The sequence below is a fragment of the Microcoleus sp. F10-B2 genome (assembly GCF_036704965.1).
Classification (GTDB): Bacteria; Cyanobacteriota; Cyanobacteriia; order Cyanobacteriales; family Microcoleaceae; genus Microcoleus.
In genome coordinates this window covers 1-52,377 of the sequence record NZ_JAUBTB010000056.1, presented here as the reverse complement: position 1 = coordinate 52,377, position 52,377 = coordinate 1, and the positions used below count along the sequence as shown (strand labels likewise).

Here is a 52,377-nt window from a genome sequence, read left to right as displayed (position 1 = left end):
ATGTTGGGGCGACCAGACATTTTCATTGGCTCCTTTACTTCTTACATAAGTCTATCACATCTTTAAAAAAATGGTATGAGTTCTTCAGTCCTCTTTGAGAGGACTTTCGCTATGAGACAGGGAATTCATTCCCGCTGAGGACTGCCGGGTGGGCGGGAGGACTGGGTGGACTGACAGCTTAAGTTGACACGCTTTGGGCATTGCCCTATCCAGAGTTGCCGTGTTGTCGATCGTGATATCTAAGCTCTTGGATCATTCTCAAGAACGGGCAGGAAGCCCGTTCCACAAAGAGTGAATTTCTTGTGGAACGGGCATCCTGCCCGTTCATAAACGCCTTATTGAAAATGGTGCAATATCTCATCTCAATTAGCTCCGATTTGACAAGGGTGAACCCAACCAATTACCAGAACCACTGCCGTTTTGCTGGCCAGGTTAACTCGCACACTGTCCCCTTCGGTTGATTCGGGTAGCGCCGAAATGCTCCGCCTAACTGTTTGGCTAAGTTCTTTGCAAGCTGGGTTCCTAATCCTGAAGGTTGAAGTTTAGGGTTTGGATCTTCGGTTATTTCCTTGTCTCGATCCTTTTCAGCCAAGCTAAGCGTTTCTGAAGGAGACGGTTTCCCCCTACCATTATCCGCCACCCGAATCACCTGCCGATCGCCTTCCTGAGTGCAAATTACAGTCAAGCGAGTAGCTTCGATCGCGTGTTTCCCGACATTGCAGAGCGCTTCTTCCAGAAAGCGGCAGAGTGCTCGCTTGTGTTCCAACCGCAGATGCGAGGTGTTCAAGGGATCGAACTGCACAATTTTGAATTTGATCGTTTTGAGGTAGGGCAATTCTTGTTCGAGCGTGTTGGAATAGACCTTGTAGAGCAATTCATGCAATGGAGCCTGCAGGGCCAATTCGATCGCACTTCCCATGCGGAGATGCGGTTCATCCGCGATCGCGTCTCGTTGCACAGAGCCGTAAACTGCCCGCAATTCTTGATTCAAGCGTTGCAACTCCGGTAGAAATAACGGCGGTGTTGCTTGTTCTTGAGCAGTTCTCAAAATTCCCACCAATGTTTGTAAGGGCCCACTATGAATTGCATTAAAGGTCTGCTCGATCGCAAACTGACGTTCCTCCAACCGCAGTCGGAGTTCCTGTTCGTGGCGATAAAATAACGCTGCCGTCAACCCAGCCCCATTCAACACGAGTACGAGCAACACAGGCACGATCGGCACCCACCATCCCAAAAGAATCAGCCAGTAACAGAGCGCGATCGGGCTAATGCTGGCGACTAAGAGCCCGATCAAAATTTTCCAGGGCGATCGCAGAAATCGTCCCAAACTCATCCCCAAGAGTCCCCAGACCGCAATCCAGAGCGTTTCCCAGCCATCTCCCCAAACCTGAAGCAAAGGTCGCCGATCGAGCACCGCGCTAACGATCTGGCTGGTAGCGTGGGCTTGCATTTCGACTCCGTAAATCCGTCCTGGATTGATGCCTGCGATCGCACCTGAACTTGCCAAATCCTTCGCGCTAAAAGACATCATCCCAATCAGCACAATTTTGCCTCGAATCCAATCCGGGTTGACCGGTTCCGCTTTGATTTGCGCCAGAGAAAGCACGCGAAATGGCATTGTCCCGCTGCGAACATTCAGCAAAATCTGGTTGCCGCCTGCATCCGCCCCCACATATCCGCCAGAGTTTGACTGCACTCTGGTCAATTCAATGCTGCCAAAGCGCTTCGCGTCTGAATCGCGAATTCCATTTTCTAGCTCAATTCCTTTTGTCGCGAGATAGCTTTCTGCCAGCCGTAGGGGAAACGAAAAACGGTATTCCTGCTGGGGGTTGTGAGCGCCTAACAAACTGCGGCGCTGATAGCCATCGTCATCCAGAATGGTATCTGCAAAGCCAACCTGTTCGGGTGGTAGCGCGGGCGGAGGTTCGACGATAAAGCCACTGCGATCGGGCAAAGCAATCTCCACTCCGATCGCATTCTTGCTGCTGCGAAACACCGATGTTAGTTCAGCATCACCCGGTTTAACCGCAAGATTGCGGACAATATCCAGCCAGATCGCGATCGGTCGATACGTTTGCAACCGTTTGAGTAAATCGGCAATTTCGCGATCGGAAATCGGATAAGTTCTGGCGCGTTGAATATCTTCCTCGGTGATACCCACAATTACAATCCTTTCATCCATTGGCTCAGGGGGACGCAGGCGCAGAAATCGATCGAGCGTCACCAACTCCAAAAACTGAAGCGCACCCGTCAATCGAGCGATCGTCACAGCGACAATCACCATCACCCCTGGAAGCCCTCCTCGTCCCCAAGTCGTGACACCCGCTTTCACTGCTTGCCATAGATCGCGCTTCACTAATCGATCAATCCTTCTTCTCTAGCTCGAACTTCCGTTTGAATCCGCAGATTCTTATCATCATCAGGATACACCTCTAGCACATCTCGAATTTTAGTCCAGTAATACTGCACAGTGCGTTCAGAAACATTCATCCGTTTGGCGATCGCAGTATCCTGCAAGCTCTCTTGAAAAGCAAATTGCAACACCTGCATCCAGGCGGGTTTGAGTTGCAGCCCATTGCGGATCTCTCTGGGTGTATAAATCCGCTCGTGCAGCGCCCAATCAACCATTGCCAGCAAGTCTTTCATCGGCTGGCTCTTATCGACAACTGTGAAGCCGCCCATGTGATTGTCGATCGACGGTTTCAGCCAAACTAAAGTCCGAACATGGGCACTCTGCACCACAATATTCAGGCTCGGATACTGCTCCATCAACGTTTTGAGGAGTTGAAGCCCTGAATTTGCTTGAGCCGTTTCGCCGATCGTCTCTGGCATCACCAGATCCACAATCACCAAATCCGGGGTCGTCTGCGCTATTTGCTCAAGGGCTGCCTGAGCCGTCGGAGCCGTCAGAATGTCTGCCTCTGGATATTCTTGCTTCAGAATGTTAAGCGTGCCACCTAACACCATCGCATGGTCATCCACAACTAAAAATGTTCGTTTCTCTGGTTGAGGTAAAGTCTGGGGCATAATTGATTCGTTGCCACACAACATCGTCAGTTTAGGTAATCCGTCCACCCCTTTTAGATTTGGAATTTACGATTTTCGATTTGTGACCTAGTTGAAACTAGGGGCTTTAAACCGCTGAAATTCTCATTCAAAATCCCCAATCTAAAATCGTCTCGGTCATCTTCTTACAATAGAGGAATTACCTGGCTCTCGTCCTGCATCTGTCCGCCAACTGGGGTTGTGGATGTCCGCAACGAGAATTGCGCTAAAGCGCAGTTCTATTATAATCTAGGTCTCGAAGCAGGAAAAAGGATGATTTTATGGCAGCAGAAGGTTCGTATCAAGCAAGCACGTACAATCTGGAACTTGACGCAGAAATCCAGCGGTTAAAAAATCAAGTCCTCCTCAGTTGGGAAAAGGAAGCGCGCAATTTAACTTGGTTCGGTTTAGCCGACGGGATGAATGTTTTGGAAGCTGGTAGCGGGCCGGGATTTTTCACCGAAAAACTGTTAGAATTGCTGCCAAACAGTTCGGTAACAGCGGTAGAAATCGACCCGGTACTGCACGAAAAAGCAGTAGCATATTTGCAGGACAAAGGCGGCGATAGAGTAGATCGCATCCAAGCATCGGTGGCGGATACTGGTTTGGATGATAACACTTTCGATTTTGCGATCGCCCGTTTGCTGTTCGTTCACCTCCCAGATCCCGTCGCAGCAGCTAGAGAAATATTCCGCATCTTGAAACCGGGCGGCAAACTGGTGATTATCGACAGCGATGCGGATCTGTTTTGGCTGACAAATCCACCCCTGTCAGTCGAGATTGTCCGGGAGAAATTCAAACAGGTGATGGCATCGCGGGGCGGCAATTTATGCGTCGGGCGAAATTTGTGCCACATTCTCAAAGAAGCTGGGTTTTGTAGCGTTGATTTAGAAGCGGTTGTCAGCCACAGCGATTTAATTGGAATTGAAGCGTTTCAACCTTTGCTAGACTCCGGGCCCATTTTGCAAATGGTCAAACAAGGGTTGATTTCGGAGTCTGAAATAGAAAGCTATCTGGTTTCGCGGGATGAGTTTGTCGCTGCGGGCGATCGATCGATGATGAGTTTTTGGTTGATGGCTTGTGGGGAAAAAAACAATAAAATTAATACCAATTTTTCACAAAACATTGATGTTCTGCCGCAGCAAAACTTCTAGAACTATAGCCAAATTAGTAGCTAAAAAAGCCAAGTTATCTAACATTAAAATAAGAAAAAATTCCGAATAAATTCTCCCCTCAGCATAAAGATTTAATATAAAACCTATAAACTGGACTTCCCCCTGCAAATATACTTACATAGGCTCAAAAGCCTATCATTGCAAAAGTTTCCATTGTTGAGTAAAATTTCTGTAGCCATGTAGGTTATTCACGCCTGCAAGCTTACGCCAATTATATTGAATCTATTGCGTTCTGCGCGATCGCCAAAACGGCTATTGCTTTAACTTGGGTACAGTTTTTTCACTCAAAAATTGAAACCTATAATTGGTAAAGGTTTTAGATATTTTATTACATATTTACGGGGGAAGTCCAGTATAAATTTTTATATTTTTGAGCTTAGTAACTTTACACCTACCAATCTAACAAATCCTTAGAGCCGATCGCGTAAAGGTTGTTTGTGAGAGCAAATGGTTGTCTGTCACATTTTAGCTTAACCAATCAAGTCGTTAGCGAAGCCCTCGTAGACGATCGCACTTTCTACCAACTCCTCAGCATTCAACCCAGTTGCCGAATTCCATTAAGAAACTCTGTCCTTGCCTCAATTATTGAAGGCATTAAAACGCAGCGTACCAACAATGCTAAATCCAACTCCGGCAAAAACTCACTTCTTGAAACTTGCTCGTAATCATCCTCCCGCAGCCGATAGACAGCAAGCCGATTATTTTCCCAAAACCAAACTTCAGCAATCCGAAGTCGCAGATATTTAGCGAGTTTATTTGTGCTACCGCTAGTAATCGTTACTTCCACGGCTAAATCGGGATGCTCTTTTCTTGAACCTATATAATAAGACTCGTCTGGTTCAAATGATACATCTCTTGCCCGGTCTCTGCGAGTTGCACTCCCTACAGGAATGAAATTAATCCCTTTCTCAAAAAAGTAAAGTCCTATAAATATAGCCAAAACACTTTTAATTTGTTCGTGTTCTTCGCCCACTGTCATAAACTCGATCCACCCATCAAGATAAGTTATCCGCAAACCCGGAGAGTCTGCCATCAAAGATTCGAGATCCTCAAATTGCTCCCAAGTATAATAACCGGGGAGAAGCAATCGCTGTTCTGCAAGCGTACCTCTTTCTTCTAAAAGTTGTGCAGTCACAGGTATCACCATCCTATTTTAAATATTACTAGCCCCTACCCAGCACAAACCAGGCAGGGGCATTCACTCACATTCTAACTTAATGAACTAGCTCGATCGCCCTTTTAGTCAACGCCTCAGCAGTCAACCCATTAAACGCCATCAACTGACCAGCACTAGCAGTAGTTTCCCCCCGCTTCCAAGCGAAAGTATCCCGCTTGCAATTGCTCCGTAGCATCACAGGTTCCAACATCCCAGAAGCACCGCCTGTCACGCCAATCAAAGCATCTCCGCCAAACAATTCAGCAAATTTATCATCGCTCAAAAAGCCGCCGTCAGCTTCCGAACAGGTATCCCAAGCAACATCGCTAGCACGATACAAACGCCGAGGATTCACAACAGAAACAATCCGCACTCCAATCCCTTCTGTTTCCAAAAATGCCGCCGCTTCAAACACTGGCATTAACGTCATGTCACCGACAACTGCAAACACAACTGTCTTATCTCCTGCTATTTCGTGCAGCACAATTGCACCGTCTTGTAAACCTTGGCGAGTCTGTTCAAAAGTAGTGCGAATTGGCAGTGGCGACTTGCTTGCAGTAATCACAACTCCCTTATTTTTAGCAGTCAAAGCCCACTCGTAACAAGCTTGAATGCTGTTAGCATCCGGTGGAAACAAAGGAAACACATTTCCGTTCCGCATCATCGCCGCAAAATAAGCCTCAATTTCCGGCCGCTGGTGCGTCCAACCGTTACGGCCTTGTTCCAATGCACCTGCTGTAAATAAGGTGACAGTTGCCGGAGTTGGACGGCGCAATTCTGCCATTGCTTGGGTTACAGTTTGCCAAATTGGTAAACCGTTAATGGCAAAAGATTCGTAGGAACACCACAAACTCCGCGCTCCGAATAGCGATAAACCTACGGCTAAACCGGCGCAAGCATCTTCGCTCAAAGGTTCGTAAACTTGGCCGTTTGGCGATTGATTGTACAGGTCATCTGTCGTCGGGTGAATAATTTTGAGAGCTTGGTTGATATTGGCAATTGCCGAGGCTTCATTGCCGTCAGCATTAGTGACAATAAAAGTACGATCGCTCTCGCCAACTTTCCCTACCAAACGTCCCATTGCTGTTGTCGAAATCTTCGCTTCTCCCCCAACTGCAAATTCTTCCAAAGGCAATTCGCCTAAATCTGGCAGCGGCAATGTAAACTCAGTAACAACTGTTTTCGCCGCCGGCCCGCCGCCCGCACGTTCAGCATTTGTCCGCACCAGATCCCAAGCAGCAGCAGTCAAAGCGCGCTCTTTTAAAGCACTGATAATGTGCGGAGCATCCAGCGTATCTTTCGGATAAAGGTTGTGAGATTTTGCTCCGCGCGCGTGGACGCCGGCACCTTTCAACTGTTTGATAATAAACGCAGTTAATTTGCCACCGAGAGCAGATTTTGCCGCTTTGTCAACTCCTTGTAAAACAGCTTTGGTAAATGCCATGCGCTGTTCGAGCGAAAAAGCAGTGCTGTCAACATAATCTTCCGGTTGATTTTTATCGTCAAATTGCTTAGCATCAACTAAGATAACTTCTTCAAAACCGTTACCTTGCCAATAAGCAATCATTTCAGCATTAGTTTTAGTCGAAACCATGCTGTGATGTTCCTGAGAATATCCGTTCCAAACCAATACAGGCAAAAAGTTAGTAGCTTTGGGATAAGCAGTGTGGAAATGCGCCATGCTGCTCATCGGGTAGGGTTCGCCCATGCCGCCGTCGCCCATTGTGAAAGCAAACAGTTTTTCGCGGTGCAAAAGCGCTCCAGCCATTGCAAAATGCTGCCCTTGTCCGAGGGGACCGGCAGGTGCTAAAAGGCCGGGAATGAAACCGGAAAGATGTCCTAACAAACCGTCTTTTTCTCGGAATTTATCGCGCACTTGCTGCACGTTGAAAATTCCCATATCCTCCAAAGATCGATCGAGAAACATGGCACTGTAAAAGCCGGGCGCGTGATGGCCGACTTCGGTGACAATGTTCTTGTGTCCGAGCATCACCAAAGCGGCATAAGCCTCAGCTTGGCTAGCAAAACCCCCCGGATGTCCCGATGCCTTGCTGGCGGTGACTTGCAGCGTCAGGTAGCGCAGGGCGTCTGCTCCCAGCATCGTTTGAAAGACGGCGACGGGATCGGCAGGATCGGCGATCGACTTGCTCCCCTCGGCGATCGCAGGTGCTTTCCCGTAAGTGTCAAAACCAGGGACTGTTTCAGAAAAATATTGAATGCCTTCACAAAAAGCGGGCGTTGCTGACGTTGCCTGCGGGGTAGTTGCTGTCATGCTTGATACCTGAAAAATTTGAATTGGATTAATGTAAGAGTAATTTTATAGCTTCCGTGTTCCAAAAAATCATGAGTTCTATTATGTCAGTGATAAATAAGTAAAATATCTCAATTTTTCAGCTAATAAGTAGTTGTTTGAGAACCCCGACTTTTTTCATAAGCCGGGGTTCTGTGTTTACGCATTACTAATCCATCTCAAATCTCAAATCCCCAATCTAAAATTGTTCCAGCCGTTCCCGAACATCTATATAAAGCACAGTACCGCTTTCAGAAAGAGAAGGCACAGCCTTTTGATTCCGCAGCCAAACAAAAAAACTGCTCAGTGCAGGAGTCGGATCTTGATCGCGGCGCAGCGTATATATCAAACCTTCGCAAGGCCCATTAACGCGGCTAGTCGTGCAAATCGCTTTCTGGTTATTTACCATACCCACAGTCACATAATTTAGCTGTTTATTGCGGTTATAATTCTCAAGGCGCTGAGTCACTTGTTGGCAGCGAGTTAGAGGATCGTAGCCCGAACTAGAAAAGAAATTAGAATTCCAGCGAATCCAAGGCTCCCTGAACCCTTGCGGATTTTGATACACAGTCACCGGCTCGCCCGTCGAGGTATCGCACACAAATCCTCCATAACCCAGATTCGGTTGGTTTTGATCCGAGGCGCTGCTGATAGAAAGATTGCTGAGAATATCAAAGCCGTTACGCTTATTTTGTGAAAGCAACTCCCTAAAAGCATCGATCGGGATTGCCGCGTTCAATCCCGTTTTAATCTCCTCAATCTGACCGTTCCACTGACTCCTAATTGTGCCAACAGTATCCCCCTGGCCGTGAATTCCTACCACCCTGCCATCAGCATCAAATACAGGCCCGCCGCTCATCCCGCGCCTGGTTACAGCTTGGTAGCGCAGACGATACCCTGATGAGGCGCTGCCCAAGCGAGAAGAGATGATACCAGCAGTAAACTCAAGTTTTCGTTCAAATCCCGAAATTGGCAGCGGATAGCCAGAAACGTAAATAGCAGAACCGACAACAGCACGTTCTGACTCGCCTATTGGTGCTACTGGATACTGTTCTCGGCTCTGAAACTGTATCAAAGCCAAGTCTATATCGCGGTCATTTTTTGGTAGGCGCTGTATTCTAATCGCAGCATAATCCTTCTCTAAATGAGTGCGAATGCTGTATTTTTGAGCGAGGCTTGCCACCACATGATTAGCTGTCAAAACAGTGTAAATATTACCTTGTTTGGCAATAATTACTCCCGATCCGCTAGCAAAAAAACCCAGCGTATTGTTGACTTCCACAGTTGTCAAGGTCGCTAGCTGGGCAATTTCTTCGGCTGTTTTGGCACAGGCAGCATATTGTTGGCTGACAACCGCCGTCACTGTTAATGCACCTGTCAAGATGATTGTTAGCGCGTCAAACCGCAAACTCCACACATTCATCGATAACTCCCTAGATGAAACGAGGCGAACTGCAAATATATACTAATGGGAATTCCCCAACTGGATTTAATTATTTTCTCCAATAATTCCGCTGTTATTCACAAAAAAACGAGCGAGAAGCCCCTGGCGACCGACTTGGGGAGGAAAGCGGCAGCGACGACCGTCGCCTTGAAATTCCTTTCTTCAAAATGCGTAGCTATAGCCATCTTTTTTGTGAATTGGACTGCAATATTTGTGACCAATACCTGCCACTCTTTCAGACTTGGTTACGATATCAAAACTACCTGAAGCACGGCAGAGAACCCGCCCTACATAGCAGCCGATTTTCTTCCCTGCGGTAACGGTTACACTGACAAGATCGCCAGTCTGAAACCCTTTGTGGATTTGCACTCTGGACTTGTGCCGAGTAGGAAAGCCATACTTATTTGTACCGCACATCTGTCGTGTCCCATGCCCTTTTGCTGTAATCAGTAACGGCTTTGAGGTTAAGACTTCGAGTGTGTCTAAGTTGGCTACACACGCAGCATCAAGCCAGTGCGATTTGGGCAACCCTAATCGATGGCGATTGAACTTAGTTTGCCCGCCCGTACCAGTAGTGACGGGCAATCCCGTTTCTTTAAGTGCATTGAACAGCGCCCATCGGGTTGAGTTGACTGCTGCTGCATCTTTGAGTGGTTGTTTTGCTTGTTTGAGAATGCGATTTAGCACGTCGGGTTTAGTCGCTAGAAATGCCAGAACATCCTGATTACTTTTCTTTTGATTGCAATCGTGACAAGCAAGCGTCAAATTGGAAACCCTGTCAGAACCACCTCTTGACTTAGGTTGAATGTGTTCAATCTCAAACGGTACATTTTCAACCGAGCAATAAGCGCACTGCCGATTCCATTTTGCCAAGAGATACTCGCGGACTTCGTAACCCTGCAATTCTCCTTGCTGATACAATACGCCTGAGATTTCAGGGTTTTGCATTAGTTGCAAATCGAACCGCACTAGCTCTTGAACAATGCTGGCAATGGGTGCAAATCGAATCAACTTGCCAACCCATGTGAGTGTTGTTTCGACCCGATGTTGTAAGGATGGAGCTAGCCAACCATCAGGACGGGTGCGATTGAGGAATCGCGCCTGACGATACCGAGTTTTGCGATTGCGCCTTCGGAGCCTGAGTTGGCGACGAGACAGCAGTGCTTCTTTAATTTGTTGTCCTCGATGCTGTAGTTCGGCTCCAAAGATTATCTTGTCGCTCTGTTTGATGGCAATACCAGTAGTTTTAGAACCTGGATCGAGTTTGAGTTCTAACGGCTTAGGACTTGCGTCAACCTCTTTATTCAAAATTATCGTCAAGGGAAATCGTCTGAAAACCGATGCTTTACCTGCTTTGAGTAATGAACGCCCTACTCCTGGTTTACAGGGTGATAGTGGTCGCCCTTTAGTGTCTAGCACAAAAATAAAATTAGACATTTTTGCGTCTCTTCTACTTGCGTGTAATGTTAGCCTCGGCAATGTTTAATGAGCTTGTTCGGCTAAAAGCACTGTCTTAACCCGTTAGAACTGTTTAACTTTTAGCGACAGAGCAACGAACTGGCTACGCATTCGTTGGTGTCATGACTCAAAAAACGGAGTCCTCAAAGGACTTAGCCAGGGGAAGGTTTGGCTTGTTCCATCCCGCTCGAAGAGCCGGACAGTCTACAAGCCCCTAGCTTTAGCTATGGGGTTCCTGACTTCCATCTTCAAAAGCATAGACGCCAAAATTTGGATCTCGATACTTGCCCCTACAGTTAATCCCCACCCAGAAACCTTTGGCATTAAAAATCGGGCCGCCAGTCATGCCGATTTTAACCTCATTTGTATAGCCCAAGCTATAACCTTGAGGCAAAGATTTGGGTAGCGGCACCGAAACGAAGCCAGCGTCACCGCCAAAGCCCCAACCTCAGCACCCGCAGGAAAGCCAACTGCCAACACTGGCTCAGACACCGCTCCGGGTTCAAGGGTGAATAGTGCTATTTTATACTCGTTCGCGCTGCGAAACAGAACGATCGCCCGCTCGCTATCGCCCAGCAGCCTCGGAACTCCCAGCGGTGGGTGGAGCAGGGCGTCGCCGGTGAGAATTGTGCGATCGCCCCTGTTGAAAGCCACAACGTGCCAGTTAGTCAGCACCGTATAGGTTTGCCCCTCCTGCCGGACGATCGTCCCGGAACCAGAAGATTTCCCGGTCTGGATGCTCACTGCTGTTTGATGCGCCAAGTTTTCCACCTCAACCCTTGGAATTGGTAACGGGATGGAAAATTTGCCCATCTTTAAGGCTGTCCGGACGGCGGGGAAAAAGAGGACTGTTGCGCCTCATCATCCATGTTTTCCCCTAGCTTTTCGCTGACATCAATGTAAGGAATTTTACTTGTTTCATCAAAAGACGGCATCCCGACATATCCTTGGCGCCAAGCCAACAAATTATACAAAGAGCCGATCGGGTCTTGGCCGGGTCTGAGGGTATAAATCAAATTTTGACACAGCCCATTGACTTGATTCGCCGTGCAGATGACGTTCTGGCCGTTCATCTGGCCTGCAGTAATATACTTGAGCACCCGTTGGCGGCGATAGGTTTCGAGGCGTTGACTGACTAATTGACACCGAGTTGCCGGATCGTAGCCTGAACCGGAGAAATAATCGGAAGTCCACTCAATCCAAGGCTCTACGGCACCTTTAGGGTTTTTGTACACAGTCACCGGCACACCGGTCGAGATACTGCACCAAAATCCACTTTCCCCCGGTGCTCGCCGACTGTAACTCGGTCCAGAAGCAACCGTCAGGCCGCTGAGGGCGATCGCTGTTGCCGCCAAAACTTTTGTCCATAATTGCTGTTTCATGATTTTTTCACTGTGTTTTATGAGATTCGGCACAAAAATCACCGAATGCTGCGATAACACCCTTGACACGCCTGTTCGTTACAGATCCGCTGACTGAGGAATGATGTGATTCGCGACTTGACCTGAAACCAGTTTTTTTACGAAAACACTTCCTTGCAGCCGTTATGCCTGGTTAAACAACCCGGTTTCTTTGCTCTTGATGCGTAAGTTTTGATATTGTTCGCGACTTGCACGTTCCCTCTAACCGCGATTTCGGCGCTGTTAAAAAAGCGCTCCGAAGCCGACCTTAAAATGCGCGCACCAGTCGCAATTCTGTCCTCATTACTACTAATCAAACTCAGGCTGTTACCAACCGGAAAGAGGCTTTTCACCTCAGACCTTGGAATAGGTCGAGTTGCAACGGTACATCACACCACTGACAAGGTATTTGATATCACTGACGAGCTGGGTCGCGAGCTTGATCTGCTGAGACAGGTAAACTGCTAGGTTACACCCCTGAGGGGTTAAACCCCTTTTACCTGATCTAACACTAAAATCCAGGTATTAACAAGAACTCTTAACTTGTTTTCATCTCCGTACTGCGGGAAATACTTCTAAGTGAGTGTAATCAGGGTCTAAGTGCTTTCTACCACCAAAATTCACCCTCCATACACTGACGTTTAGTAGAGTATTAAAAACAATGAACCGTATCTGCAAACAGTTAGGATATTTAAGCGTTTGGTTAATTTTGATGGGCGGTAGCAGTTGTTCTAGCTCTGATGCAGCTACCTCAACCGAAAACCAGAGGCAACTCTCATCAAGCGCCCGTCAGTTCCAACACCTACAGCTAACGGGAAATCAAATTGAGGCTCGATCGAGTCAATTAAGGCAGCCTTCTCACTCTGTTACCTCAGTTTTAGGCAGTGCTGCCCTCTCAGAAAATACTGCCACCGTTACGGTTTATAAGGTAGATAATTTGTGTCAAACTCTGAAGCCGGAAACAGTTACAGGCCCAGAGAACCAATTAATGTCATCGGCGGTTAATGAAGTGTTAAAGCAGCAGATTTTCGATAGTCTTGGTTTGGCTGGTTATCGCCTCAAGATCGATCGCAACCTCGGAATAGCTACCGTGGATCTTCGTGCATCGGGAAGTTCACGGCAGAAATTGCAAAATCTGTCCAGTTGTCAGATGTTAGGTTTGTTCGGGGGCGTGCGCCAAACTTTAACCAGTTATGCTCCTTGGCAAATCAAAACTGTTCGTTTTACAGAGCTTGGAGAGGATATTTTGAGCACCGTTCGAGAATAAGCTATTAAAATTATTGGAGATGGGACTTACGCAATTCTCCCCTGAAAAACAAGGGTTGGGAGAGATTGAACAAACCTTCATATCCTTTGAGATTTGTTGATACTGCTAAGTCCTGTGACCCAAACCCCGGTAATTCCTATGACACTACCTAACGGCCCCAAAGCTCCACCCCTTGTGCAGCTAATTCAATGGATCGGCGATCCGCTGAGATACATGGATAAATGTGCCAAACAATACGGCGACATTTTCACAGCTCAAGTGAACAACGGGAAACCCTGGGTGATGATCCACCACCCCCAAGCTGTCCAAGAGATGCTCAATAGCAGCGCGTTTCACGCTCCAGGCAGTCTGAACAGCCTCCTAAAACCCTTGATGGGAGAACAATCCATGATTCTTCTCTCAGGAGAAAGGCACAAACGATCGCGCCAATTATTGATGCCACCTTTTCACGGGGAACGGATGCGGAATTACGGCCAACTAATTTGCGCTATCGCTCAAGATGTGGCCAGCAAGTGGTCGGTCGATCGAGCTTTTGTGGCCCGCAGCGCCATGCAGGAAGTCACCATGCGGGTAATCTTACAAGCTGTCTTCGGCCTGGATGACGGGCCGCGGTTGGAAGAGATCAAGCCCCTACTTACCTCAGTCCTGGATATGACTGGTTCTCCGTTGCGATCGAGTATGCTGTTTTTCGGCTGGATGCAGCAAGATTGGGGCTCTTGGAGTCCTTGGGGACGCATGAAACAGCGGAAGCAGAAACTTGACGATCTGATATATGCCGAAATTGAAGAACGCAGGCTGCAACCAGACGCCAACCGCACCGACATTCTCAGCTTAATGATGGCCGCCCGCGACGAAAACGGGCAACCCATGACCAATGAAGAATTGCGCGACGAGTTGATGACGCTGCTGCTTGCAGGCCACGAAACCACAGCAACGGCCCTAGCTTGGGCGTTTTACTGGATTCACAACTTGCCCTCGGTGCGCCAGAAGTTGCTGCAAGAATTGGACAGTTTGGGAGAAAATCCCGACCCGATGGAGATTTTCCGCTTACCTTACCTGAGTGCAGTTTGTCAGGAGACGCTGCGAATTTACCCGGTCGCAATGCTGACGTTTTCGCGAGAAGTTCTCACGCCCGTGGAACTGATGGGACACCAACTCGAACCGGGCACGGTTGTCGTCGGCTCGATTTATTTGACCCACAGACGGGAGGATTTGTATCCAGAACCGCTGCAATTTAAACCGGAACGGTTTTTGGAGAGGCAATTCTCGCCCTACGAGTATTTGCCCTTTGGAGGCGGCAGCCGCCGCTGTATCGGCTTGGCGCTGGCGCAGTTGGAGATGAAACTCGTGCTGGCAACCATTTTGCGGAATTTCGACCTGGTATTGGCCGAGAAAAAGCCCGTACAGGCCAAACGCCGAGGGGTGACTTTAGGGCCAGCAGGCGGCGTACGGATGGCCCTGCTGGGGCGGCGGATGTCGCAGCAGAAGCGTGAACCTGTTGCTAGTGGGGTTTGATGTCGCAGCGGTGGCAGCGGGCGATCGAACTTTCAGCTTTGAGTGCAAACAATTTAGCGAGAATGTGCGATCGTCCGCAAATGCCACCATTTTTTGTAGCACCCGCTACAGATAAATAGCTAGAATCCTTAACCTGTAACCATCCCCCCTCTCAATTTTCAAATTTTCAGTCTAAAATAGTTGCAGCCTTGCAAACACAGCCTGAAAGCAAAAGTGGGTGATTGCAATAGTCCTCTTGATATCTCAAAAGCCTCCCTGCCATACTTTAAAAACATATGCATACCCTGTTATTCAGCAAGGTCGGAAGCGTGTTGGCATTGCCAGCAATCTTCCGGCCTCTTTATTGTTTGGGTTACTTCAGGCATGGGGTACAAGATGCAGAAGGCAAGGCAAAAATATAAATTCTCCCCCTGTCCCCATCTGCCCCTCTCCCGAATCTAGAGCTTCTGCCTCTCATTGAAATAGAATCCGACAGCAAGTTTAAGGAATCACTAAGGAATAATTAATAACTTGTTAAATCAGCTCCTTTTGCCCTTCTCTCAATCTTCTGTTTTCAGAAATTCCGATACCGAGACAGACTTCGGGAGACTCTCCAGATCTTGAATTTCGCTTTCGTGGGCAAAAAACTCGACTTCTTTGTCGTCAATCTGGATCTGATAGCTAGCGGTAGCTGTCACAACCCGTCGCTTTTTTTTATCTTCTATTAAAACCCAACACACGACAGGTCTTACCCATCTCTCAACGTGCTGGCTTTGCTTCGTACTCCCAAAGGCATACCAGCCTTTAGCTTCAATAATTTGAAGCACTTTAAAATCGTTATTTGCCATATATTTCTATCGCGTTAACTTCAGTATTCTTCTTAGATATAACGGCTAGCTTGCTAAGCATGGCAAAGGTTTGACCATCCCGAGCCGCACTAGATGACCTGATTTTTAGTCAGGAGAAGCGGGTTGGCAGGGCCTTGTCTGCGTTGTTGACTGCTAAATTTAGTGCGAGCTTTTTGTACTCTCCCACAATTACCGTAAAGTATCTATACCGCATCCTCAAAAATTATTCTCGCATTAGCCTCAACAGCAGCCAACTAGACCTTAGCTAGCTGCATCTAAGTGGATGCTAACTGCTTCTAACGCCTGGTTGGTGAGAGCGATCGGCATACAATCCTGTTAAGAGTTTTTGCTGCAATCAACTATCATCTTTACCCGATGGGGTAAAACTTAACTAGAGGTTGCCGCTTTCAATTCTAAGCCTCGGCGCGCCTAATTCCTAATTAATTGTATGGTGTAGTTGATAATTGCCAAACCGTCGATCGCACTCAACAGCCGTGTCTAACTTTTCGATTACCGTCACCGTTAAACTGTTCGCCGCCTTCGGTGAAGCCTACGGCGTTTCGGAACTTACATTAGAACTTCCTCCCGAAACCCCAGTGTCTCAAGTGCTCGAAAGCTCGATCGCCCAATATCCTCAATTAGAACAATGGCGCGATCGCACCCGCTTCGGGATCAACCTGGAATTCGTCTCCCCCGACACCATCCTCCAAGACGGCGACGAAGTTGTACTCATCCCCCCCGTCAGCGGCGGGTAGGCTAAGTTGGTTAATCAAAAATTCCAGGTTTTGTAGTTGTGTTCGATCGCACGAATGCCCAATTGTGAGCCAAAAAAAGATTTATTAAGTTTTGTAACAATTGCGTCGGCAAATCATCCTTGAGATCGATCGGGCTCGCGTGCGGGCCTGACAATCTGGATTAAGAGCCCGATCCTGAAAACAAGCCAAATCCTTTTGGGGTGGGCGTCCCGCCCGCCCAAACATCCAAGTTCAATACACCGCTGTTTAACTGAAAATCAAACCCGACTAAAAAAATCGGGTATGGTTGACGGGGTAAATTGACCGTGCTAATCTTGCACAAGACTAAGAAAACATTGCAAAACTAGAGAGTTGAGCTATGACCCAGGCGACCAGAACCCAATCCACAGCAGCAACCTTCACAGCCCTCAAATGTAAAGAATGCGGCGAAGAGTACGAACTCCAAGCCAAGCACGTCTGCGATTGCTGTTTTGGCCCGCTTGAAGTCAAGTACGACTACGACGCCATCCGCCGCACCGTCACTCGCCAAACCATCCAAGCCGGCCCCAACTCGATCTGGCGCTACCGCGCATTTTTACCAGTCGCTACAGATAATGTCATCGATGTCGGCACAGGCATGACTCCTCTATTAAAATCCCACCGCTTGGCGCGCCGCCTCGGTCTAAAAAATCTTTATATTAAAAACGATGCCGTCAATATGCCCACTCTCAGCTTTAAAGACAGAGTGGTGTCAGTCGCCCTCAGCAGAGCGAGAGAATTGGGTTTCACAACAGTATCCTGTGCCAGCACCGGCAATTTAGCTAACTCTACGGCTGCGATCGCCGCCCACGCCGGACTCGACTGCGTAGTCTTCATTCCCTCCGACTTAGAAGCAGGCAAAGTCCTCGGCACTCTGATTTACAATCCAACTGTCATGGCAGTTCACGGCAACTACGACCAAGTTAACCGCCTGTGTTGCGAAGTCGCCAATACACATGGCTGGGGATTTGTCAATATCAACTTGCGTCCCTACTATTCCGAAGGCTCAAAAACCCTCGGGTACGAAGTTGCCGAACAGCTAGGCTGGCAATTGCCGGATCACATCGTCGGTCCCCTTGCTTCCGGCTCCCTGTTCACAAAAATTTACAAAGGCTTTCAAGAATTCACCGAAGTCGGTTTAGTGGATGAAAAGAAAGTCCGCTTCAGCGGCGCCCAAGCTGACGGCTGTTCCCCCATCGCCCAAGCATTCCGCGAAGGCCGTGATTTCGTCACACCGGTGAAACCGAATACAATTGCTAAGTCGATCGCGATCGGCAATCCAGCCGACGGTATGTACGCCTTGGAAATCGCCCGCAAAACAGGCGGCAACATTGAATCCGTCAGCGACACCGAAATCATCGAAGGCATGAAACTGCTAGCAGAAACCGAAGGCATCTTCACTGAAACCGCAGGCGGCACAACAATCGCAGTCTTGAAGAAACTCGTAGAAGCAGGTAAAATCAATCCCGATGAAACCACCGTCGCTTACATCACCGGCAACGGTTTGAAAACGCAAGAAGCAGTTCAAGGTTACATCGGCGAACCCATCACCCTCGAACCGAAACTAGAAGCATTCGAGCGCGCCCTAGAACGTGCCCGCACACTCGAACGCTTAGAATGGCAACAAGTTTCGGTTTAACAGCTATTAGTCAGTAGTAGGCAGTCATTAGTCATTGGTTGTTAAGCTGTTGACTGATGACTACTTACCGATCACTGATGACTAATGACTGAGGACTAATAACTCATAAATGACTACTGACTAAGGACTAAAAAAATGACCGTCAAAGTTTTAATTCCCACTCCCCTGCAAAAATTTACCAACAATCAAGCCACCATCGAATGCGCCGGCGATAACATTTCCGAACTAATTGAATCGCTGGAAACAAATTGTCCCGGCATCAAAAAAAGCCTGTGCGACGAAAAGGGAGAACCCCGAAGATTTCTCAACTTCTACGTCAACAGCGAAGACATCCGCTTTTTGGATGGCTCAAAAACTGCTCTCCAAGATGGCGATGAAGTCAGCATTGTTCCTGCTGTTGCTGGTGGCTGATTTTGCAACCGCAGATGGTGGCAGATAAACACAGATGAACGCAGATAGAATTAATTACTATCTGCGTTCATTTGCGTTTATCGGCGGTTAAAAACTATTCCCTCACTTAGGAATGAGAATTAAATAACTTCCACTCTTGAAAGTGGGATGGGCGTCCCGCCCGTCCAAAAAAGACAGGCGGGACGCCCATCCCACAATAACAATTACAATTGTAAGTTATTTAATTCGCGATCCTTAGTGAGGAAATCATATTTTATGAAATCAAATCTAGGCTTGTAGTTGCGCTTGGGCATCCAAGCGCAACTACAAAACCTAAAACTCCTTTCTTGGTCCGCAGCGCGTTAGGGAATTATCCCACTAGGAAGCTGCCCTTGCAGCAGTCCGGGGACGGCGCCGACCCGTCACCTGATTGGCAGGAGATGGCAAAGATGGCGATGGCGATGATGGCGATGATGGCGATGATGGTGATGATAATAGCTTAGGTGCTTCCAAGGAACCTGGAGCTACTGCTGCATTTTCCGATCGCACAAAGGACGCTTCTTCAGGAATTTGCATCAGGAATACTAGCAAGGGATTGCTTTGAAGTTCCCGGCGCATCACTCGCCCAATAGCCTTTTCTATTTGCGTTTGCACTCCTACCCAGTCAACATCAACTTGTGAGTCTGAAGCAGCAGGTTTTACAAATTCTGACCAACGATCGCTCAAAACTGTTTCAATGGTTTGAATGATTAATTTGATCACAACTTCGCGATCGGCTGATGTCACCACACCTTTCAAGTGGACTTCTGGTTTGGCAACTAATTTGCCTTCCCAATTCAAAGCCGCCGCTACAGTTACAACGCCATCTCCGGCCAACTGCTGGCGTTCCTTGAGGACGCTGGCTTTGACAACGCCCGATCGAGAAGAGTCTACCAATTCAATTCCTGAAGGCACTTTACCGCTCACTCGCATCGAATTTTCAGTTAATTCTACGACATCGCCGTTATCAATAATCACCATATTGCTAGCGGGAATGCCCATGCTTTGAGCCGTCTTGGAATGCTGGATCAGCATCCGGTGTTCCCCGTGCACTGGCAAGAAGAATTTGGGACGAGTCATGTTAATCATTAACTTTTGGTCTTCTTGACAGCCGTGGCCGGAAACGTGAATGCCTTTGTCGCGGCCGTAAACCACGTGTGCTCCCAGCATCATCAGTTTATCGATCGTGTTTACCACTGCGATCGTATTTCCCGGAATCGGATTAGCTGAGAAAATGACTGTATCGCCCTTTCTGATTTTCAGTTCGTGATGTTCGCCGTTAGCAATGCGAGTCATCGCCGCCATCGGTTCGCCTTGGGAACCTGTAGTTAAAATCAGTATCTTGTCTTCTGCCAAATTGCGGATTTCTTTCAGCGGTTTGAAAATACTATCTTCGCATTTGATGTAGCCGAGATTGCGGCAGTGAGCGATGACGTTAAGCATCGACCGGCCAACCACTCCGACATACCGATTGTTTTTCTTAGCCAATTCCAAAACAATTTGCAATCGGTGTACCGACGAAGCAAAAGTCGTCACCATCACCCGTCCCGGTGCTTGAGCGATAATTCTGTCTAGATTCGGCGCAACAGAACGTTCCGAAGCGGTAAAACCCGGTACTTCCGAGTTAGTAGAATCGCTGATCAAGCACAGCACGCCTTTCTCGCCGTACTCGGCCAGCTTTTGCAAATCAAAATGCTCGCCGTCTACAGGAGTGTGGTCAATTTTAAAGTCTCCGGTGTGGATCAAAATTCCCACGGGAGTGTGAATTGCCACAGTAAAACTGTCGGCCATCGAGTGAGTGTTGCGAATGTATTCGACTAAGAAATTCTTGCCAATTCTGACAGTATCCCTGGGTCGAACCGTTCTCAATTCAGTGCGGTGAGACACTCCGGCTTCTTCGAGTTTTCCCGCTAATAAAGCCATCGCCAAACGGGGGCCGTAGATGACGGGAATTTCAAATTGTTTGAGGTGATAAGGGATACCCCCTATGTGGTCTTCGTGACCGTGAGTCACGATCATACCTTTAATTTTGTGGCTGTTTTCCCGCAGGTAAGTCATGTCTGGGAGGACAATATTTACCCCGTGCATTCCATCTGTCGGGAACGCTAAACCGGCATCTAAAAGAATTATTTCGTCGCCGTACTCGAACACACAAGTGTTTTTACCGATTTCGTGCAGCCCGCCGAGGGGAATAACTTTTAGAGCAGATGCAGTTGTATTTTTGATCATGCGTATCCTTTGTTAGTTATTTTTGTTATTGGTCTGTGGTCTGTGGTCTTTCGTCTTTCGTCTACTGTTCGTTGGTAGGGCAATATTTTTCCAAATATTTATGGAAAAATCCCTGGCGGGTTTTACTATCCCGTACAGTCAGTTGTCTTTGGCCTTCATTCTTCTTTCTTCAGTCTTTAATCCTTGACGGTTAGCTACTTACTAACAGTTAATTACTAATGACTGATGACTCAGAACTAATGACTGATAACAACCAATATTCAGTTGTCTGAAAACTCGTTGTCGCTCGTCTTACTAGCTGATACTGCTGCTAGCTGACTCAGTACGTCCTTTAACTTTTGAGTCACCTCAACGGGCGGATCGCACAGGGGCGGACGGGTGGAGCCTACATCCCAGCCTTGAAGTTTGAGAGCTGTCTTGACGGGAATGGGATTTGTGGTGAGAAAAAGAGCTTTAAACAGGTCAAAAAGTTGCAAGTGAATCTGGGTAGCGACTTGAACTTGACCGGCCTCGAAAGCTTCGATCATCTGTTGCAGTTGTTCTCCTACCAGATGGCTGGCTACGCTAACTACACCAGATCCTCCTACCGCCAACATTGGCAAAGTTAGGGAATCATCTCCAGAATAAATGGCAAATTCAGGGGATGTCAAGCACCGAATTTGACTTGCTTGATCCAAGTTGCCACTTGCTTCTTTTACGGCCACAATGTTGGGGATTTCGGCCAATCGAGCCACCGTCTCCGGCAACATATTTTGACCTGTGCGACCGGGGATGTTATATAACATTATAGGGAATTCTGGAGCAGATTGCGCGATCGCCCGAAAATGATTGTACAAACCTTCTTGCGGCGGTTTGTTGTAATAAGGAACCACCTGCAAACAGCCATCTAACCCGAGTTTAGCTGCTTTTTTCGTAGCTGCTACTGCTTCGGAAGTAGAATTCGATCCGGCTCCTGCTATTACTAACGCCTTACCGACCACCGCCTTTTGTACTACCTGAAATAATTCGTACTCTTCATCCCAAGTCATAGTGGGAGACTCGCCGGTAGTGCCGCACACTACCAAGCTATCCGTACCGCGATCGGCTAAATGAACTGCCAATTGTTCTGCTACCGCATAGTTAACGCTGCCGTCTTCCTTAAACGGCGTAATCATTGCAGTCAGAACCCGTCCAAACTTTACCACACTTTCTCCGATTTTAGACTGTTGATTTGTGATTTTAAATTTTTGATTTCAGATGAAAGGTTTATCTAAAATCCCCAATTTCAATTTCCCAATTGCCAGGGTTCCCCCTAATTAGAAGCTGCCGCCACTTGGGTTCGCAACAAATTTTTTTCTACCAGCAACTCAGCTATCTGCACCGCATTTAAAGCTGCCCCTTTGCGAATTTGATCGCCAGACAGCCACATCTCCAACCCGCAGGGGTGAGAAATATCTTGGCGAATCCTGCCAACTAACACCTCATCCTTACCGCTGGCTTCTGCGGGCATCGGGAAATAATTAGCTTGCCAGTCTTCTACCAGCTTAACCCCGCTTGCCTGCTTTAAGATTTCCCTGGCCTCGATCGCGCTAAAAGGCTCTGCAAACTCTAGATTAATCGCTTCCGAATGAGCCCGCAGTACGGGAACCCGCACACAAGTTGCCGTAATTTTAATGTCGTCCGTACCAAATATCTTCCGAGTTTCGTTTACCATTTTCATCTCTTCTTCACAATACCCCAAATCGTTAATCGGGGTATTGTGCGGAAACAAATTAAATGCTAATGGGTAGGGAAATATATCTGTTTTGGGCGTTTCCCCCTGCAAAATTGCTCTTGCTTGAGCTTTCATTTCCTCCATTGCCCTCGCCCCCGCCCCGCTGGCGGACTGGTAAGTCGCTACAACGATGCGCTGTATCGGCCTAACTTTGTGAAGTGGCCACACAGCAACTGCCATCAAAATTGTGGTGCAGTTGGGATTAGCAATTATACCTCGGTGAGTTGCTGCTGCTTGGGGATTGACTTCGGGAACCACTAGCGGTACCGTCGCATCCATGCGGAAAGCGCTAGAATTGTCAATTACCACTGCCCCGGCTGCCACCGCTTGCGGAGCCCATAACTTAGAAGTCGAGCCGCCGGCAGAGGCGAGTACCAGATCTACATTATCAAACGATCGCGCCGAAACTGCTTCGACCGGCAGCATCTCGCCGCCAAAAGGCAAAGTTGTGCCTGCTGAACGTTCCGAAGCCAGCAGCTTCAAGTTAGAAATCGGAAAACTCCGGCTGTGCAATAGTTCTAGCAACTCGGCACCGACTGCGCCGGTGGCTCCTAAAATGGCAACGCGATAGGATTGAGACAAATTAGTTTCCTCCACAAATTAGATTCTAAACGATCGAAATCAAAAATTTAAATAACTGCAATTCTCAATATCAAACTTAATTAATGTTATGCGACATCAGGAGCATGAGAGGATGGCAATGGTGCAGTTAACCGAAACGGGCGATCGAACTTCCCGATTGATCCGTGCGATCGTACCCAATGCCAGTTTAGCATCTTTTGCCGCTAGCGAAGCTTGCAGAAGAGGATCGCCCACGCCCAATCCGCATCCGGTTAAGTTTTGCGATATATCTGCATTTTCGCAGGCGCATCCATTGACTTTAACTAGCTACCGAGGCCGGCAAGATTGACATCACAGGGCGATATGTGCTATGGTGCATCGGCAATTAGTGGACTTAACCTCCACATTCCTAGCAGCAAAAGCTAGTATCCTCAAACCAAAACTATTTGGCAAGAGCCAAAAAAGTAGCCGGCAATGACTTACAGTCTCATCCGGTAAAGGTGTTGTAGTTGTGCCCTTACGAGTCAAAGCGTAACAAAATTAAAATGCAGGCAAAGTCAGATTTGTATGTATTTTATCAAGGAAATTGGGTCTAAAACCCTGTCCTTCTAGGACGGCTTTAATTTCTTAAATCCCTTCCTAAAAGTCAGGAAATTTCTAGTATACTACAGTAGTCAAGGTTCAACTCCTGCGCCATAGTGCATAAAAACAGTTAACGACACACTTGGGCGCGTAAACCGGGGGACAAAGAGCGGCGAAAACTCTATAAACAGCTAGGGGCTTAACACAGTTCCTTTAACCAGAGAAACAAACTATTTAGTCTTGTGAAGTAGGGTAGGGCATACCCGAACTCTAGGTAAATATCCTAGTAAGCTTTTGGAGATAGACCCTCTGGGATGACTGCGAATCAGGCTCGTTAATTGGTAGGATTTCTACGGTTAAAAAGTTTGAGGATTGCCGAAAGGACGCAACATTTTAAGGTCAGTCGCTGAATTAAGAATCCCTGTCCTTTAGGTCAGGGAGTGTCAATACACTATTGTTAAATATCACAAAAGCCGATGAAAGTAACCCAGGAAAAACTTCCAGCTAGCCAAATAGGTCTGGAAATCGAAGTACCGTCAGAAAAGTCAAAACAAGCCTACGAGCAAGTAATTAAACAATTCGCTCGCGAGGTTAATATTCCTGGGTTCCGCAAAGGCAAAGTTCCCCGTCAAGTTTTGCTACAGCGCCTGGGCCAGACTCGTTTGAAGGCGACGGCTTTGGAAAATTTGATTAATGATTCCCTGCAAAAAGCCCTCGAACAAGAAAAAATTGCGGCAATTGGCAGTTTTGAACTGCGCACCGAGTTTGAAGAATTACTAGCTAAGTTCGATCCAGAACAGGATCTGATTTTTTCGGCTAAGGTTGACGTACAACCAGAAGTGAAAATGGGTCAGTACACAGGTTTGCAACTTCAAGCAGAAGAAGCTAAGTATGATGAGACTCAGGTAGATGAGGTACTGGCAAAATATCGATCGGACAAAGCTGCTTTAATCCCCGTAGAAGGCCGGCCGGCTCAGTTGGGAGACACGGCTTTGGTTGATTTCTCCGGTAGATTTGCCGAAGCACCCGAAGGCGAAACTCCAGCAGAAATTCCTGGTGGCGAAGCAGAAGACTTCCAAGTAGAATTATTGGAAAATCAGTTTGTACCGGGCTTTATCCAAGGTATGATCGGGATGAATCCGGGAGAAACTAGAGAAGTTTCTGTGCAGTTCCCCGAAGAGTATAGCAGTGAAGAATTAGCCGGAAAACCCGCAGTCTTTACGATTACCCTTAAAGAACTTAAGGAAAAAGAATTGCCGGAGTTGGACGACGACTTCGCCCAAGAAGTCAGTGAGTTTGAAACTTTAGCAGAACTGCGCGAATCGCTCGAAACTCGGTTTAAAGCAGACCAAGAAAACAAGACATCAGCAAATAAGGAAAAAGCTATATCAGCAGCACTCGCGCAGCTAATAGAAGTGGAAATCCCCGAAACAATGATCGATCGCGAAATCGATTATTTGCTGAATCAACAAGCCCTCCAATTGAAAAATTACGGCATAGATATCAACCAACTGTTTACCGAAGAAAATATGGGCCCGATGCGGGAACGCTCGCGCCCGGAAGCAATCGAACGCCTCAAGCAGACTTTAGCTCTGGCGGAAGTAGCCAAGCTGGAATCCTTATCTGTGGAAGACGCAGAAGTAGCAGCAGAAGTAGCAAAAGTCAGAAAGCAGTTTCCCAAAGGAGATTTTGACCTCCAAAGGTTGCAGGAGTTTGTAGCAGAAGACTTGCTCAAACAAAAAACCCTGAAATGGTTGGAAGAAAAAGGGACAATCGAACTCGTACCTGAAGGCTCTCTGACTCCTGCAGCAGCAGAAGAATCAGAAGAATCAGACGCTGAAGATTCAGCAGAAGCAGCCACGAGCGTTGAAGTGGAAGTTGTAGGCGAAGAATAGAACTTAAATGCGATAAAATGTCCTAATTGGGGCATCAAATCAACCGTGATTTTAACGGCGCACCTAGATCCTTAACTACAAGCTCCGGGTGCGCCAGATCCTTACTAAAAGCTCGGAGTGTCCACTAGAAGCAGCGATGATTTACAAGTAGGTGTTTTAACTCATTCACCCCGCGAGCCTAGCTAGTCAATCCAGCGTTGCGCCCAGCGCAGAAAGCAATTTCAAAACTCAAAACTCCGCATTCCCCCGATATCCGTTCAGAAGAGGCATAATAGTTAAAAGCTGGCGGCTTAATTGAAAGCTTTCATCAGCAGCAGCAAATTGTCTAGAATCCTTGACTGGTGTCTTATGGTTGTATCTCAATCTTCCAATTACCTAATTACAAGCTATAACGATTTTGATGTCAGTTCCAGCCCCAGCAATGTAGTGCCGATGGTACTAGAACAGTCGGGGATGGGTGAGCGGGCTTTTGACATTTACTCGCGCTTGCTGCGGGAGCGAATTGTGTTTTTAGGAACTCCCGTAACCGACGAAGTTGCTGACTCGATAGTGGCTCAGCTATTGTATCTGGATGCCGAAGATCCAGAAAAAGATGTCCAAATGTACATAAATTCCCCCGGCGGCTCGGTGACGGCAGGCATGGCAATTTATGACACAATGCAGCAAATCCGCCCGGATGTGGTGACGATTTGTTACGGTTTGGCAGCGAGTATGGGCGCTTTTCTACTGACAGCAGGAGCTCACGGTAAGCGGATGTCTCTTCCGAGTTCCCGAATAATGATCCACCAGCCGCTTGGAGGCGCTCAAGGTCAAGCGGTTGATATTGAGATTCAAGCCAAAGAAATCCTTTATCATAAGCGTAAGCTGAATCAACTGCTAGCGCACCACACAGGTCAACCGATCGAGAAATTAGAGGCGGATACAGAGCGCGACTTTTTTATGTCAGCCGAAGAAGCCAAAAATTACGGTTTGGTCGATCGAGTTATCGCTAAAGAAAACCTTCCGGCGGCGGGAGAGAATGTCACTGCACTGAATTAAGAGGCTGTTATGTCTAAGTACGACTCCCATCTAAAATGTTCGTTTTGTGGCAAGTCTCAAGAGCAAGTACGCAAGTTGATCGCAGGGCCCGGGGTGTATATCTGCGACGAATGCGTAGACTTGTGCAATGAAATTTTAGATGAGGAGTTGTTTGATTCGAGTGCAGTGCCTGCTGCTGCGGTGGCTCCGAAGCAGGAAACGACGCCAAAGCGCCGCGGTACCTCGGGCAAAAGTATGTCGCTGAGCCAAATTCCCAAGCCGAGGGAAATTAAAAATTACCTCGACGAAAACGCTATCGGGCAAAATGAGGCGAAAAAAGTGCTCTCGGTGGCAGTTTACAACCACTACAAGCGCCTCAGCTTTATCCATGCCAAAAATAGTGGCAAGCACCCGCCGGAAGAAGTAGAACTGCAAAAATCGAATATTTTGTTAATCGGGCCGACGGGCTGCGGAAAAACTCTGCTGGCTCAGACGTTGGCGGATATGCTAGACGTACCCTTTGCGGTGGCTGACGCGACGACGCTGACGGAAGCGGGCTATGTCGGGGAAGATGTGGAAAATATTTTGCTGCGGCTGCTGCAAGTGGCAGATATGGACGTGGAAGAGGCGCAGCGCGGCATTATTTATATTGATGAAATTGACAAAATAGCCCGCAAGAGCGAAAATCCTTCGATTACGCGGGATGTGTCGGGGGAAGGCGTGCAGCAGGCGCTGCTGAAAATGCTGGAGGGGACGATCGCCAATGTACCTCCCCAAGGCGGCCGCAAGCATCCCTACCAAGACTGCATCCAAATTGATACCAGCAATATCATGTTTATTTGCGGCGGTGCTTTTGTCGGTCTAGAGAAAGTGATAGAGCAGAGAACGGGTAAAAAGTCAATGGGTTTTATTCAGCCCGGAGAAGCTCAGCCGAAGGAAAAGCGGGCTGCTGATGTACTCAAGCAACTGGAACCGGATGATTTGGTGAAGTTTGGGATGATTCCTGAGTTTATTGGGCGGGTGCCAGTGGCGGCGGTGTTAGAACCGCTGGATGAGGAAACGCTGATGGCGATTTTGACGGAGCCCCGAAATGCTTTGGTTAAGCAGTATCAAAAGCTGCTGAAGATGGATAATGTGCAGTTGGACTTTAAGCCAGAGGCAATTCGGGCGATCGCCCAGGAAGCATACCGCCGCAAAACTGGAGCACGGGCGCTGCGGGGAATTGTCGAAGAATTGATGTTGGATGTGATGTACGAGTTGCCGTCGCGCAAGGATGTTGCCCGATGTACGATTACTAAGGAAATGGTCGAGAAGCGATCGACTGCTGAGTTGTTGGTACTTCCGTCTTCGCTACCAAAACCGGAGTCGGCTTAAGTTCAGATATTTTACTATTCTCGTGGAAGAGGCATCGTGCCTGTTCCACAAAAATTAAATTTTCTTGGGGGGTGGGTTCTTATAGCCCGCTCTAAAGCATTATTGAACGAAATCAGCGCAACGAGAGACTAAAGAATCAAGTATGAAATCTATTTGTGGAAAGGAGGAAAACTCGGGCAAAGCTAGGGAGGGACAGAATTGAATTTTTAGTCATTTCGGGTTTAACCTCGATAATCTGGTTTCAATCGTTTCAGACTTTTTTTGCTAATCGGAAAACACACATTAAGGGATCGATGTCCTTGGTAAGTATCAGTGAATTTCCATTCTAAAATTAAAGCTCCTACAATCAAGCAACCATTAGCAACATAAGACACAGTGTCTTGAATACCCAATTTACTTTTCTCTACACCCCACCAATTTTCACAATCGTGTTTCAACCCATAACTTGAATCTTCATAATTAAACGATTTGATCAAGTCTAATTGACTCAGCCAATATCTAGAGCGATAAATTTGGTCAAGATAATATTTATCATTCCAATTTTCGATTTGCCAAAGCTTAAATTCACTCGCCGCTGTCCCCATTCTAATTTTGTAATCGCGGTATTGTTGTTCAGTCTGAAAATACCCATCAACAGTTAACCAAGGATGTTTTTTAACTACGGTCAACACTCTCTTCCATTCCGATTCAAAATCAATTGCTAATAAAAAAGGAAAATCGTATTCGCTCAAAATTTTTCTCATTTTTTATCTACCTCAACAGGACGGCACGTATTATTATAGCAATTAAGATAACTGGTGCTGCAAGCCTAGCCCAACACAAGGTTTCTTTAAGTTCCGAAGCTATAAAATCCCAGATACCAACAGATATCCACAGCATAATACCTACCAGACTCAAAATAGCGGAGAGCGACATACTCGGCGGAAACCCTGAAAACAGTTTTATAATAGCAACAGCCTTGGCGGTTATGGCATAAACTGGATTTTGACTGCGGAGCGTTGTGGAACAGGCCGGAGAGCCCGTTCCTAAGAATAGTGCAAGATGTAAGATCAACTGGACTTAATATTATATGTCAAGCCAATTCCCAATGCCCAATTCCCATTTACCAATCTATAAAATCATCCTCATTTAACTCAGAAGATAACTCGGGAAAATCCGGTTCAGATTCCAATCTAAAAGTTTCCGACTCCCAAATCTCCAAGTCATCCGACAAATCGACTACTTCCCCGTCAAACATATCAGCCCATTGCCTAGCCGTATTCGCGACATATTGAGCGTCATCACGCACCGCTATAGCCTGAGCTTTAAAGTCATTTTGAGAGTCTGTAGAAACGTTTGTGGGCGATCGCCCTTCGGAAATTGCCGGCACATTAACCGCAGTATTTTCAGCCGCTGGCGGGTGTTTTTGTTCTTCTCCACCCTTTCCAAAAAAATCATCTGTAATCTCAGAATCCGCCGACTTCTGCACCTGTTGGCCCGCATCACTCACAGGATGAGAATTCCTGGGATTTTCGCCAACACGTCCGTTAGAAGTAGGCAAATCCTTGGCGCGGGAACTATTAGTTTCAGCGGGATTTGTCAAGCCCACTTTTACGGTTACTCGACGGTTAAAAATTTGCAAAAAAGCTTCTTCAATATTAGCTACTTTGTCTTTAACCATATTGAGCAACGGCTGGGAACTAATCTTAACATGAGCAGTATTATTGCTAAAAATTACTAGCTGTCCGTGTTGGCGAAGCAGCGATTGAGTGCCATGCGGCCGCACGCGGTCAAGTACCTGTTCCCACACTCGATTTAAATCGATTTCATCGCCTGAATTAGTCGGTGAATAATTTGTTTGAGTCGTTTCAGGAGTTGGTACAGGTGCGGGAATCGCAGCAGGAGGTGGGCTATCTGTTCGATTAGCCACAGGCTGCGAAGTCGGTGGAGGATTTTGAGGTTTGGCAGCGGGAGGCGGTTCAATATTAGATATCTGACTCCCCCCCTTAGCAAGGGGGGGCTGGGGGGGGTGATTTTGTGGTGGTTGAGCAACATTTTTCGCTGGTTCGCTTGTTGTTTGGTGCTGAGTTCTAATTGCTGAGGGCAACAATCCCAACAGCGTTACTTCCAGCCACAAACGCGGCTGAGTAGTGTTTTTAATTTGCACTTCGTGGGTTTGCAAATGTTTCTGACCTGCCAAAATCAACTCGGCATCCCAACTGCGGGCAAAATCCCCCAGTTTTTCCCAAGTGGCCGATGTTAAAGCTACTAAATCTGACCGTTTCGGTGCAGCTTTGGCTATTAGCAAATCTCGGTAAAAGCTGGCGAGACTTTGCAGCACGATTAGCGGTTCCCGACCGCGATCCATGAGATGGCGGGTCATGTCTATTAATGCTGTAGCGTTATCTGTATCAATAGCTTGCAGCAAATCCATTAAATCATTTTCAGGAACTGCACCGACTAAATCCCAAACTTTTTCGACTGTTACTTCACCCTGAAATAAGCTTAGTTGGTCGAGCAAACTTTCGGCATCTCGCAGACCACCTTGGGCGATTTGAGCTACCATTTGTACTGCATCGCTGGCAATATTGATATTTTCTAATTTGGCAATTTTGTGCAAATGAGCAATCATTGCATCGAGGGGGATGCGGCGAAAGTCGAACTTTTGGCAACGAGAAATAATAGTTGGTAATACTCTTTGTGGGTCGGTTGTGGCGAGGACGAATACAACGCGATCGGGCGGCTCTTCTAATGTTTTTAATAAGGCATTAAATGCCTGGGTACTGAGCATATGAACTTCGTCTATTACATATACTTTATAGCGGCATTGTACGGGAGCAAATTGAGCTCTTTCGATTAAATCCCGAATGTTATCTACTCCCGTGTTGCTGGCGGCGTCAATTTCGATGACATCTAGTGTGGAACCTCGGGCAATTTCTTGGCAAACGTTGCATTTGCCACAGGGTGTGGGGGTGGGGGCAACCGTAGAAATACAGTTGAGGGATTTGGCGAAAATTCTGGCACTGGAGGTTTTACCTGTGCCTCTGGGGCCGGTGAATAGATATGCTGGTGCTATACGCTCTTGTAGGATGGCGCTGGTGAGGGTTTGGGCGATCGCCTCTTGACCGACTAATTCGGCAAATGTCTGAGGGCGATATTTGTGGTGCAGGGGTTCGTAGGTCACGATCGAATATGGGTGGTATTAGCTGTAATCTTAGCTAAGGAGACGTTGTTCGATCGCACCACAGCTCGACTTTCACAGCCAGCCACTCGGTGGGCAGGCACGGTGGCAGCCATCGAACAGCAGCCACGAGCACCCTCCCAACGTCCGCCCCTCGATCGTCCGGGCGATCGGCTGTTCTCCTCGATCTTTTCCCCTGCTCGAGCCCAGAGTTAGTATTAATTTATGTGTATTTCTTTTTATGTTGCTAGAAATGGAGACCGCCGAACAAACATTTTTTTTAGCTATCTTGGTATAATATATTACAGACAATTCACCATTTCTTTTTGCCAGTGCCAGCGCGCGATTTTCTGATATTTCGGGAACCTGGTTGCAGTTAAAGATAAAGTATTAATTAGAGGGTGCGTGTTCCAGTTGCAGAAATCCAGTTGTACCAAGATGATGGTGGAATGATGTCAATATGGGTTGATCGAGTTGCACTACCAGCTATGCTCTGGAGTCCTGTATAAATATAGCGTCAAATTTTACCCTTTAAAAGCCCATGTCAACCCAAATAATCCTTGTAGAACCAAGGTTGGCAGTAGCCTCTCCCAAACCTAAACAGGCTAAACCCGGACATCCGTCCTCAGACCAACTCTTCATGGGAGCCTCGGGATTACTGTTGTTATTGCTTATCGGTTTAGCGGTGTTTAGCAAGATCAAACTCGACGATTTGAGCAAAAAGCTCAAATTTGAGGAGTTTAGAAATCGAGAACTCCAGAAAAAATACAAAATGGCTCTGGAAACAATCTCAAAAATGGAAAAGAATCCCGACCTTATCCACTCCCGAGACTTTAATTTAGACTACCTGAGAATGCGGATGGCGGAAGAAGTTTTTCACTTTGGCATTGTGAACCAGATCAAGCAAAAAGTCAAAGATAAAATTAGCATTGCCCTACGTCCGACGCAGAGTGCGGTGGGAGAGAAAAACGGGTCGGCGGGCAGCGGCAGGCAAGTGGATTCGATGTTTGATATCGAATACGAAACTGGCGACCCCGCAGTAAAAATAGAAAAACGAGTGCTGTTTCGGATTCAAATTAAGCTGATGAAACTGCCGACTCAGGCAACATCGGCGACAATTAATCAAATTATTGACTGTTTGGAAACTTATCTGAGTCCTTCTGACGACCACGACAGTTGGCAGCCGACAATTCAAGGTCGCATCGTTCATATTGAGTGGGATCAAAAAGCCAAGCCGACGCCGATGTTGGTGCTGGAACAGTCGAATGAAGGGGTGAATGTTACCTTTAGGACTACGAGAACGCCTGCAGGCAGACCTGCAAATGCTACTGAGAGCCAATTGGCAGGAGCTAAGGGTCAAAAAAGTGGCAAAAGTAGTTCTAAAAGTCCAGCCAAAGGTGGGACAAAAACTCCTGCTAAGGTAGGAGGAAAGCGTCCCGGTGCTCGGAAATAAGTTGAGGTAATTAAGTTTATTTTCCCGAAAGAACGCTTGTTGCCGCCGTTGTTGATGTGTCTTGTGCGAGGTAGCCGTCTTCCATGTGAATAATGCGATCGGCTATGTCTAAAATGCGGTTGTCGTGCGTGACAAGCAAAATAGTGCAGTGCTGTTCTTTTGCCAAACCTCGCATAATTTCTACTACATCTCGACCAGATTTACTGTCTAGTGCTGCTGTTGGTTCGTCTGCTAAGACTAATTTCGGCTGGCTGACTAATGCCCGGGCGATCGCAACTCTTTGTTTCTGCCCACCCGAAAGACTGTCGGGGTAATAATCTATTCTTTCTCCCAAGCCTACAGCTTGCAGCATTTCCTCTATTTTATCATTAGTTTCTTGGGGAGAAAGATGGTTGTGCAGGTCGAGGGACATTTGCACATTTTGCCTAGCTGTCAAGCATTTAAGCAAATTATGAGCTTGGAAAATATAACCGATGTCGCGACGGACTTTAACTAATTTATTTTTCGCGGTTCCCCGCAATTCTTGGTCGAGAATTTTCAGACTACCTTCTTGGATCGATCGCAAAGCTCCAATCAAGGTTAACAATGTTGTTTTACCAGACCCCGAAGGCCCTGTCATCAGCACGATTTCGCCCGGATAAATGTCGAGGTTGATGTCAAATAATGTCTGTTTGCGAAGTTGTCCTTCCCCGAAGGAATGATTGAGATTTTTAATTGAGACAACTGGTAAAGTATTCATGGTTATTTGTTATTTTTGATTTCATAATTCTTCCTTCTTCAATCCGTGTATCGGTGTCAAAATCCGTGTCGTCCCTTCCTTAAAAAATATCGGCCGGATCGGCCGCCTGCAATTTCCTAACGGCGATCGCCCCGGACACAGCACACATGACAACTGTCATAATAAAAACAGTCATAGCTTTCGCCAAAGTCATATACATCGGCAAACTCGTAGCACTTCTCCCTAAATTGTACAGCACCAAAGAAACTCCAAACCCTGGCAAATAGCCAATAATTGCCAGAATCAAAGCCTCTTGAAACACCACACCCAAAAAGTAAATGTCCCTATATCCCATCGCCTTCAGCGTCGCGTATTCCGGCAAGTGGTCGGTAACATCAGTATAAAGGATTTGATAAACAATCACTATTCCGACTATAAATCCCATTGCCGCGCCGAGTGTGAAAACAAATCCTATCGCCGTGCTTTCTTCCCAATACTTTCTCTCAAAAGCTACAAAGTCTTCTTTAGAAGAAATTCTCACATCTTTCGGCAAAGTTGCCCTCATTTTATCAACAACAGCCTTAACATCTGTTCCCGGCTGCAAGTGAACAATACCTATATCGATTAAACCTCTTGTTCTCCGCGTCGAAAAAATCCGCATAAAGTTCAAATCGCTGGTGACAAGATTTCCGTCGGCACCGAAAGAGGCCCCTATTGTAAATAAACCATCTACCCTAACGCGGCGATTGTCAACTTCAGTTTCAACAACTTTTCCCTGATTGAAATACTCTGCTACCGGCCCAAACTCCGGGCGGGAAGCTTGGTCAAATAAAACCACATCCGAAATTTTGATTTTGTCCAAATTATTTTGGATTTCAGGCAGATCAAAGATGGGATGAGCAGGGTCAAAACCGATTACCATCAATTGCCGAGTATTTCGCTGGTTGGGGTCGGGGTTTTTCCACAATCCAAAGCCTAAATATACCGGACTAATTGCTGTAACGCCGTCAAAACTCAAAGCTTGATACAAGCGACGCTGGGGAAAACTTTTCATGGCTATTAAAGCCGTAGATTGAGTGCTGGTGATAAAAATATCCCCTTTTAACTTCGAGTGAAAGGTGATGGAGCTTTCAAATAGCGCGTCTCTAAATCCAAACTGCATAAACATTAGCAAGTCGGCAAATCCAATGCCGGCTAGCGCGATTACTAAGCGCATTTTTTCGCGCGTTAATTGTGCCCAAGCTAGCGGTATTTTTGCCATAACAGTCGATTTTATATTTTAGAGTTTAGATGTGGGATTTGGGATTGCATAACTTTAGGACTTAAGCACGGGTGTTGAGAAACCGAGTTTTTTACCCTTATATTTGATTCAAACCCTTAATCTCGGTAAAAAAACCGGTTTCTTGAGTCCCCATGCGTAAGTCCTGTCAACGTAAAATTTAGATATTTATTTTAACTTCAACCTGCAAGTTGGTTAGGGTTGCAACTTTCTTGCTCGATTCGGGTTCGAGGCGAATTCTCACTTCGATAACTCTAGCATCGGTATCGGCGGCGGGGTCGGTATTGAGGACATCTTTTTTGCCGACTTGTTTGCCGATGCGAGCGACTGTTCCTTCCAAAGTGCCTGCAAATACGGGGCTGCTGACGGTAGCGCGCTGGCCGTTTCGCACTTTGCCGATGTCGGTTTCATAAACTTCTGCTACGGCGTACATTTGATCGGTGCGGCCTAGTTCTACAATGCCATCTTCAGTGTTGATGCGTTCTCCCTGTCGGGTGTGAACTTTGAGGATGGAGCCGGATACGGGTGCTTTTACGTAGCTTAAGTTTAAGTCTACTTGAGCTTTTTGTTTGGTGGCGATCGCACTTTCGACGGCGGCTTGGGCAGCTTGCACGTCTTCGGCACGGACTTCACCAATTTGGTCTAGATTTGCTTTGGCTTGATTGATTTGTTCTTGGCCTGTTTCTGCTTTTTGTTTAAGTATTGCTTCGGCTTGATTGATTTGTTCGCGTCCTGTTTCTATCTTTTGATTTAAGGTCGCTCTGGCTTGGTTAATTTCCTGCTTGCCTGTTTCTAACTTGCGTCGGAGATTGGCTCGGGATTGATTGATTTCCTGCTTGCCTGTTTCTACTGTTTGTTTTAGTGTGGCTTTAGTTTCGACTATTTGCTCTTGCAGTGTTTGCACGGTTTTTTCTAATATGGCTTCAGCTTCTCTGACTTTTTCACGAGCCGTATCTACAGTTAAGCGCTTTGTGTCATAAACTGAAGCAGAAATTGCACCTGTTTCGGCTAGTTCTTTGTTGCGTTGTTGCTCGGCTTCTGCATTTTTCAATTCTGCTTTGAGGCGATCGACTGTAGCGTTTTGAGAGGCAATTTCGCCGCGCAATTGAGCTTCTAGCCTAGCAATTTTGGCTTGCTGTACTTCAGTTTCTCTTTCTAGTTGTGCCTCAAATTTGGCAAGATTAGCTTGTTCGGCTTCGGTTTCTCTTTGGAGTTGTGCCTCGAATTTGGCGACGTTAGCTTGTTCGGCTTCGGTTTCTCTTCGCAGTTGAGCTTCTAAGCGGGCGACGTTAGCTTGTTCGGCTTCGGTTTCTCTTTGGAGTTGTGCTTCAAACTTGGCAACTTCGGCTTTCCCGGCACCTATTTGGCCTGTTTTTGCGCCTGCTTGAATTTTCGCTAATTCTGCTTGTTTGACTTTGACTTCTTTGTCGGCTTGTTGGAGGATTGCTTGGAGCCGATCGCGCGTATCGAGAACTGCTATGATTTGTCCTTGACTTACTCGATCGCCCTCTTCCACCTGCAACTGTTCGATCCTCGCTCCCTCCGACGCCGAAGGGGCCGACAATTTGATCGGTTCCCCCTGCGGAGTCAACCTACCCAAAGCGGTAACGCTGGTGCGGGTGGAGGCTGGACTTGCAGCAGCCGTGGCAGCGGCCACCTTTAACTCTTCAGCTTTTCTAATTTCAGATACTTGCCAAAAACCGACTCCTGTGGTAATGAGAGTGGCAGCGATCGCCAAACCGATGACTCCTGGCGCTGGGGGTTTTAAAAATGATTTATCCTTAACCCGTGATTCCTTTCCCATGACTTATAAAGTAGGTGATTTCCTAATCAAGTTTTTTCCACCCACGGTGAAGTATTGTAAACAAATTGCAGCTATTTAGGGAAATCAAAAAGCACCTCGGTCATGTAATGTTCGGCCCAATCTTGACCGAAAGCTTTTTCGAGTACGCGACGGGTTTTGTCGTTTTGCTGCTGCTGGGTGCAGTAGTAAATTTGAGCCTCAATAATTTTCGATTCTTCCTCCGCAGAGACTGGTTCGGAAGCTACTGCTAGTTTGCAGTGAATTTCAACGTAGGATTCAACTATGTTCAGAAATCTGCTTTCTTCTTCGATAGACTCTGGCCGCACAAACAGACAAAATTCTGAGAAAATATCCCCCCATTCAGGAATTTGGCGGGGACAAGAAAATTGGTTGACCGGCAAATTTTGCAGTCGAGTTCGGTAGGTTTCCGACAAAGTTCTACTGGAATTGAGGGGAGAAAGGTCTGCGATCGCGGCGCTAATTTGCCCTTTGCCTGCTACGATATCCGTACCGAACATCGGCAAAGCATAATTCTGTCTCGGAAACATCACGCAGTGCAGGATATCCAGCAGCGGTCCGACTTTAGCGAGTTCGAGGTGTATTTTGCGGAACTGGGGCGTTTGATAGCAGCGGTTTTCAATGATCAGTTTTTCTCCTTCCAAGCGCCCTTCTACGTATCCCAACTCAGCGGGCAGGTAGTAGGGCTCGAGGTCGAGATAGCGGTGCCATACTGCTTCCATCCGGTCTGCTAACTCGCGGATGAGGTAGTGCTGTTGCTCGCGCAGGGAAGGCTTGGATATTTCTAACATTCCTATTTATCGGGCGATAGCTTAATAAAACTTGATTCTACTGTTGCAGGATGCAGGAAAAAAGGTAGATACTTTTAAGGATATCAGCAGATCGACTTGCCGATCGAGCAAGTTTTACAGGAGATGAGTGTATGTTTGGTCTGGGATTGCCCGAATTGGGCATTATTGCGGTAGTCGCCATTCTAATTTTCGGGCCCAAGAAAATTCCTGAGTTGGGAAATGCTTTGGGAAAAACGCTGCGGAGTTTTAAGGAAGGGGTAGGTCTAGCTGAAGATGAATCTGCCCAGAAGGAAAATGAGAAGGAGGAAGAGGGGCTGCCGAAGGTTTAAATAACATTTGCAGTCAGTAACGCCCTCCGACGGAGTTTTATGAGGACGGACGTACTCACTACAAAACCTACTATTAATTACAGTTCGGGAAATTTTCCGTCTCTAACTTCTAGGGAATAATCTTTGACAGCTTGGGTAATTGTTTCTCGCAAATTGGCGTAAGCTTTCACAAAAGGCGGCTGCTTTTGTGAAAGTCCCAACAAATCAGAAGTAACTAAAACTTGTCCGTCGCAGTCCGGGCCGGCCCCGATGCCAATTGTGGGAACCGTTAATTTTTGGGTGATTTGAGCTGCTAAGTCTGCGGGAATGTGTTCTAGCACGATCGCAAAAACGCCTGCTTCTTGAAGCGCGATCGACTCTGCTATGATGCGATCGGCTGCTTGGGCCGTTTTTCCTTGTTTTTTGTAGCCGAGTTGGTGTACCGACTGCGGAGTTAAACCGACGTGACCCATCACCGGAATTCCGGCGGATGTTAGCTGCGAAACTGTGGCGGCCATTGCTGGATATCCACCTTCTAATTTTACAGCTTGAGCGCCTGTTTCTTTCAAAACTCTCCCGGCCGAGTGCATGGCTTGCTGGGGACTTTCCTGATAGGTTAAAAACGGCAAATCGACAACAATTAATGCTTGTTGAACACCGCGACGCACTGCTTTAGCGTGGTGCAGGATTTCATCGAGAGTGAGGGGCAGTGTTGTCTCGTAGCCCAATATGGGCATTGCCAGAGAATCGCCGACTAGGATGATATCTACCCCTGCTAGATCTATGAGTTGGGCGATCGCATAATCATAAGCTGTCAGCGCGACAATTGGTCGCCGTTGTTGTTTCCACTGAATTAATTGATGAGTCGTGACTGACATTTTAGTGCAAAAATATAATATTATCTCCCGCTATTACTTATGATATCAAATCCGGGCGATCGCAGGTTATATTATTTATCATTTTGCTATTGAAATCGCTTAAGAGTCAAACTTTCGTTCCAGCAGAGTGGGACTAAGAGTAAGATGAGAAAATTAGATAAATTTTATACGCGAATATAACTTTGCATTCCCTCTGCTGGCAAAAGAATTAACCCCTGATTTTTCAATTCCCCTTCTCAACCCACATCTTCCTGGATAATGAAGCCGATTCAAGGTTCTTCTCCTGCGGGACTTTCTACACAATCATACCTGCCTTCTCGTCCAGCTACGGCAAGACCAACATTTTTGAAATGACGAAATTTTCTGGTTCCTCTTGCAGTGTTTTCTGGGATTTCACCAACTAGGGTTAAACTTAACTTAGCGACAATACAATTCAGGGTACATATTCTATGTTTTAAGAATATTTGTAACTGAGATCGCTGTTGTTATTTATTGTTTAATTGGGGTTGACAATTGTTGCAAATTAATAGCAAAAATGCTCTCTACTTATTGAATTGCGAAGCTTCTGCCATTCTTGTTTAGAAACATCTGCACGAGTTTTGTCGCCCGATGGATCGCGGATATCCCAAATTGTATCTGCAATCCGATCGAGCGATCGCCCGTGAGAACGATAATCGAAGTCCCAGAAAGCATCACCGACGCAATCTCCTTGTGTAGTAATCATTTCTCGATCGACTGTATTGCGAATAGCATTCCATTCCCGGATGTAGGCAGAAGCATCGTCAGATCGCAATTTGCGACCTCCTAATTGAGGATTCACTCTATAAAAAAACCAATCCGTAAACCTATCCACAGCTTGAGTGCGTGATTCATAATCGCGCGCTGTGGCACTGTCTAGATTGGAACCACCGAGTAGAAGGGATATAGCTAATGCACACACCCCTAAAAACTTCGGTTTTAACTTAATAGAAAGTGATTGAATTAGCACGATAAAACCCCATAAAAATTGTCAATTTTTCCGATATAGCTGGTAATAAATCTTCTATTGCCATCCATTTTTAGAACAATAAACTCCTCCTGTTTTAGGTGCGAGCGTAGATAAACACCAATAATTTTTACCATCAAACACAACGCCTTTTTTGATATATTGTAACTCAGAGAGAGGTTGCCACGGTCGCTCGATATTAGACTCGTCATAATATCGATATTGTTTTCCCTTTACCTCTAAACCCTGATCCGTACCTCCCAACCAATAACGACCTTCTTCAATTATGTTTGATGGCGATTTTTGTTGATTGCTATCTGTCTTTTTCTCAATCCACCAATTCCTCACAAAACGTTTTGTATTTTCAGAACCTCTTGTCGTAGCGACTATAACTAGCAGTTCTCCTTGTTGATTGATAAACTCAAAACGACAAGGCCCCTCTCCTGTACCCGAACAATCCTTAATCTCTTTATATCCCAAATCAAATAGCTCTTTAACAGAACGATCTCTGAGGTTAGGTTGACCCTGTAAGCTTGGCTGCAACCGTTGTTGAATCAGGATTTGACGCGCATCTTTGTATGGCATACCTTGTTGAAGAGGTATTTTTTTATGGGAATTTACAGAATTTTCAATACTGACTTGAACCTTTTCACTTAAAGCAACGATTCTTGAATTTTCTTCGGAATTATTGATGTATTTTGTTTGACTTCCTGTATCGACTTTCGCACTATTTATGCTGGGAATTTGTTGCAGTGGGGCAGCACCGGCAAAACTTGTATATCCCATGGCGATTAGTCCCATCAATGGTGCAATAATTCTGGTTGTAATAAGAGTGCGATCGCATATCCAACTTTTCATACTCATCGGTTGAAAACCTTTCTTTTTACAGAGTTGTGTAGAGATGACCTCTACTCTAGGAGTTATCTTCGATAAATGCTGCGGTGTAAGGCGTTCGAGTCTCACAGTCCACAATTGGAAATATGCATTTCGCGTCGAATTGCTGACCATTCACTAATGCCGATCCGATCGCTTTTGGGAATTGGCTGTCCGGTGCGTTGAGGATGGCGGCTGTAAAAAATTGTATCTGCAAGTAAATCGTAGGTTTGCTCGTATGTCTGCCCGTTAATTGTCGTGAATTCCCATCCTGTATCTCCTGGGGCGGACCTAAAGCAGACTTCTTGTACCGACTTGACTCGCGGATCGATCGCTTCGCGCAATCTCCGCCATTGATTGCTATATTCGCGATCGCCAGCTTGGAGTTTGCGATTGTTTAACTGAGGATTAACCCTGTAGAATAAAAAATCGGTCAATCTATCGACGGCTTGTTCTCGCGATTCGGCTTTGGCTAGATTCGGGCTGCTGAGGACAAGGGCGATCGCCAGAGCACCAACCCTTGAAAATCTTGAGACAGACTTAATTGATAACGACTTGATTAGCATATTGATTTGGTGTTAATTTCTACCGCCATCCCAACCACCTGAGCACGGGCACAACTAAATAATGACTTACTCCCAAACAAAGCCCGATCGCACTTCCCAAAAAACCAAAAAACACAATTGAACCCCAAATTTGCAGCCAGCCGAAGCTCACGTTAGACAGTGACAAAATCCCCAAGAAACTCCCCGGAAAAATGTTCCAAGCATTCAGAAACAGAAACATTCCCGTCGAGCAAACAGCCACAACCAAAGCGTGAACTAATTGATGGCTGCGCAAACCCATTCCCACAGTCACAGAGGCGATCGCAAAAGCTCCCAAAATAACCCCCTGCACGCCGCTAGAAGCCGTTGCTTCCATCCAGCACAAACCCGCCAACAAATAGCCCTGAGCTCCCATCAATCCAGACAGCCAATACTGTTTTTGCTGGCGAAAACTCCCCGCATCCGTCAAACCGATCGCAGTTCCCAATCCCGCAAACCCAAACAGCAGCACTTCCGGCCCGACAGCGAAAGTCATGTTAGGCATTAATTGCTGCAAACCTTGATTCAGAAAACTGGCAATTTCCGGGCCTAGAGGCGAAGCATAGCCCAAAACCAAACCGCCGATCGCCCCCGCACTTCCCCCAACGCCGCCGAGCACCATTTCCCAGCCTGTATCCAGAGAAGCTACCACGATTTGGGCGATCGCGCCGAACAGCAAAACCGTCAAATTTGCCGTTTTTTGCGCCCCCGCCACCACTACTTGCCGACAGAATTCTACAATAGCTTGACCCATTGGGGCGATCCCGATTTTGCCCTTACTCCTAGCATAAATCTCCTGCAAACGCGCCCGAACATCGCCAGCCGTCGCCGGACGCTGGTGCACGTTCGATCGCACCATATCGTCTAACAAATTCGCCAAAGCCGGACTCACAGATACAATGTGCCGCCACCGCAACTCTCCCGTCATCGGATCTTCAATTTCCGCCGGATACTTCCCCGTCAGCAAGTGAATGCAAGTCCGCCCCAGGGCATAAAAATCCGTTGCCGGCACCACACCGCCTCCGGCAATTTGTTCCGGCGGACTGTACCCGGGCGAAATCAACCGCGTCGAACTCCGAGAATCTTTCCCCACGGATTCGACACCGCCCATCTGTTTAACTCCCCCAAAGTCGATCGCCACCAATTGCAGTCCGCCCAAACCCTTGTTAAGCAAAACTTGGGGCGATTCCGGGTCTCGCAGCATCAAATTTGAGGGTTTAATGTCCCGGTGAATAATCTGACACCTGTGCAACTCCTCTAAAATTTCCACAGCTTGACTCAGCCAACTAAACACCCATTCCTGCGGGCATCCTTGGGGGTGCTCGTCGAGAACCTCTTCTAAAGTTTTGCCGTGAATCTTTTCCATTACCAAACAAGGCATCCGCCTCGCCGCAGGATTTCCATCCCCGCCTGCAAAATTTTGGGTTTGGACGTGAAAATAACCGTCAGGCTCGACTCTAGGGACGCCCGGGTGCCGCAAAAGTGCCAAAACCCAAGCTTCTTGCTCGAACAGTTTCAGCGCTTTCGGGGAAGTTTCGAGCAATACTTTCAGGACGCGCTCGGTTTGAGTTTCTGTGTCCCAGACTGTGAAAATTGCTGCAAAACCCCCGGAACCGAGGCCTTGTAGAGGCACGTAGCGATTTTTTAGCCGCAGCGGAGCCCCGCAACTATGACAAAAATTGTTGCCCCAAGTCTGAGGGTAGGGCCTTGGGCAATCTGGATTGATGCAGTGGACGGCTTTTGAAGGGGGGTGAGGCACAACCAGAGTAAAAATGGGGCTAAATATCCATAGTAGACTTACGCGCAGCTAACGCAGAAACCCGGTTTTCAGCGAGGTCAAATGGCTGTAACGACGGATTTGGTTTGAGAGCACAAGTCCTGTCCATATTATGTGCTATGCTGTCGATTTTTGAGTTGGCAGTTTGGGAGTCACGGGATTTTAGATTTTGGATTTTAGATTGCTACATACTCAATTGCAGTTGAGATCGATCGGGCGATCGATCTCAACTGCCAACCACAAAATTAGGTATTTCTAACTAATTACCCCTCGGCCATTAACAATTACCCATTACCAGTTATCAATTGTGATTTTTAAGTATTAAATTCTTTACATATAGCGTATTTTTCTGCTGTTCGGCTCGCTGCACCAGATTTTTCGCTAGCTCAAAATTCCTCCCCACTCTGCGATCCCCAGCGTTTCCTCCTGCATCCTTCGCCGCTTGTATTTTATAAGATATGTTACAAATATTTTCCTAATGTAAAGCCAAATAAATAATACTTATGATGATTAAAAGAATATTAAAATTTGAGAGTGCCACTTTGTTGATATATTTTTAACAGCCTGCGATCGGGCAAAAAAATTAAGCGAATACTAGGAAGCGAGATATGGCTTACGCGCAAACCCAAACTCAATCAAAGGCTGGGTATAAAGCCGGAGTTCAAGACTATAAACTAACGTATTACACGCCGGACTACACCCCAAAGGATACAGATGTTTTGGCGGCTTTCCGGGTAACACCGCAGCCGGGAGTTCCCCCCGAAGAAGCTGGAGCTGCTGTGGCTGCGGAATCTTCGACCGGTACATGGACAACTGTTTGGACTGACCTCCTGACCGACCTCGACCGCTACAAAGGTCGCTGCTACGACATCGAGCCAGTCCCGGGCGAAGACAACCAATACATCTGCTTCATTGCTTATCCTTTGGATTTGTTTGAAGAAGGTTCCGTCACCAACTTGCTGACCTCTTTGGTCGGTAACGTTTTCGGTTTCAAAGCTCTGCGCGCTCTGCGGTTGGAAGACTTGCGGATTCCCATTGCTTACCTAAAAACCTTCCAAGGCCCTCCTCACGGTATTACCGTTGAGCGGGACAAATTGAACAAGTACGGTCGTCCTTTGCTGGGCTGTACAATTAAGCCCAAATTGGGTCTGTCTGCTAAGAACTACGGCCGTGCCGTTTACGAAGTTCTGCGCGGCGGTTTGGACTTCACCAAAGACGACGAAAACATCAACTCGCAACCGTTCATGCGCTGGCGCGATCGTTTCTTGTTCGTTCAAGAAGCTATTGAAAAAGCTCAAGCAGAAACCGGCGAAGTCAAGGGCCACTACCTCAACGTAACCGCCCCCACCTGCGAAGAAATGATGGAGCGGGCTGAGTTCGCTAAGGAAATCAAAACCCCCATCATCATGCACGACTACCTGACCGGTGGTTTCACTGCTAACACCAGCTTGGCCAAATGGTGCCGCCGCAACGGTGTGTTGCTGCACATTCACCGCGCCATGCACGCCGTGATCGACCGTCAGAAAAACCACGGTATCCACTTCCGCGTACTTGCCAAGTGCTTGCGGATGTCCGGCGGCGACCACCTGCACTCCGGTACAGTTGTGGGCAAACTCGAAGGCGAAAAAGGCATCACGATGGGCTTCGTAGACTTGATGCGCGAAGACCACATCGAACAAGACCGCGCTCGCGGTATCTACTTCACCCAAGATTGGGCTTCCATGCCCGGTGTCATGCCGGTTGCTTCCGGCGGTATCCACATCTGGCACATGCCTGCTTTGGTGGAAATTTTCGGCGACGACTCCTGCTTGCAGTTTGGTGGCGGTACCTTGGGACACCCTTGGGGTAACGCACCTGGTGCAACTGCTAACCGCGTTGCTTTGGAAGCTTGCGTCCAAGCTCGTAACGAAGGTCGCAACCTGATGCGCGAAGGCGGAGACATTATCCGCGAAGCTTGCCGCTGGAGCCCTGAATTGGCCGTTGCTTGCGAACTGTGGAAAGAAATCAAGTTCGAGTTTGAAGCAATGGATACCGTCTGATGATTTTGGGTTAAAGATTTTAGGTTTGAGATCGCAAACTTGCTGGGAAGTCTTTATCTTTGAAGAAGATTTACAAGTAAGTTTGCATCCAAAATCTAAAATCCAAAATCTAAAATTTGAGGGAGCTGGGGTCAAAAATGGATCTCAAACAAGTTGCGAAAGACACCGCTAAGGTGCTGGCAAGTTACCTAACCTATCAATCCGTGCGGATGGTGGTCGCTCAGTTGAGCGAAACCAATCCTCCTCTGGCAATCTGGTTGAACGACTTTTCCTCAAAGGCCAAAATCCAAGACGGAGAAGCTTACATTCAAGAACTGCTGTTGGAAAATCAAGATTTGGGATTTCGGATCATGACTGTCCGGGAGTATCTCGCTCATGATGTAGTGGAATTTTTGCCGGAGATGGTTCGCACTAACATTCAACAGGCGAATATGGAACACAGGCGCCAGCATTTGGAGCGAATCACGCAACTTAATTGGTCTCTCCCTAGCAGCAATCCTGAAAGTTCAATTGATTCTGAACCGAATCTGGATAATTTGTCCAGTTGAGCGATCGACTTGTGCGATCGAACACACACCTTAGAGATACCAAAAATGAAGACTTTACCTAAAGAGCGCCGTTACGAAACTCTGTCTTATTTGCCCCCGCTGACAGACGCGCAAATTGCCAAGCAACTCCAGTACATCCTGGATCAAGGCTACATTCCCGGCGTAGAATTCAGCGAAAGCTCTGCCGCTGAAATGCACTATTGGACTCTGTGGAAGTTGCCTTTGTTTGGTGCAAAATCACTGCCGGAAATCATGACAGAAATTCAAGCTTGCCGTCAAGAATATCCCCAGTGCTACATCCGCGTGATGGGTTTTGACAACGTGAAGCAGTGCCAAGTGCTCAGCTTCATCGTGCACAAGCCTAACACCAGAGGCTACTAAAAAGTCTTGGCTGGCTAATCTAACTTTTAGGTTAACAGTCATTTCAGATTGGAGGCGGGGAATCTTCCCTGCCTCTTTTTTTAGGTTCGCAGTAAGGAATGCAAGTTCTTCTTCTTCCTTCTGCTATAACTTACAAATAGCTTTTAAAACTTGCAGCAACAAAATTGAAGGTTCGGGTTCCATCAAAGTCAAAAATGGCATTAGCTGATAGGTTGGGGGATTTCCTATGCGGATATTGACAAACTGATAAAACTCTCCGCTAGTTGCCAATCCCCAAACAGACTCTTGATATTCTAAACTTTTAGAGGCGTAAGTTAGAAGTTGGCGCAAACCAGCGCGGGGAGCAATTAGACTATTTTTAGATTCTATTACTAAAATCCAAAATGGTATATCAGCGGCAATTTGTTTCTCTTTATTGATTGCTAAAATGTCAAATCTGCCTGTAATCGTTGTGTCTTCATCTTCTATAGTTATGTTAGCAATGTCTTGTTCTAGACTCATCTTGATTGGGCGGCGGTAGAAGCCAGCCAATCGCATTAAGGGAAACGTAGTTAAAGCCTGTACCAGTCCTTCAGAGACTCTTTCCACTGAGAGGTATTCGCGAAAATCGTTGCGGATTTGGGCGAGTTCTAACTGTTCTATTTCTGTTAAGGATTCTAAGGATAAAAAATTTGTGTACGTGTCATTATTAAGCTGCTCTTGGAATTTCAAAAATTGACTGACTTCACCGAGAGTTATATTTTTGGCGTTAATAGTTGTTGTCATGTTAGATAGGAATTTATTTTTTTAGTTATAATTATAAGATAGAGATTGTGATAGTCAATTTGTACCATTCTTAGGAACAGGCAAGATGCCTGTTCCACGACATATTAATTTTTTTGTGGGGCGGGCATCTTGCCCGCCCATGAAACTAACAAATGGGATAAATGCGAACCTAATCTATCCTTTCCATCACAATTCCATCAACTATTTCATAACCCCAATTAGAGTTACGATTTGCCAACTGCTCGGCCATATCGCATTCGCCTAAATTGCAGAGTTCAACTAACTTTTGATATCCTTCATCTCTTTCTCGCTGCAACCTTTCCTGCCTCAGTTTTTCTCTCTCTTCCTCAGAAGGATTTGCTCGTTCTTCCCCCAGCGGATTGATTTCGCTAATTCGTTTCATGCTTACCTCCTAAAAAGGGATTGATTCGACTATTTCACCGTCAACTATTTCGTAACCCCAGTCTGGATTGGTAGCGATTTGTTTTTCAATTATACTTCGACCTAGAGGAGTATTGTAAGCTTTTTGCAAAGAGGAAATACTGGGAATTTCGGCGGGAGTTGGGGATTCTTCTTGTTCAAGTTTTGGGGGTTCGGGAATTGTGTCAGATGTCGATTGATTCAGGGCTAATTGCGGCGCGATCGCCCCTAACTTCTGCATAACGCTATCCTTGGTGATTTGCGGTTTTTCGTTGAAAGAAGAGGGCAGATATGGTGTGTTAACGCCCTGCTGTTTTGCTTTGAGTGCATCGTCAGCAAGCCGATCGCACTTTCGCAAAAATCCCTCCCACAAATCCTTGCCCAAAACAGGGTTTCTCAAGTCAGCACGGGCTTTAGATACTGCGGCTTCTAGCGGTTCGCCTTTGTGGACGTAATACTGAATTCGCTCTTCTTCAAAAGCAGGATAAGGCACTTCCGGCTCGATTTCCCAATCTCGCTTGACTTTCTGACTTTCTCCTAAAGGGATTCCGGCGACAAATTCCTCCCAAAAAGTCGAGGTTAAGCCTTTTGTCATGCTGTCAATAATTTTAAATGCCCATCCAGAAGGATTGCCGAATCCTAAATTACGCTCTTTAGCATATGCTTCTAAAGCTCGCTGAAAATTGTGCAGTTGTTCTTGGGAGTTCCAAGGGCCGCTAAATCGGTAATTCGGGGTGACAGCAACGGCTATTTGTTGGCGGGGTTGCCCGAAATATTTGTCAGTTTTAACTGCATGATTTGGGGGTGATGTTTCGCGGAAGATTTCTACAGGGTGATTCTGGCTTTCGCGGCTTATCTCTGTTATAATATCTGGCGGATTCGGTGTCCAAAAGTTATTAAGTTTTTCCTCGAAAGCATCAATGTCCGCCCAGATTTCAAGGGTGTCGGTGTTGGGAGTTGTTGATTTTTCTTTCAGGAGCGATCGTACTTTGAGCAGGCGTCTCGCTAATTCCTGTTCTTCCTGATTTAAACCGGTGGCTTTTTCAATTTCGCTGCTGTTGGTTTTCACCCATTCGCCGGAGTTGGACTGTTGTGATTGCCATTGTAATAATTGGCAAAGAAAAATGCTCGCCGCTACTCCGCCGGTAATTGTGGCAAGTTTGGGATAGTAGATGGCGGGATTTCCGAGATTTCCTAAAAATATTCCTATTTTCATTTTGTATATTCCTAAGTCCCGTAATAGTAGGTTGCGGCGAAGAGCATCTTACCTCGACTAAACTAGCATTGAGAAACTTAAGATTTTCTTTAAGCTTCTGTCTATTCCCGACTGAATGGAGTTCCTAGAGTAAAAACGGGGATCGCTTATTCGATCGCCTGATTGACACGACTGAATTAAACGTAATAATAAATTATTTACTGTACAAATCCTCCCAAAATGAATCCAGAACGCCAAGAGGCTTATTTGAACTTAATCGAGCGAGTGCTTACTTGCCCCAACGGCCAAGAACCAGAGGTTTTGAGTTCCTGTTCCGATTTAATTGATGCAGGATTTGTGCAAATGCTAATCCAGATATCGGCTTCAATGGCCCGCGAAGGTGACGAAGATACTGCTAATTTTTTAGTGCAACTTGCTCGTTTGCTGGGGAAATCTTTGGGTTTGTCGCCGGATTTGAGGCCGGCTGGTTACAGTAGTGCAAAGAGTTAGAGAAGAGTTGCCATCTCGCCTCGGGATATCATGTTTTATACCAAATCTGGGTTAAAAATACCTAATATTGGGGGATTAAAATCGCTCAAGAGTTACACTTTCGTCCGCCTAAGCGCTGGCGCGCAGCCACGCGCCTTCGCGGACTGAGAATAAACGGGATTTTTTAACCCAGAGTTAGTATGATGTGTTATGAAATGGGGGCTACCTTAACTGCATCGATGGTTTTACAGTTGATATTCGAGAGGCTCGCAAAAATCATTCACCCCAGTTTTAAACACATAAATAATCACTGAAGTCACCAAAATATCCGGGCAAATTTTTGCGGCAACTAAATCTCTAAAGGCTGCATTTAATTGTCCGTTTGTCAACTCTTCTTTAATCTCTGATTTGCAGATAGCAACGCGACATCTTTTGGCCAATCCATCCAACCAATTTTCAGATATATTAGGTTCTTGTCCGGCTTGAATGGCTAGAGATATCGCTGCATCTTCGATGTCACCTTCGCAATCTTCGATTTCGTCTAAGGCTTTTAGGGCTTCGGGATATTCCGCTAATTGCGAGCGAAATTGGGCAATTTCTTGTGAGGTAATAATCACCATATTATTTTCCTGTGTTTTCTGCTGGCGGGAGCAGCTTAGCAATTAAAGTTGATATTATAGCATTTTTTTGAGTGAGGGTGGAATTGGGCGATCGAACTTAATTACATTTTCAACTAATATTTTGCACTTGGCAATAGTCGGGCTGGGGCTTAAGCCCTCGTATTAAAGCTTAAGTCCGCGCTATGAGGAGTGATGTTAAAATTGAAAAAATGCGGCGCTAAAATAGGTTTGCAGAACTCATATTTCTAGGGAGTTAAGAAAAATGACAACCGTTACTTTAAACTTAGATACTGTCGAACTAACAGACGAACAGTTTTACCGTTTGTGCCAGATGAATCGAGATTGGCAATTTGAACGGACTGCTAAAGGAGAAATTATCATTATGTCACCAGTAGGCGGAGTCAGCGGCAATCGAGAAGCCGATTTAATTGGCTTGGTTTGGATGTGGAATCAACAAACCCAGCTAGGGAGAGTGTTTAGTTCTTCCACAATTTTTCGGTTGCCTAATAATGGCGATCGATCGCCGGATGCGGCTTGGGTTAGCTGGGAAAGATGGTCGGCTTTAACAGCAGAAGAACAAGAGAAATTTCCGCCGATTTGTCCTGATTTTGTCATTGAATTGCGCTCGCGCACAGACCCGCTGCTGCCGCTTCAGGAGAAAATGCAGGAATATCTCAACAGTGGCTTGCGTTTGGGTTGGCTGATTAATCCTCAAGACGAACAAGTGGAAATTTATCGCGCTTCTAGCGAGGTAGAGATTGTACAATTTCCGGTTAGTTTATCGGGAGAAGATGTCTTGCCCGGATTTGTTCTTAATTTGCCGATGATTTGATATTGCCTCAAATTTTTCCTGTTTCCAACTGTATTTTCTTCGGACAAATATCATCATCGTACCAACCAGTCAACGCCACCGCCAAAGCATCCGCTGCATCGTCGGGTTTCGGAATGTAACCCAACTCCAACTCCCGCGCCACGGCTTCTTGCACTTCGGACTTATCCGCATTACCGCGGCCGGTCAAAGCTTGCTTAATTTGAGCCGGCGTAAACTCGAACAGCGGCACTCCACACTGCGCCAATACTAGCGTCAAAACCCCCCGCGCTTGCGCTACAAGTATGGTATTTCCCATCTTGTAAAAGAACAGTTTTTCGGCAATTGCTAGATCTGGTTTAATCTGTTCAATTACCTCGTGCAAATCGTCGTAAATTGTTTTCAACCGCTGTCCCATTTCCTGTTTTGGCGTTGTTTGTATAACGCCGCAATCAATCAGGGAAACGCTGTTTTTATCTGGTTGGCCAGGAACAATTTGACAGCAAATTGCCCCGTAGCCGAGATGGGCCAAGCCCGGATCTAATCCTAAAATTCGTTTTTCCATTGCCATAATTAGTAATTGGGAATGGGGAATAAGGTATGAAAATTTCGGGAATGTTTCATCACCACCAATTACCAATTACCAATTACCAATTATCAATTACCCCTCAGTTGTTTCTAGACCGAATACCCGATCGAACACTTTAGTCACTTTGTAGCCCGAATCTATTGATTCTAGCGGGTCTTTCCGCAATCGGTGCCGCAAACACAGAGTCATCACCCGGCGAATATCGTCCACAGTCACCTCCGTGCGGCACTCCAAAGCCGTGAAAGCTTTGGCAGCCCGATTTGTCACCAAATCGCCCCGCAGCCCGTCTACGTCCAATTCAGCGCAAACTTGGGAGATTTTTACCCGCAACTCTCGATCGATAGTTACCGATTTTAATCTTTCCTGAGCTTCCACCAACTTCTGCTGCATCTCATCTTGTTCGCGCTGGTATTTCGAGAGAAACTCCGCCGGATTTTGGTCAAAACTCGATCGCTGTTCGACAATTTCCACTCTTAAATTCGGGTCTTTCACAGTCCGAATTTCTGCGTGCATCCCGAATCTGTCGAGCAACTGCGGCCGCAATTCTCCTTCTTCTGGGTTGCCGGAACCGATTAAAATAAACTTAGCCGGGTGGCGGATCGAAATGCCTTCTCTTTCCACAGTATTCCAACCGCTGGCGGCCGAGTCGAGCAAAACATCGACTAAATGATCGTCTAGCAAATTGACTTCATCAACGTAAAGAATACCGCGGTTAGCTTTAGCTAAAAGCCCGGGTTCAAAAGCTTTAACACCTTCCGACAAAGCTTTCTCGATGTCGATCGTACCGCAAACTCGGTCTTCGGTAGCGCCCAGAGGCAAGTCTACCATTTGAACTTTTTTGCGGGCGATTTTAATGTCAGTTTGAGATAAAGTGCGATCGCGCACCTCATCACTCATCAAATCCGGATCGGTGGGATGACTGTTAAAAGGATCGTCAGCCACCACCTCAATTTCTGGCAGCAAGTCAGTGAGGGCGCGGATTGTGGTAGATTTACCAGTACCTCGATCGCCCATAATCATCACCCCGCCAATTTTGGGATCGATGACATTCAACAGCAGCGCCAGTTTCATCTCCTCCTGGCCAACAATCGCAGTGAAGGGAAAAACAGCGCGGCGCGCTGGGGTAGCGGTAACGGTTGGTAGAACGCCCGCATTTAGGGTATTGCTGACTTCGGCAGTAGGACTCACAGGATAACTCAAAATATAATAATTGCTTGTTTATTGTAGGGGATAAGGGATCGTCTGGGGCGATCGCAGTTGTAGGATGCCCGCAGAGCACTGAGCCCCTTCAACACTTAAGCGCAACTAAGATTTGCTGCATTTACATTGTAGATTTGGGCGGGCTCTCCAGCAGACCCCACAAGAGTTTGAACCAAAATCACGACGTACGTTAACTGGGGGTAGATGGCACAGGAAGGGCGATCGGGCAACCCAAATATAAACTTATGTAACGATTTCCCGCGATTCGCATAAAACCCTCAAGTTCCCCCAGATATATATTTGAGGCCACTTTGAAGCAAATTTTTTTCATGGTAGTTAGTCCAAGACGCAGAAACAACGTATTTCTGTCATTATTCTCTGTGCGACGTAATCGCAACCGTTTGTTTTTAGCCGTTCTTGCGTCCATGACTGGTAGTATAGCTTCGACGATTAAGGATCTTCAAAGTAATCGTCATTAAATTCTGTTTAAAGGAGCTTTAAGTAATGTCATAATGTCCTGTTTCTTTGATACTTAACACAAAATTAACAAATCTTCTGCATAGGGGATGCTTTATATCTGCCGTGCTTTGCTAACAGTCTGGTTGGCGATAACGCTAATACTTTATTAGTGCTTAATTTCTATGGTTTTTTGCTTTTTCACAGTGATTTTACCAAAAAATATATTGGCGATCGTAAAGTTCCTGTAAAGTTTTTTATGCCAACTTATACCAATTTTAAAAAATCATGCAACAGTAGCTAGGGCTGACAAAATGTAATCCCATCCAGTTATATAGCGATCGCAAATCATTCATAAATCGATTGAGGGTTCGATCGAGCATGAGTTTCATGAGAATGTTAGCTCACGC

47 protein-coding genes are annotated in these 52,377 nt (G+C 46.6%); 18 read left to right on the top strand and 29 right to left on the bottom strand.

All coding sequences use genetic code 11. The annotated features are described in order from the left end of the window. Positions 1–400: 400 nt before the first annotated feature. Together QUA99_RS21220 and QUA99_RS21215 are read right to left on the bottom strand one after the other, a co-directional pair. Positions 401–2,356, bottom strand: a complete 1,956-nt coding sequence (locus QUA99_RS21220; RefSeq protein ID WP_333240546.1) for a CHASE2 domain-containing protein — start codon at positions 2,354–2,356, stop codon at positions 401–403. Next, complete coding sequence (locus QUA99_RS21215) at positions 2,356–3,027, bottom strand: response regulator transcription factor (protein ID WP_333343511.1); 672 nt, start codon at positions 3,025–3,027, stop codon at positions 2,356–2,358. The genes QUA99_RS21220 and QUA99_RS21215 overlap by 1 nt, the downstream gene beginning before the upstream one ends. A gap of 299 nt (positions 3,028–3,326) precedes the next feature. Here QUA99_RS21215 and QUA99_RS21210 point away from each other — a divergent pair, with 299 nt between their 5' ends. Further along, positions 3,327–4,199, top strand: coding sequence for a methyltransferase domain-containing protein (locus QUA99_RS21210; protein WP_333240542.1), 873 nt, complete (start codon positions 3,327–3,329; stop codon positions 4,197–4,199). Positions 4,200–4,755: 556 nt separating this feature from the next. On the opposite strand, the gene QUA99_RS21205 is transcribed toward QUA99_RS21210, so the two are convergent. The 6 genes from QUA99_RS21205 to QUA99_RS21180 all read right to left on the bottom strand — a co-directional run bounded on the left by QUA99_RS21205 (position 4,756) and on the right by QUA99_RS21180 (position 11,950). After that, a complete protein-coding gene (locus QUA99_RS21205) occupies positions 4,756–5,355 on the bottom strand; it encodes a Uma2 family endonuclease (RefSeq protein WP_333240540.1) in 600 nt (199 codons plus the stop codon). Positions 5,356–5,434: 79 nt separating this feature from the next. Then, positions 5,435–7,648: a phosphoketolase gene (locus tag QUA99_RS21200; protein WP_333240537.1), complete on the bottom strand. Its 2,214-nt coding sequence runs from the start codon at positions 7,646–7,648 to the stop codon at positions 5,435–5,437. A 217-nt stretch (positions 7,649–7,865) separates the two neighbouring features. After that, a complete protein-coding gene (locus tag QUA99_RS21195) occupies positions 7,866–9,089 on the bottom strand; it encodes a COP23 domain-containing protein (RefSeq protein WP_333240535.1) in 1,224 nt (407 codons plus the stop codon). A gap of 183 nt (positions 9,090–9,272) precedes the next feature. Next, positions 9,273–10,547, bottom strand: coding sequence for an RNA-guided endonuclease IscB (gene iscB, locus QUA99_RS21190; RefSeq protein WP_333240532.1), 1,275 nt, complete (start codon positions 10,545–10,547; stop codon positions 9,273–9,275). 363 nt (positions 10,548–10,910) lie between these two features. Next, positions 10,911–11,381, bottom strand: coding sequence for a hypothetical protein (locus QUA99_RS21185; RefSeq protein WP_333240530.1), 471 nt, complete (start codon positions 11,379–11,381; stop codon positions 10,911–10,913). Positions 11,382–11,383: 2 nt separating this feature from the next. Next, a complete protein-coding gene (locus QUA99_RS21180) occupies positions 11,384–11,950 on the bottom strand; it encodes a COP23 domain-containing protein (protein ID WP_333240527.1) in 567 nt (188 codons plus the stop codon). A 679-nt stretch (positions 11,951–12,629) separates the two neighbouring features. Between QUA99_RS21180 and QUA99_RS21175 the strand changes: the two genes are divergently transcribed. Next, the gene (locus QUA99_RS21175) at positions 12,630–13,235 is read left to right on the top strand and encodes a hypothetical protein (RefSeq protein WP_333240526.1); all 606 of its coding nucleotides are present in this window, start codon (positions 12,630–12,632) and stop codon (positions 13,233–13,235) included. 138 nt (positions 13,236–13,373) lie between these two features. Further along, positions 13,374–14,750 carry a cytochrome P450 gene (locus tag QUA99_RS21170; RefSeq protein WP_333240523.1) on the top strand — a complete coding sequence of 459 codons (1,377 nt, stop codon included), beginning with the start codon at positions 13,374–13,376 and terminating at the stop codon, positions 14,748–14,750. Between the two features lie 539 nt (positions 14,751–15,289). On the opposite strand, the gene QUA99_RS21165 is transcribed toward QUA99_RS21170, so the two are convergent. After that, complete coding sequence (locus QUA99_RS21165) at positions 15,290–15,577, bottom strand: hypothetical protein (RefSeq protein WP_006632921.1); 288 nt, start codon at positions 15,575–15,577, stop codon at positions 15,290–15,292. A 494-nt stretch (positions 15,578–16,071) separates the two neighbouring features. Here QUA99_RS21165 and QUA99_RS21160 point away from each other — a divergent pair, with 494 nt between their 5' ends. The 3 genes from QUA99_RS21160 (at position 16,072) to QUA99_RS21150 (ending at position 18,400) form a co-directional block, all read left to right on the top strand. Then, the gene (locus tag QUA99_RS21160) at positions 16,072–16,332 is read left to right on the top strand and encodes a MoaD/ThiS family protein (RefSeq protein ID WP_333240521.1); all 261 of its coding nucleotides are present in this window, start codon (positions 16,072–16,074) and stop codon (positions 16,330–16,332) included. A gap of 358 nt (positions 16,333–16,690) precedes the next feature. Then, complete coding sequence (gene thrC / locus QUA99_RS21155; RefSeq protein WP_333240519.1) at positions 16,691–17,989, top strand: threonine synthase; 1,299 nt, start codon at positions 16,691–16,693, stop codon at positions 17,987–17,989. 135 nt (positions 17,990–18,124) lie between these two features. After that, positions 18,125–18,400, top strand: a complete 276-nt coding sequence (locus QUA99_RS21150; RefSeq protein WP_006632924.1) for a MoaD/ThiS family protein — start codon at positions 18,125–18,127, stop codon at positions 18,398–18,400. A gap of 357 nt (positions 18,401–18,757) precedes the next feature. On the opposite strand, the gene QUA99_RS21145 is transcribed toward QUA99_RS21150, so the two are convergent. The 3 genes from QUA99_RS21145 to QUA99_RS21135 all read right to left on the bottom strand — a co-directional run bounded on the left by QUA99_RS21145 (position 18,758) and on the right by QUA99_RS21135 (position 22,982). Continuing rightward, positions 18,758–20,647, bottom strand: coding sequence for a ribonuclease J (locus QUA99_RS21145; RefSeq protein WP_333240517.1), 1,890 nt, complete (start codon positions 20,645–20,647; stop codon positions 18,758–18,760). A gap of 260 nt (positions 20,648–20,907) precedes the next feature. Continuing rightward, the gene (dapA, locus tag QUA99_RS21140) at positions 20,908–21,831 is read right to left on the bottom strand and encodes a 4-hydroxy-tetrahydrodipicolinate synthase (protein ID WP_333240514.1); all 924 of its coding nucleotides are present in this window, start codon (positions 21,829–21,831) and stop codon (positions 20,908–20,910) included. Positions 21,832–21,938: 107 nt separating this feature from the next. After that, positions 21,939–22,982 (bottom strand): aspartate-semialdehyde dehydrogenase, encoded by a 1,044-nt coding sequence (locus tag QUA99_RS21135; protein WP_333240512.1) that lies wholly within the window; start codon positions 22,980–22,982, stop codon positions 21,939–21,941. 118 nt (positions 22,983–23,100) lie between these two features. Here QUA99_RS21135 and QUA99_RS21130 point away from each other — a divergent pair, with 118 nt between their 5' ends. The 4 genes from QUA99_RS21130 to clpX all read left to right on the top strand — a co-directional run bounded on the left by QUA99_RS21130 (position 23,101) and on the right by clpX (position 27,829). After that, a complete protein-coding gene (locus QUA99_RS21130) occupies positions 23,101–23,310 on the top strand; it encodes a hypothetical protein (RefSeq protein WP_333240510.1) in 210 nt (69 codons plus the stop codon). A gap of 709 nt (positions 23,311–24,019) precedes the next feature. After that, entirely contained in the window at positions 24,020–25,438 is a 1,419-nt protein-coding gene (tig, locus tag QUA99_RS21125) for a trigger factor (protein ID WP_333240507.1), read from the top strand. A 348-nt stretch (positions 25,439–25,786) separates the two neighbouring features. Next, complete coding sequence (gene clpP, locus QUA99_RS21120) at positions 25,787–26,476, top strand: ATP-dependent Clp endopeptidase proteolytic subunit ClpP (RefSeq protein ID WP_015179195.1); 690 nt, start codon at positions 25,787–25,789, stop codon at positions 26,474–26,476. Between the two features lie 9 nt (positions 26,477–26,485). After that, complete coding sequence (gene clpX / locus QUA99_RS21115) at positions 26,486–27,829, top strand: ATP-dependent protease ATP-binding subunit ClpX (protein WP_333060535.1); 1,344 nt, start codon at positions 26,486–26,488, stop codon at positions 27,827–27,829. A 221-nt stretch (positions 27,830–28,050) separates the two neighbouring features. On the opposite strand, the gene QUA99_RS21110 is transcribed toward clpX, so the two are convergent. Both QUA99_RS21110 and QUA99_RS21105 read right to left on the bottom strand, forming a co-directional pair. Beyond that, positions 28,051–28,560, bottom strand: coding sequence for a hypothetical protein (locus QUA99_RS21110; protein WP_150111624.1), 510 nt, complete (start codon positions 28,558–28,560; stop codon positions 28,051–28,053). Positions 28,561–28,931: 371 nt separating this feature from the next. Beyond that, positions 28,932–30,992, bottom strand: a complete 2,061-nt coding sequence (locus QUA99_RS21105; RefSeq protein WP_333240505.1) for a DNA polymerase III subunit gamma/tau — start codon at positions 30,990–30,992, stop codon at positions 28,932–28,934. A gap of 12 nt (positions 30,993–31,004) precedes the next feature. Between QUA99_RS21105 and QUA99_RS21100 the strand changes: the two genes are divergently transcribed. Beyond that, positions 31,005–31,205 carry a hypothetical protein gene (locus QUA99_RS21100; protein ID WP_333240502.1) on the top strand — a complete coding sequence of 67 codons (201 nt, stop codon included), beginning with the start codon at positions 31,005–31,007 and terminating at the stop codon, positions 31,203–31,205. Between the two features lie 325 nt (positions 31,206–31,530). Beyond that, a complete protein-coding gene (locus QUA99_RS21095) occupies positions 31,531–32,442 on the top strand; it encodes a hypothetical protein (protein ID WP_333240499.1) in 912 nt (303 codons plus the stop codon). Positions 32,443–32,458: 16 nt separating this feature from the next. Here the strand turns inward: QUA99_RS21095 and QUA99_RS21090 are convergent, their stop codons facing one another. The 4 genes from QUA99_RS21090 to QUA99_RS21075 all read right to left on the bottom strand — a co-directional run bounded on the left by QUA99_RS21090 (position 32,459) and on the right by QUA99_RS21075 (position 37,052). Further along, complete coding sequence (locus QUA99_RS21090) at positions 32,459–33,181, bottom strand: DevA family ABC transporter ATP-binding protein (RefSeq protein ID WP_333240496.1); 723 nt, start codon at positions 33,179–33,181, stop codon at positions 32,459–32,461. A gap of 79 nt (positions 33,182–33,260) precedes the next feature. Next, entirely contained in the window at positions 33,261–34,421 is a 1,161-nt protein-coding gene (gene devC / locus QUA99_RS21085) for an ABC transporter permease DevC (protein ID WP_333240493.1), read from the bottom strand. Between the two features lie 178 nt (positions 34,422–34,599). Beyond that, on the bottom strand, positions 34,600–36,243 hold the full coding sequence (locus QUA99_RS21080) for an HlyD family efflux transporter periplasmic adaptor subunit (protein ID WP_333240490.1): 1,644 nt from the start codon (positions 36,241–36,243) through the stop codon (positions 34,600–34,602). 71 nt (positions 36,244–36,314) lie between these two features. Beyond that, positions 36,315–37,052, bottom strand: coding sequence for a phycocyanobilin:ferredoxin oxidoreductase (locus QUA99_RS21075; RefSeq protein ID WP_333240487.1), 738 nt, complete (start codon positions 37,050–37,052; stop codon positions 36,315–36,317). A gap of 131 nt (positions 37,053–37,183) precedes the next feature. On the opposite strand from QUA99_RS21075, the gene tatA reads away from it, so the two are divergent. After that, positions 37,184–37,381, top strand: coding sequence for a twin-arginine translocase TatA/TatE family subunit (gene tatA / locus QUA99_RS21070; RefSeq protein WP_333240485.1), 198 nt, complete (start codon positions 37,184–37,186; stop codon positions 37,379–37,381). A gap of 77 nt (positions 37,382–37,458) precedes the next feature. On the opposite strand, the gene panB is transcribed toward tatA, so the two are convergent. The 5 genes from panB to QUA99_RS21045 form a co-directional block, all read right to left on the bottom strand. Then, positions 37,459–38,238 (bottom strand): 3-methyl-2-oxobutanoate hydroxymethyltransferase, encoded by a 780-nt coding sequence (panB, locus tag QUA99_RS21065; protein WP_333240482.1) that lies wholly within the window; start codon positions 38,236–38,238, stop codon positions 37,459–37,461. Between the two features lie 523 nt (positions 38,239–38,761). Beyond that, positions 38,762–39,226, bottom strand: a complete 465-nt coding sequence (locus QUA99_RS21060; RefSeq protein ID WP_333240479.1) for a hypothetical protein — start codon at positions 39,224–39,226, stop codon at positions 38,762–38,764. 54 nt (positions 39,227–39,280) lie between these two features. Next, complete coding sequence (locus tag QUA99_RS21055) at positions 39,281–40,186, bottom strand: hypothetical protein (protein WP_333240477.1); 906 nt, start codon at positions 40,184–40,186, stop codon at positions 39,281–39,283. Next, positions 40,183–40,662: a hypothetical protein gene (locus QUA99_RS21050; RefSeq protein WP_333240475.1), complete on the bottom strand. Its 480-nt coding sequence runs from the start codon at positions 40,660–40,662 to the stop codon at positions 40,183–40,185. The genes QUA99_RS21055 and QUA99_RS21050 overlap by 4 nt, the downstream gene beginning before the upstream one ends. A 19-nt stretch (positions 40,663–40,681) precedes the next feature. Next, positions 40,682–42,439, bottom strand: a complete 1,758-nt coding sequence (locus QUA99_RS21045) for a serine/threonine-protein kinase (RefSeq protein ID WP_333240471.1) — start codon at positions 42,437–42,439, stop codon at positions 40,682–40,684. Positions 42,440–43,065: 626 nt separating this feature from the next. Between QUA99_RS21045 and QUA99_RS21040 the strand changes: the two genes are divergently transcribed. From QUA99_RS21040 to QUA99_RS21030, 3 genes are all read left to right on the top strand, one after another. After that, a complete protein-coding gene (locus QUA99_RS21040; protein ID WP_015179212.1) occupies positions 43,066–44,496 on the top strand; it encodes a form I ribulose bisphosphate carboxylase large subunit in 1,431 nt (476 codons plus the stop codon). Between the two features lie 137 nt (positions 44,497–44,633). Further along, entirely contained in the window at positions 44,634–45,044 is a 411-nt protein-coding gene (gene rcbX / locus QUA99_RS21035; protein WP_333240468.1) for a RuBisCO chaperone RbcX, read from the top strand. 45 nt (positions 45,045–45,089) lie between these two features. Beyond that, positions 45,090–45,425 (top strand): ribulose bisphosphate carboxylase small subunit, encoded by a 336-nt coding sequence (locus QUA99_RS21030; protein WP_015179214.1) that lies wholly within the window; start codon positions 45,090–45,092, stop codon positions 45,423–45,425. Positions 45,426–45,548: 123 nt separating this feature from the next. On the opposite strand, the gene QUA99_RS21025 is transcribed toward QUA99_RS21030, so the two are convergent. The 3 genes from QUA99_RS21025 to QUA99_RS21015 form a co-directional block, all read right to left on the bottom strand. Continuing rightward, a complete protein-coding gene (locus QUA99_RS21025; RefSeq protein ID WP_333240466.1) occupies positions 45,549–46,190 on the bottom strand; it encodes a restriction endonuclease subunit R in 642 nt (213 codons plus the stop codon). Between the two features lie 169 nt (positions 46,191–46,359). Further along, positions 46,360–46,593, bottom strand: coding sequence for a hypothetical protein (locus QUA99_RS21020; protein WP_333240463.1), 234 nt, complete (start codon positions 46,591–46,593; stop codon positions 46,360–46,362). A gap of 9 nt (positions 46,594–46,602) precedes the next feature. Then, complete coding sequence (locus tag QUA99_RS21015; RefSeq protein WP_333240461.1) at positions 46,603–47,826, bottom strand: hypothetical protein; 1,224 nt, start codon at positions 47,824–47,826, stop codon at positions 46,603–46,605. A 219-nt stretch (positions 47,827–48,045) separates the two neighbouring features. Between QUA99_RS21015 and QUA99_RS21010 the strand changes: the two genes are divergently transcribed. After that, entirely contained in the window at positions 48,046–48,315 is a 270-nt protein-coding gene (locus QUA99_RS21010; RefSeq protein WP_333240458.1) for a hypothetical protein, read from the top strand. Positions 48,316–48,539: 224 nt separating this feature from the next. Here QUA99_RS21010 and QUA99_RS21005 read toward each other — a convergent pair whose 3' ends face one another. Further along, positions 48,540–48,914 carry a hypothetical protein gene (locus tag QUA99_RS21005; protein WP_333240456.1) on the bottom strand — a complete coding sequence of 125 codons (375 nt, stop codon included), beginning with the start codon at positions 48,912–48,914 and terminating at the stop codon, positions 48,540–48,542. Between the two features lie 262 nt (positions 48,915–49,176). Between QUA99_RS21005 and QUA99_RS21000 the strand changes: the two genes are divergently transcribed. Further along, positions 49,177–49,746: a Uma2 family endonuclease gene (locus tag QUA99_RS21000; protein ID WP_333240454.1), complete on the top strand. Its 570-nt coding sequence runs from the start codon at positions 49,177–49,179 to the stop codon at positions 49,744–49,746. A gap of 7 nt (positions 49,747–49,753) precedes the next feature. Here QUA99_RS21000 and ruvC read toward each other — a convergent pair whose 3' ends face one another. Continuing rightward, on the bottom strand, positions 49,754–50,287 hold the full coding sequence (gene ruvC, locus QUA99_RS20995) for a crossover junction endodeoxyribonuclease RuvC (RefSeq protein WP_333240548.1): 534 nt from the start codon (positions 50,285–50,287) through the stop codon (positions 49,754–49,756). A 96-nt stretch (positions 50,288–50,383) separates the two neighbouring features. Next, positions 50,384–51,499 (bottom strand): magnesium chelatase ATPase subunit I, encoded by a 1,116-nt coding sequence (bchI, locus tag QUA99_RS20990; protein WP_333240451.1) that lies wholly within the window; start codon positions 51,497–51,499, stop codon positions 50,384–50,386. Positions 51,500–52,377: the final 878 nt, after the last annotated feature.

Bases quoted from the DNA above. Each gene is read 5' to 3' on its own strand.
- QUA99_RS21210 (WP_333240542.1), top strand. From the start codon at position 3,327: ATGGCAGCAGAAGGTTCGTATCAAGCAAGCACGTACAATCTGGAACTT.
- QUA99_RS21030 (WP_015179214.1), top strand. From the start codon at position 45,090: ATGAAGACTTTACCTAAAGAGCGCCGTTACGAAACTCTGTCTTATTTG.
- tig (WP_333240507.1), top strand. From the start codon at position 24,020: ATGAAAGTAACCCAGGAAAAACTTCCAGCTAGCCAAATAGGTCTGGAA.
- QUA99_RS21015 (WP_333240461.1), bottom strand. From the start codon at position 47,826: ATGAAAATAGGAATATTTTTAGGAAATCTCGGAAATCCCGCCATCTAC.
- QUA99_RS21010 (WP_333240458.1), top strand. From the start codon at position 48,046: ATGAATCCAGAACGCCAAGAGGCTTATTTGAACTTAATCGAGCGAGTG.
- QUA99_RS21195 (WP_333240535.1), bottom strand. From the start codon at position 9,089: ATGAATGTGTGGAGTTTGCGGTTTGACGCGCTAACAATCATCTTGACA.
- ruvC (WP_333240548.1), bottom strand. From the start codon at position 50,287: ATGGAAAAACGAATTTTAGGATTAGATCCGGGCTTGGCCCATCTCGGC.
- QUA99_RS21095 (WP_333240499.1), top strand. From the start codon at position 31,531: ATGTCAACCCAAATAATCCTTGTAGAACCAAGGTTGGCAGTAGCCTCT.
- QUA99_RS21050 (WP_333240475.1), bottom strand. From the start codon at position 40,662: ATGCTAATCAAGTCGTTATCAATTAAGTCTGTCTCAAGATTTTCAAGG.
- QUA99_RS21165 (WP_006632921.1), bottom strand. From the start codon at position 15,577: ATGGCAAATAACGATTTTAAAGTGCTTCAAATTATTGAAGCTAAAGGC.
- QUA99_RS21000 (WP_333240454.1), top strand. From the start codon at position 49,177: ATGACAACCGTTACTTTAAACTTAGATACTGTCGAACTAACAGACGAA.
- iscB (WP_333240532.1), bottom strand. From the start codon at position 10,547: ATGTCTAATTTTATTTTTGTGCTAGACACTAAAGGGCGACCACTATCA.
- QUA99_RS21040 (WP_015179212.1), top strand. From the start codon at position 43,066: ATGGCTTACGCGCAAACCCAAACTCAATCAAAGGCTGGGTATAAAGCC.
- tatA (WP_333240485.1), top strand. From the start codon at position 37,184: ATGTTTGGTCTGGGATTGCCCGAATTGGGCATTATTGCGGTAGTCGCC.
- QUA99_RS21020 (WP_333240463.1), bottom strand. From the start codon at position 46,593: ATGAAACGAATTAGCGAAATCAATCCGCTGGGGGAAGAACGAGCAAAT.
- QUA99_RS21215 (WP_333343511.1), bottom strand. From the start codon at position 3,027: ATGCCCCAGACTTTACCTCAACCAGAGAAACGAACATTTTTAGTTGTG.
- QUA99_RS21180 (WP_333240527.1), bottom strand. From the start codon at position 11,950: ATGAAACAGCAATTATGGACAAAAGTTTTGGCGGCAACAGCGATCGCC.
- clpP (WP_015179195.1), top strand. From the start codon at position 25,787: ATGGTTGTATCTCAATCTTCCAATTACCTAATTACAAGCTATAACGAT.
- thrC (WP_333240519.1), top strand. From the start codon at position 16,691: ATGACCCAGGCGACCAGAACCCAATCCACAGCAGCAACCTTCACAGCC.
- QUA99_RS21200 (WP_333240537.1), bottom strand. From the start codon at position 7,648: ATGACAGCAACTACCCCGCAGGCAACGTCAGCAACGCCCGCTTTTTGT.
- clpX (WP_333060535.1), top strand. From the start codon at position 26,486: ATGTCTAAGTACGACTCCCATCTAAAATGTTCGTTTTGTGGCAAGTCT.
- QUA99_RS21075 (WP_333240487.1), bottom strand. From the start codon at position 37,052: ATGTTAGAAATATCCAAGCCTTCCCTGCGCGAGCAACAGCACTACCTC.
- QUA99_RS21145 (WP_333240517.1), bottom strand. From the start codon at position 20,647: ATGATCAAAAATACAACTGCATCTGCTCTAAAAGTTATTCCCCTCGGC.
- QUA99_RS21130 (WP_333240510.1), top strand. From the start codon at position 23,101: ATGGTGCAGTTAACCGAAACGGGCGATCGAACTTCCCGATTGATCCGT.
- QUA99_RS21025 (WP_333240466.1), bottom strand. From the start codon at position 46,190: ATGACAACAACTATTAACGCCAAAAATATAACTCTCGGTGAAGTCAGT.
- QUA99_RS21185 (WP_333240530.1), bottom strand. From the start codon at position 11,381: ATGGGCAAATTTTCCATCCCGTTACCAATTCCAAGGGTTGAGGTGGAA.
- panB (WP_333240482.1), bottom strand. From the start codon at position 38,238: ATGTCAGTCACGACTCATCAATTAATTCAGTGGAAACAACAACGGCGA.
- QUA99_RS21090 (WP_333240496.1), bottom strand. From the start codon at position 33,181: ATGAATACTTTACCAGTTGTCTCAATTAAAAATCTCAATCATTCCTTC.
- QUA99_RS21080 (WP_333240490.1), bottom strand. From the start codon at position 36,243: ATGGGAAAGGAATCACGGGTTAAGGATAAATCATTTTTAAAACCCCCA.
- rcbX (WP_333240468.1), top strand. From the start codon at position 44,634: ATGGATCTCAAACAAGTTGCGAAAGACACCGCTAAGGTGCTGGCAAGT.
- QUA99_RS21150 (WP_006632924.1), top strand. From the start codon at position 18,125: ATGACCGTCAAAGTTTTAATTCCCACTCCCCTGCAAAAATTTACCAAC.
- QUA99_RS21170 (WP_333240523.1), top strand. From the start codon at position 13,374: ATGACACTACCTAACGGCCCCAAAGCTCCACCCCTTGTGCAGCTAATT.
- QUA99_RS21175 (WP_333240526.1), top strand. From the start codon at position 12,630: ATGAACCGTATCTGCAAACAGTTAGGATATTTAAGCGTTTGGTTAATT.
- devC (WP_333240493.1), bottom strand. From the start codon at position 34,421: ATGGCAAAAATACCGCTAGCTTGGGCACAATTAACGCGCGAAAAAATG.
- QUA99_RS21005 (WP_333240456.1), bottom strand. From the start codon at position 48,914: ATGGTGATTATTACCTCACAAGAAATTGCCCAATTTCGCTCGCAATTA.